This is a genomic window from Pseudoalteromonas sp. NFXS39, from assembly GCF_040148775.1.
GTDB lineage: Bacteria > Pseudomonadota > Gammaproteobacteria > Enterobacterales > Alteromonadaceae > Pseudoalteromonas > Pseudoalteromonas apostichopi.
In genome coordinates, this window is the sequence record NZ_JAGDEC010000003.1 from 56,735 (window position 1) to 113,769 (window position 57,035).

Genomic DNA, 57,035 nt, shown 5'->3' on the forward strand with positions numbered 1-57,035 from the left:
GGTTCGTAAAGGCGGTGTTATTTGGGGACATAAAGGCGGTGCTAAATTCTTAGCTGATCAGCAACTACTAAAGGCTAATTACTTATCTCGTCGTGATGTAGCCAGTGCATTTGATACAACAGGGCTTACCTATGCCGATAAAGATGACTTAGCTGGTCGTCAGCGTATTGCGGGTGCTATTTTTAATACTTCAGTGGATTTATCTCACCCACTTACGTATTCGCTGAATCGCAATACATTACCTGTGTTTAAGAATAGTACTTGGCTACTTGAGAAATCAGACGCACCTTTTGTGAACGTGCTTACTTACACAGATAAACCGCTTTTAGCTGGCTTTACTGATGACGTAAACGTAGAACAAGTAGCTGGTGCGGCAGGCTTAATTGCGCACTCTTATGGTAAAGGGAGTGTGATAGGCATGACCGATAACCCAGTGTTCCGTGGTTATTGGTATGGTACCAGCCGATTACTGAGCAATGCATTATTCTTTGGTAATGCCTTTCATGCCTCAGGTGATAAATAATCACAATTAATCTTAGCGCAGGTTGTCTAATCCAGTTAAGCAAGTGAGCATAGCCCACACTTGCTTAGCCCCTGCATTTTTTATGGCTTCTGTCGCAGCATTTATGGTTGCGCCAGAGGTCATCACATCATCAATAATTGCCACGGTTTTTCCTGTTAAATCTTGCTGACAAACAAACGCATTTTGTAGATTTTTAACTCTTTTCGTTTTACTTAACTGTGATTGCGCTTTGGTTGCTTTTTGCTTGTAAAGAGCTGAGCTAACAGTACATTGCTGCTTTTTTAAAACAGGCAGCCAAGTTTGGCTTACCTGATTAAAACCGCGTGCTAAAAAGCGCTGATTATGCAGTGGTAGCACAATAAAAAGATCGGGCCAATTTATATTAACCTGACGAGCTAATTGCAGCTGCCTCTCTATTACTTGTTGTAGTGCCACACGAAAATACTGCTGATCGTTAAATTTCAATTGCTTGAGCCAAAGTTTCAAAGGCGCTTGATACCAAGCACAGGCAATTAAATAATCAAAATTACTATCAGGAAATGCATCACATATATCAGGTCTGTGTAACAGGTTTGGGTGGCGTGTAAGATCGAACAAATTGAGGTCATTTAAACAATACTGACACAAGGCTTGATTAGCCTGTATGTGACTTTGGCAGCTAATACAAAAGTTAGGGAACAGTGCGTCTAGCCCTAGTTTTAAGGTATGAGAGAAGTGAGACATTGCATTCATTCCTTTAAACGCTATTATGAGCGCTAAGTGTGGTTGGGAAATACAAAATATGCAAAATGATATGGTGCTATTACATGGCTGGGGAATGAACCAGGGGGTTTGGCAAGTGATCAAGCCTGAGCTTGAGTTTTTCCATGATGGTGAAGTCCGTTGCTTTGACTTACCTGGATTTGGTAATGCGCAGTCAATTCCAACACCTTACTCTTTGCATGATGCAGCTCAGCAATTAAGCGCCCAGCTCAATAATAACTCTATTCTTGTTGGCTGGTCTTTAGGTGGTCTTTTTGCTTTGTATATTGCTGCACATTGGCCAGACAAGGTAGCAAAGGTTGTGTTGGTTTCTTCAACGCCATTTTTTGCGCAAACCGACGAATGGCCGGGTATCAAGCCTGAAGTATTAAACGCCTTTAAAGATCAGCTGGTTAGCCACAGAGAAAAAACGATAGAACGGTTTTTGGCGATACAAGCGATGGGCAGTGAATCAGCTCGGGACGATATTAAGCAGCTAAAAGCACTTTTAAACCAGTATCCAGCGCCACAAGAGCAGGCTTTAAGTGCTGGCTTAGACATTTTACAGCAGGATGATTTGCGTGAGCTATTCGCTAACCTTAGCGTACCTGTGCGTGGTATTTTCGGCCGTTTAGATTCATTAGTACCTTATCGTGCGATTGAAAAAATGCATGCTTTACAGCCTCAGTTTGAATATGAGGTTTTAGATAAAGCCTCACATGCGCCATTTATTTCTCATAAAGCAGCATTTATATCAGCACTGAAATCAATGTGTTAAGCAAAACTCGCTGAGAGGCCAGAAAAATAGCGGGATTTAGCTTTATTTTGCTCGTTTTATGAGCGATACTTAACAAGTAGATCTCACTGTTGGAGGGTGTTATGCCAATCAGTTCTGTTTTTAATAATGCGGTAGAAGGTTATAACCGTGCTAGTCAAGGTATCGAAAAGGCGAGCGCAGAGATTAGCCGTGCCTCAATTGATCAGCAAGATGATGCCCAATTAGCTCAACAACGGCAATTACAAGCGGCGAGTCCAAATGAAGCTGTTACTCCGCCAGCTTCACAACCTGCCCCAATCGATGAGTCGCTTGTCAATTTGAAAGTTGAAGAGTTTAATGCAAAAGCCAATATCAACACGATTCAAACTGCTGATGAAGTGCTCGGTACACTAATAGATATTAAAGTTTAGTACTTATGAATATCGTCACTCCGTTTCCTTCGATTAATATCAACACGGCGAATGTGCACACTGAAAGTGCTCGCCGTGATAATCAGTTACGTGAAGTGATCCCACCTCCTGCTGCTACCAAGCCGAGTAACGCGGAAAACAAAACCCTTAATGATGGCGACAAAACCAAGCAGCCTGGTTCTGAGGCCGGTACTTATGATGCTAAAGGGCGTCTTGCTGAAGACAAAGTAATTGAAGAGCGTCAGCAAGGTCGCGAACAAGGCGAGTCTGAGCAAACAGAGCAAGAACAACAGGAAGCTAAACAAGAACAACAAAAAGAGCAAAAGGTTGCAGAGCAAGAACAGCAAGATGCTGAACAAATTAAAGAGTTAAAAGCCCGCGATACCGAGGTGCGTATTCATGAGCAAGCGCATGCGACAGTTGGTGGTCAATATGCAGGCTCGCCAAGCTATGAGTATCAACGCGGCCCCGACGGTACAAACTATGCCGTAGGCGGCGAAGTGCAAATTGATGTTGCTGAAATAAAAGGCGACCCAAAAGCCACAATCGAAAAAATGCAGACAGTGCGTGCAGCAGCGCTTGCACCACAAGAACCATCGAGTGCTGATCGTTCTATCGCGGCCGATGCCACACAAAAACTTATGGCAGCACAAGCTGAGCTTGCCAGTCAATCAGCAGATAGCGATGCTGATTCAGGCAAATCGACCTTCAAAATAAACAGTGAGTATGCCGAAGATAGCGCTATTCAAAGCAGTGAAACTAAAACAGCCAAGCGTGATGTAGAAGTAGACGAGCGTGCCACACGTATTGCTAACTTTTATCAAGCAGCTACCTCGCCCACCAATCAAAATCAGTTTTCTGCTTTTATTTAACATCCTTAAATAAAAACCGCGTAAGTTTAAACTCACGCGGTTTTTTATTATCGATTGATACCAGTTTGATTAATCTATTTGGGGATTACTTTTTCACTTTTGCATTGGCAAATGCATCTGCAAACGCATTGCCCATCGCAACATTACCAAATTCGCGTTTTTGCTTTGGTGCGCTTTTCGCTTTAGCTGCAGGCTTAGGTTTGCTCGCTGGTGCGGCTTTATTGCTGGTATCAACATCATCGTCTAAACGCATAGTAAAGCTAATACGTTTACGTGCAGCATCTACTTCAACTACTTTTACTTTTACAATATCACCAGCTTTAACCACTTCACGTGGGTCGGAAATAAACTTATTGGTAATAGCAGAAATATGCACTAAACCGTCTTGGTGTACGCCCACATCAACGAAGGCACCGAAGTTAGCAACGTTAGACACCACACCCTCTAAAATCATACCAGGTTTAAGGTCGTTAATGGTTTCAACACCGGCTTTAAATTCCGCTGTTTTAAACTCAGGGCGCGGGTCACGACCCGGTTTATCAAGTTCTTTGATAATGTCGGTAACGGTAGGTAAACCAAACTTTTCGTCTGTGTAATCGTTAGCAACGAGCTTGTTTAGGATGTCAGAGTTACCAATTAGGCTGTTTACATCTAAGCTGTTTTTCTCGCAGATACGCTTAACAACAGGGTAGGCTTCAGGGTGAACTGACGAGTTATCGAGAGGATCTGAACCTGTACTGATACGTAAGAAACCGGCAGCTTGTTCAAAGGCTTTTGGACCTAAGCGTTCAACTTTTTTCAGTTCAGAACGTTTACTAAATGAGCCATTCGCATCGCGGTAGCTAACAATATTTTGTGCTAACGTTTTGTTTAAGCCTGATACGCGAGTAAGTAATGGCACTGATGCCATGTTTAAGTCTACACCTACAGAGTTTACACAGTCTTCGACTACTGAAGTTAGCGTTTGCCCTAGTTGGCTTTGCGATACATCGTGTTGATACTGACCTACACCGATTGATTTAGGCTCGATTTTTACCAGCTCGGCAAGTGGGTCTTGTAAGCGGCGCGCAATAGACACAGCACCACGTAGTGAAACATCAAGGTTAGGGAACTCATTGGCTGCAAATTCAGACGCTGAATAAACAGATGCGCCTGCTTCACTGACCATTACTTTATTTAGTTTTAGTTCACTGTTTGCTTTAATCAGTTCTGCTACTAACTTGTCAGATTCACGTGAAGCCGTACCATTACCAATAGCAATTAGCTCAACTTTATGCTGGCGACATAATTGTTCTAAAGTACGAAGCGATTTATCCCAATGATTTTGTGGAGCGTGCGGGAAAATCGTTTGTGTTGTTAACAGCTTGCCAGTGCTGTCTACAACGGCAATTTTACAACCTGTGCGTAAACCAGGATCGAGACCTAACGTGGTGCGTGGGCCTGCAGGAGCGGCCATTAATAAGTCTTTTAAGTTCTTAGCAAAAACGTCAATTGCGCCGGTTTCTGCTTTTTCGCGCATTGCACCTAAAAATTCATTCTCTAGATGTAGGCTTAACTTAATTTTCCATGCCCATTGCACTACGCCCATTAGCCAACTGCTTGCAGCAGAGTTGCTAACATCTAAGCGGTAATGATCAGCAATCATTTGCGCGCATACTTGCGCTGGATTTTCTGCGCTTGGCTCAGGGTTGATACTCAGTTGTAATACGCCTTCATTACGAGCACGAAGCATAGCAAGTGCACGGTGTGATGGTACTTTCTTAAGCGGTTCTTGATGCTCAAAGTAGTCGCGGTACTTCACGCCTTCATTTTCATGGCCTGCGATTACAGCACTTTCAATTTGACCGTGTTGTGCAATATGACTACGAAATTTAGCAAGTAATTTGGCGTCTTCAGCAAAGCGCTCCATTAGAATAAATTTAGCGCCATCAAGCACTGCTTTTGTATCAGCAAAGCCTGCTTCAGCATTAATGTAACTACTAGCTTGTTCTTCTGGGTCAAGGCTTGAGTTATTAAATAGCGCATCGGCAAGCGGTTCAATGCCTGCTTCAATAGCTATTTGTCCTTTCGTTCTGCGTTTAGGTTTGAAAGGCAGATATAAGTCTTCGAGCTCAGTTTTACTGTCAGCGTTATTAATGTCATCACTTAGCTCGGCAGTTAGCTTACCTTGCTCTTCGATAGTGGCAAGGATAAAGCTGCGGCGCTCTTCTAATTCACGTAAATACGATAAACGCTGCTCAAGTAAACGTAATTGCGTGTCATCTAAGCCACCAGTTACTTCTTTACGATAACGGGCGATAAAAGGGACTGTGGCACCTTCATCAAGTAGTTTGATTGCAGCAACAACTTGTGATTGCTGGGCATTTAGCTCGGTCGCTAAGCGTGCAGAGATATTGCTCATGCATAAACCTTTTTTAAAAATAGAAAATCAGTAAAACTGAAGATTAATTGCCTGAATAATATCACAATAAGAAGGCCTTAAAAGCACTGCTTTTAAGGCCTGCAAAAATAGTCTTACACAACGCAGATTTTAATGCTTAGTGTGGGTGATCCACATGTTGTAATACTTCGCTAAAGCTATTAGCAATTGGGTTGATATTAACTGGGATATGTAGTTTTTTAGCAATTTCACGAGCTGAAATCAAACCACAAATTTCTTGTTTAGCACTGGTTACTAATAGGAACATCATACCTTGGTGCTCCATTGTTTGTAGAGCATCACCAATACAAGCATAGCTGATGCTTTGCAGGCTTACCCCCGCTAAATTGCCAAGAGGAGTCATCACATCATGCAAGGTGATTTCGTCACGGTGTAAGTTCAAGCGCTGTGCAAGAATCATAATTTTTGAGCTTTGTAAGTCAGCGCTAGATGTAAGGCCAAGCAGTTTGTCCTCGCTATCTACAACTAAAATAAAATCTGAGCAACAGCTATTAGTTTGCTTTAACGCATCGACAATTGTGGTGCCGTAATGTGCACGTAAAGGGTCTTTTTTAGTAAAGCTATTAAGTACTTTTAAAGCTGGAGAAGTGAGATCTAGTGTTGGCTCAACTTCATTCACTGCATTAGATAATGCGCCATTAGAGATATCTTGAAGACGTAATTCTTTGAAATTATTCATTTTGGTCACCATACATTTTAATAAAACTGAAATTGAAAATTTAAGTTAATTAAAAGCAGGCGGCCCTCGCTGGTGCGCGCTATAAACAGACACCTTATTAGAAGAGTGAACATACGAAACCATACGTGCATCTGGCAGTGGTTGGGCTACATTAGCGACGAACGCAGGAGTATGTTTATCGAGGTCGGTATCTAAGTTGGCAGGCTCTGCACTATCGCACGCAATAAAGTGAGCGGTTGGCGTAACACTGTCTGAATGGCTTTCTATATCACTGGCGTAAGATATCAAACTCACACTTATTAATAGTGCGAATACAATGGCATTACTCATGATGCGTTGTATTGCGTTTGACATACTTACTACCTTCTAAAACTCAAGTAATGATTTATCTTGAGTACCTTTAGTTATAGATCACATTTTCAGACTAAACAATCAATAATTAACGCTTTCTGAATTTTCTGGGAAAAATTATTTCGCATCAGGATAAGTTATCTCGTTGATATACCATTCTTTTGCGCCTTCAGGCGTCATCACCGAAAAATCATCATCAACCTGTTTACCAAGTAGCGCTCGAGCCATAGGTGCATCAATAGAAATGTAATCTTTGCGCTCGTAAATTTCGTCGGGACCGACAATGCGGAAACGCTTTGTATCGCCTTGTTCATTCTCAATTTCGACCCAAGCGCCAAAAAACACTTTACCCGCTTGCTGCGGGTTATAGTCAACGATTTTAAGATCTGGCATACGTTTACGAAGATAGCGTACACGGCGATCTATCTGTCGTAAAACACGTTTATTAAACTGATAATCTGCGTTTTCAGAGCGGTCGCCTAAGCTTGCTGCCCAAGTAACAATTTTAGTAATTTCAGGGCGCTTTTCATGCCATAAGTAATCATGTTCTTGTTGTAATTGCTGATACCCCTCTCGGGTTATTAAATTTGTCTTTGCCATTTTTATTTAGCCTAAAAAGAAAACCAGCCGCAAAGTATGCCTTTGTCGAGTCAGATTTTGAAATGTTCAGTAACAATCTAAGCGCGTAATTCGATTTTTATTCTTAACTTTTTCATTTATATTAATAAGTAACATATTACAAAAAGAATGAAAGTTATGGGACACGAAACGACAAAAGTATTGGTTGTTGATGACGATATGCGCTTACGCAGTTTGCTAGAGCGTTACCTTGTAGAACAAGGCTTTATTGTTCGCACAGCAGCAAATTCAGAGCAGATGGATCGCTTGCTGGAGCGTGAAAATTTCCACTTGATTGTATTAGATTTAATGTTACCAGGTGAAGATGGGTTATCAATTTGCCGTCGTTTACGTCAAAAAGAAAATGACATTCCAATTGTAATGCTTACAGCCAAAGGCGATGAAGTTGACCGCATAATCGGTTTAGAGCTAGGTGCTGATGATTACATTCCTAAACCATTCAACCCGCGTGAACTGTTAGCGCGCATTAAAGCAATTTTACGTCGTCGTGCTAAAGAAGTGCCGGGGGCTCCTGCTGCTGAAGAAAACGAAATTAGCTTTGGCGACTTCACGCTAAACCTTGCGACCCGCGAAATGAGCCATGGTGACAAAACAATGTCGTTAACCAGTGGTGAGTTTGCAGTATTAAAAGCGTTGGTAACTCATCCTCGTGAACCGCTTAGTCGCGATAAACTGATGAACTTAGCGCGTGGTCGTGATTATAGTGCGCTTGAGCGCAGTATCGATGTTCAGGTTTCACGCTTACGCCGTATGATTGAAGTCGATGCGGCTAATCCGCGTTATATACAAACAGTATGGGGCTTAGGCTACGTATTTGTGCCAGACGGTGAAAAATAATAGTAATGGGCATGTTTCCACGTAGTGCGTTTGGACAAACAGTATTTTTGGTTGCGGCCTTGCTGTTAATCAATCAAATTGTCTCTTATATCACGGTCAGTTTTTATGTTGTTAAACCAACTATAGAACAAGTAAACCTGATCCTATCTAAACAGGTGAAAACCGTGTTTATTGAATGGGAAGAGGGGGTTGAGGTAAGTAAGGAAGCCTCTGACAAGTTTTTTGAGATCACTGGCATTGAAGTCATGACCCAGCGCCAAGCAATGAGTGAAGGCTTGGCTGAAACTCGTGAATACTCGATGCTATCGCGAAGCATGTCGAAAGAGCTTAACGGCTCTGCACGGGTGCGTATTAGCCAAACAGATCCTCTTGTTTATTGGGTTGAAGCACCGCAAGCACCAGGCTACTGGGTGCGTGTGCCGCTCACTGGATTGCAAGAAAACAACCTAAAGTTCTTAACCTTTTATCTATCAAGTATTGGTTTTTTAAGTGTTCTCGGTGGCTGGTTGTTTGCCCGCCATCTAAATAGACCTTTAAAAGCGTTGCAACAAGCGGCTGTTAAAGTGGGAGTGGGCGACTTTTCTACCAAATTAGAAGAGCAAGGCTCTACTGAAGTCATTGAAGTAACCCGTGCATTTAACCAAATGTCACGGGGTATTGCTGCGCTTGAGAATGACCGTCGATTATTAATGGCAGGCGTTTCTCATGATTTGCGTACGCCGCTTACACGGATTCGTTTAGCGACTGAAATGATGTCGGATGATGAAGATTACCTTCGAGAAGGGATCATTCATGATATTGAAGATATGAACGCCATTATCGACCAATTCATTGAATATTTACGTCACCACAAGCGCGAAGAACTTGAGCTAGAAGACTTAAATGCGATCGTTTCTGAAGTCGTTGAGGCTGAGCAAAAACATCACCGTACTATTACCTTTAAAGAGAATCCAAGCTTAAGCGAAGTGCCAGTAAGTATGGTGGCGATAAAGCGTGTTGTTACTAATATGATTGAAAATGCAATTCGCTATTCAGATGGTGATATAGAGGTCGAAACCCGCGTGAGCAGTAATAAAAAGTTTGCCATGGTAGTAGTTAATGATCACGGCCCGGGGATCCCCGAAAGTGAACTTGAAACTGTATTTGAACCGTTTAAACAAGGTGATGCCGCTCGCGGTAGTGAAGGCAGTGGCTTAGGTCTTGCGATAATTAAACGTATTGTCGATATGCACGGCGGCCGAGTACAACTACTTAATCGCCCAGAAGGTGGTCTCAGCGCGCAGATTTATTTGCCGTTTTAAAAGTATTAAGCTGTAAGCCTTGAAAGGTGCTGAAGCAATGATGAAATTTAAAGGAAGTAACAAGATAACTATTAAGATAGTTAGCCAGTTTAAAGCCATTTGAATGAGAACAGCTGGTTCATAAAGTGCAAAATGCATGAAATCGGCAATTAAAATTTTATTTTCATAAATTTAGTAGTTACAGAAATTTCCAAGTGAACATAGCCATTACTTGTGCTCTCATTTATCAAAGCAAACAAAAAGCGCGGCATCAAATGCCGCGCTCTTTTAATTTAAAGCTTAAAACTTACAGCTTTTAGCTTAGATTATTATTGCTTACCGTCAGGATTGTGGTTGTCCATAAATTTGTTCTGCGCGGTTGAATAAAACCCACGACGTTAAAATATACTTATCATTTGAAATAGGCTTATTACCACGGTGAGTGTGGGTAAAGTAGCCCGGTGCTACGACCATAGAGCCCTGTTTGGGTGATATTTTTCGTTGTTGATAGTAAAATTCAGTTTCCCCACCTTCCTCTACATCATTTAAATAAAACATAAATAACAGCACGCGATGTAGGGCCTCGTTATGGCCAGCTTGCGGGTATACCTCGCTATGCCAATAAGGGTAGCCACCTTTATTGATATCGTATTTTTGTGCTTGAATTGGACCCATGCGGAAAATTTGCTGCACTAATAGTGGCAACTGTGGTTTACCGACTTCTTCAAAATTGTCTTGTGTTAGGTCAACAGGTTTGCCCGTTTGCGGATGGTAAACCTTTAAACCAAAGGCACCAATCATCATAAAAATATGCTCTTCAAGGTATTTGAAGACGTAACCCGCGGTCGTTTGTTGAATATGCTTTAGTTGCTCAGCGTATTCAGGGTGGTTATTAAGGTATAAATCGCGACTGTCTTTTTTCGCTAGATCGACACCACCTGAGGTAATGCCTTGTTTTAAATGCGGGCTTTGTTCAAATACCGTGATAAAGTTGTCGCAAAATTCTTTGCTGAGGGCGTTTTCGTATACGCGAATAAAGTCCGTCATGAGCTACCTTTAGTTTATATTTTTTATAGGGTTACTATGTTTACTGAAACTATCACACCACGCTTTAGCGAAACAGATGTGCTAGGGCACATCAACAATACCGTACTCCCTGTATGGTTTGAAGCCGCCCGAGCGCCTATTTTCAGGTTTTTTACGCCCGATTTAAACCCTTATGAGTGGAAACTGATCATTGCCAAGGTTGAAGTAAGCTTTGTGGGTGAGTTGTTTTATGGTCACGATGTTACAGTGAAAACCAGTGTTGAGCATGTCGGTTCTAGTTCATTTGTACTTCGCCAAGAAGCTTGGCAGCAAGATAATTGCTGTGCAGTTGGTAAAACGGTATTAGTTCGTTATGACTTTGCAAATAAATGCTCGAAAAAACTTGATGAGCAAGAAAGAGCTGCCCTTACAGCGCATTTAATCGCTGAGAAATAAACCATTTTTTGCCGACATTTATGAGTGCTTGGGGTAAAATGCGCCTTCATTATTTTGACTGAGTAATTTTGGGTTACACGCAATGCTGTTAATGATCGACAATTATGATTCGTTTACATACAACCTAGTGCAATATTTTCAGCGCTTAGACCAAGATGTATTAGTTAAACGAAACGATGAGATTAGCATTGCTGAAATTAAACAGCTTAACCCAGAGCATATCGTACTTTCACCCGGGCCATGTTCACCAAATGAAGCAGGTATTTCTCTGCAATTGGTTGAACAATTAAAAGGGCAGTTGCCAATTCTTGGTATTTGCTTAGGGCACCAAACTATTGCTCAGGCTCTAGGTGCTGATGTTATTCGTGCCAAGCAAGTGATGCATGGGAAAACCTCGTTAGTTAAGCATAACAATCAAGGTGTGTTTAGCGGTTTGGCCAACCCGCTGACGGTATGCCGATACCACTCTTTAGTGGTGGATAAACAAAGCCTGCCTAGTGACTTCACTATTACCGCATGGACAGAACAAAATTCTGATTTTGATGAAATTATGGGGATCATGCATAATGATTTAGCACTTGAAGGAGTACAATTTCATCCCGAAGCAATTTTGACCCAACAAGGGCTTGAATTACTTGCTAACTTTTTAACTCGCTTCTAACCTTAGGCTAGTGAATTAACAAATATGAACGACAATACGCCTGTGCAAATGACCGAAGAAACCCGACAACAAAGGACTGCGATGGTGCTTAATGAGCGCGCACACGATCTTTTGCTTGGTCACAGTTTTGCACAGCGTCAAATTGGCTTTATTCATACCTTAGAAATTGATTATGGCGAGTCAATGGAGCAGCGTACTCTATTAGAAGTAGAGGTCGCTGCCGAGAAAAAGCGTCAAAAGAGCAGTACAGCTCACCATAAATACCGTGCTCAGGCGAGTAAACAGTTACACCAAGTAATTGAAGCTGCCATGCAAAAGCAGCTTGAAGATATTGATTCAGTTATCCACGAAACTATCGGTATCCAAGACAGTGTACCTGCTATTCTAGATATTCTAGCTGTGCGTTCAGCCTCAGTGGGTCGACTAGAGCCATTAGTTAAAGACTTAAGTTGGTTAGGTCGTGAGCTCGTTGCGTTTGTGAATTTACCTTTTTATCGAAAACAACGTAATAAACACACTTCAGTTCAAGTTGATAATCCATTATTAGCGCTGCGTTACATAGGCTTAGACAATTTAAAGTTTGTGGTGCCGACATTTGCGGTACGCCATTGGATGCCACACAGCACAGAGCCATTTCCACTACTAAAACGTCGACTTCGTGATAACTCAATGGCGTGTGCCATTGCAGCTCAAGAACTTGCTAAATTAAATGGTGTAAATGAGGTGCACGCGTTTACCTTAGGTATGCTACTCGACGTGGGTAAGATAGCGCTAGTTCGCATATACCTTCGTATTTTCGAGTTAGTTTGGCAGCGTCAAGTAACGAAAGCCCGTGATGAGCAAAAGAAAGACTTACACACTGCTTTATTAGAACTAAAACCTGATCCATTATTTTTAAGCACCTTGCTAAATAAGCAGTCGATGAAGGTAACAGCGACCGTGATTGAGCAAATGGACTTTAGATATTTGCCATTTAATGCGGTAATGCAGCAATTAACTACACCCTTAGCTAAAAACGATGAATATTTGCCACTTACTAAGGTGATTTTAAAAGCTCGTTGTTACGCGCAGTATTTAAGTTTAAATGAGCATCAATTGGTCGAAAATGACGAAACTGAACGTTGGTTTACGCACTTCGATTTCACCAAGGAAGAGCTTAATCAGCTAGCAAAATGCAATTTTGATCGCTTTCATATTCAAATTAATTAAAAAAATTGTTAATTTTTTTGCGACTATTCATTCATTGTTTATCAATCTGCAGCGACAAATTTTTTGTCATCAGCCTGTGCTTGGCTCACTAGCCGTACGCCTTTTTATAGTAATTAGACCAAAAAACAGCCTTCAAATAGTTATTCACTATCCATGAAAAAATATCTCAAGCCCTTTATTTTCAAGGGCTACATGAAAGTTTTCTAAGAGACAGGACGAAAATTTTCTGGAATAATGGATGAATGAAAATTGAACCAAAGAGTTATTTTGGTGATTTTGCGCTAAGCTCAATCGGCTAAGTAAAATGGCTTGGTTTGGCTTTAGAGCGCCACCTTGCTCTGTGTGTGCTTACAATTAAGAGGATATAAAATGACAGTCAATCGCGAATTATTTGATCAAGTAATGGTTCCTAACTATGCACCATCAAGTGTTATTCCAGTTCGAGGCGAAGGGTCTCGCGTATGGGACCAAGAAGGTCGCGAATTTATCGATTTTGCTGGTGGTATTGCTGTTAACTGTCTTGGTCATTGTCACCCAGCTCTTGTAAGTGCATTAAAAGAACAAGGCGAAAAAATTTGGCACTTATCAAATGTAATGACTAATGAGCCAGCTCTTCGCTTGGCTAAAAAGCTAACTGACGCAACATTCGCAGAAAAAGTGTATTTTGCTAACTCTGGTGCAGAAGCAAACGAAGCAGCACTTAAACTAGCACGCCGTTTTGCACTTGATAACTTTGGTGAGCAAAAGTCACAAATTATCTCATTTAACAAAGGTTTCCACGGCCGTACATTCTTTACTGTAACGGTAGGCGGTCAAGCTGCATACTCTGATGGTTTCGGTCCTAAACCGGGTGATATCGTTCACTGTGACTACAACGATTTAGCGGCATTTGAAGCGCTTATCTCAGACAGCACGTGTGCGGTAATGATGGAGCCTCTGCAAGGTGAAGGTGGTATCATTTCTCCAACTGCTGAGTTTGTTGAAGGTGTTCGTGAGTTATGTACTAAGCATAATGCACTACTAATCTTTGATGAAGTACAAACAGGTGTTGGCCGTACGGGTGAGCTTTATGCTTATCAAGGTTTAAATGTAACGCCAGATATCTTAACGACTGCAAAAGCGTTAGGTGGTGGTTTCCCTATCGGTGCGATGATCACCACAACTGATATTGCTAAGCACTTAAAAGTAGGTACTCATGGTTCTACTTACGGTGGTAACCCACTAGCATGTGCAGTAGCAGAAGCAGCATTCGACACAGTAAATACTCCTGACGTACTTAATGGCGTTAAAGAAAAATCAGCGTTATTCCGTGAGTTACTAACTGCGATTAACGAAAAGTACAATGTATTCACTGAAATCCGTGGTGAAGGTCTTTTAATTGGTGCTGTAGTAACAGAGCAATTCAAAGGTCGTGCAAAAGAGTTTTTAGTGGCTGGTACTGCAGAAGGCGTTATGTCTTTAGTGGCTGGCGCTGATGTTGTTCGTTTCACTCCGTCACTTGTAATTCCAGAAGCTGATATCCGCGAAGGTATGGCTCGTTTCGAAAAAGCAGTTGCAAAAGTCGTTAACAGCTAAACGAAACTGTCATTTCAGGGCAAGCTAAGCTTGCCCACATTTCTTAATTTACCGTTATTTATAAGGGAGCAAGCGGACTTATGATGATCCTTCGCCCAATCCAGCAAAGCGATTACCAAGCGTTAGTAAAGATTGCTGATGAGTCAGGCCATGGCTTTACGTCTTTGCCTAATAATGAAGAGTTATTACAAAAGAAAATTGATCATTCTGTCAGCTCATTTGCAAAAGCAGCGCAGCAGCCAGGTGATGAAGGTTACTTGTTTGTTCTTGAAGATAGCGAAACGGGTGAAGTTGTAGGGACTTCGGGTATTGAAGCCGCTGTTGGTTTAGATGATGCTTTTTATCATTATCATTTAAGCAAAGTTATTCATTCATCTCGTACGCTAGACGTGTATAAAGCCGTTGATATTTTAACCCTGTGTAATGATTACACCGGTGCAACTGAGCTATGCACATTATTCTTAAAAGATGGCTACCGTAAAAACAATAACGGTAAATTGCTTTCAAAAGCGCGCTTTATGTTTATTAACCAACATAGAGAGCGTTTTGCTGATACCGTAATTGCAGAAATGCGTGGTGTGTCAGACGAAAGTGGCGAAAGCCCATTCTGGCAATGGCTAGAAGAGCACTTTTTCTCAATGGACTTTCCAACGGCAGATTACTTAACGGGTATTGGCCAGAAAGTATTTATTGCTGAGTTAATGCCTAAATACCCAATTTACGTCAACTTACTAAGCAAAGATGCACAAGCTGTGATTGGTCAAGTACATGACAACACACGCCCTGCGATTGAACTATTAAAGAGCGAAGGTTTTACCTTTAATGGTTATGTAGACATTTTTGATGCAGGCCCAACTGTTGAAGCAAAAGTAGATAACATTGCTACGGTCAGAAATGCCCACACAGTTAAAGTTGAAATTGGTGAAAGCCAAGGCGACACCACGGTATTGTTAGCAAATGATAAAATTGCTGATTTTAGAGCAACCGTGACTCAAGTTAGCCTATCATGCGATGCCGATAGCGTCACAATCTCAAGTGAATTAGCAAAAGCACTTCACTTAGAAGCGGGTGATTCAGTATCACTAGCAGAACTATAGAATTCAGGAGACATATTAATGACTCATGCAGCGCAATTTATTAATGGTCAATGGCAAGCAGGCCTTGGTCATACTTTTCAATCTGTAAACCCAGCAAATAATGATGTTATCTGGCAAGCAAATACTGCCACTGCTGAACAAGTAGACGGCGCAGTCGCTGCTGCACGTGAAGCGTTTTACAGCTGGGCTGATAAAACATTTGCAGAGCGTTTAGCGATTGTAAAAACATTCGCAGAAACGCTTAAAGAGCACAGCGAAGAATTAGCGATTGCTATCGCACAAGAAACAGGTAAACCACTTTGGGAAACACGCACTGAAGCAGGTGCGATGGTGGGTAAAATTGCTATCTCTGAAAAAGCATTTTTAGAGCGTACAGGCGATGTTGAAAACCCAATGCCACAAGGTCGTGCGATGATCCGCCACAAGCCTCATGGTGTTGTAGCTGTATTTGGCCCTTATAACTTCCCAGGTCACTTACCAAATGGTCACATTGTACCTGCATTATTAGCAGGTAATACCGTGGTATTTAAACCGTCTGAGCTAACGCCAGCAGTTGCTGAGTTAACGTTAAAGTTATGGCAAAAGGCGGGTCTCCCTGCAGGTGTAATCAACCTTGTGCAAGGTGAAGTAGAAACGGGAAAAGCGCTTGCATCTCATAAAGGGATCGACGGTTTATTCTTTACTGGCTCTTCGCGCACTGGCCATATTTTACATGAACAGTTTGCTGGTCAACCGGGTAAAATCTTAGCCTTAGAAATGGGTGGTAATAACCCGCTTATCGTTACTGATGTTGCTGACACTAAAGCGGCTATCCACGATATTATTCAATCAGCGTTTATCTCTACAGGTCAACGTTGTACCTGCGCGCGTAAGTTATTCTTACCTGCGGGCGAGCAAGGTGATGCCATCTTAGCGGGTCTTATTAAAGCAACTAAAGCTATTAAAGTCGGTGACTACGACGCAGAAGAGCAACCTTTCATCGGGTCAATGATTTCTGCTGCGGCAGCAGCTGGTATGGTCACAGCACAACAGCAACTTGTTGAGCTTGGCGCTGAGGTGTTAGTTGAGCTAACTCACAAAGAGAATACCGGCTTTGTAACACCGGGTATTTTAGAGTGTACAAATGTCGCTAACTTCCCAGACGAAGAGCACTTTGGACCTCTTCTTAAAGTATTCCGCTTTACCGATTTTGATGCCGCTATTGATAAAGCTAATGATACTAGCTTTGGCTTATCAGCTGGTTTGTTGAGTGACAGCGCAGCAGATTACGACCATTTCTTACGTCGTATTCGTGCGGGTATCGTAAACTGGAACAGGCCTATCACAGGTGCATCAAGTGCAGCTCCATTTGGTGGTATTGGAGCATCGGGTAACCACAGAGCAAGCGCATATTATGCCGCTGACTATTGTGCATACCCCGTAGCTTCGGTTGAGCTTGAAAAAGTAGCGATGCCAGCGACATTAAGTCCAGGCTTAAAAATCGATTAGTAATCGTAAATAACTATAAAAAGCAGCTTTGGCTGCTTTTTTTGTATGAGATGCGTGGCAAAGGTAGCAATTAAAAGCGCTTTCTGCTTAAATCTAAAGAGGTAGTTTTTTATTAGGTGTGAAGTCGTATGGTTTTAGATAGGCAAGGGTATGATGATCTTGTCATGTATCTCACTCAAAATTTAGCGCTTTTTGAGAAGCCGGGTCAAATTAAACCAGGAGCTCCAACAGTGTTAGAGCTGATTGAAGACGTGATAGCAGAAAACGTCATGTTACTTTGCGAACAACACACAGAGCTTAATACCGAACAACGCAGCCAAATTGTCCGTGAAGTCGACGGTATTGTATACGACTTACAAGAAGTGCTAAGTAGCGTTACAAATCACACAGTAACCGTTGAACAACATGCCTTTATTGACGAATTTGCCGGATTAGTGAAAAACTTATTCGATAGCGCAGTTGTAGAAAGCGCATAATTTATAAATAACTACAAAATTCTAGTCTTTCAGCGAGTAGCTTGAAATAAGCTACTCGCTTTCATATAGCTTACCTTTTATCCCTTGCATCTGTGAGTGACTTGCTTACAATCAAACAAAATAACTTTAAGAGATAAAACACATGCAAGCGAATGTAAAATGGGTAGATGGCGATACGTTTATTGGCCTTTCAAATTCAGGTCATAATGTAGTTTTTGATGCAGGTAGTGATAGCGCAGCGCCAAGCCCAATGGAAATGGTCTTAATGTCAGCTGGGTGCTGCTCATCTGTTGATGTTGTTAGTATTTTAAAAAAAGCAAAACAATCATTTTCTGATGTGCAAGTTAAGCTAACAGCAGAGCGTGCTGAGTCAGCTCCTCGCGTGTTTACCAAGATTAATCTACACTTTGTGGTCACTGGTGATAATGTTTCAGAAAAGCACCTTGCTCGTGCCGTTCAATTATCTGCTGAAAAGTATTGCTCTGTAGCCTTAATGCTTGATAAGACAGTAGAAATTACGCATAGTCATGAAGTTGTGCAAGAACAGGTAAAATAACGCTTTTTCCGAGCAGAAAATTCGTATAAAATCCGCGAACTTTTATTTCTGCTGGTGCAGGTTCACTCGTTTTAAGGTTGGTTTAGCATGAATAAACCCTTCGATAAAATTAAGCTTCATGGCTTTAATAACTTAACTAAGAGCTTAAGCTTTAGTATTTACGATATTTGTTACGCAAAGACTGAACAACAGCGTAAGGAATATATCGAATATATCGACGAACAGTACAGTGCTGATCGCCTGACCGATATTTTAGGTGAAGTTGTGGATATTATTGGCGCAAACATTCTAAATGTTTCTCGCCAAGATTATGATCCGCAAGGCGCTAGCGTGACAATCTTGATCTCAGAAGAGCCAATTGAACAGCAAACGACGTATGAAGTTGATGAAGCGCCGGGCCCTCTTCCTGAAACAGTTGTAGCGCACTTAGATAAGAGCCACATCTGTGTTCATACATATCCAGAAGCACACCCTGATGATGGTATTTGTACGTTCCGTGCTGATATAGAAGTATCAACATGTGGTATAATTTCGCCATTAAAAGCGTTAAACTTCTTAATTCACAGCCTTGAGTCTGATGTTGTAACCATTGACTACCGTGTACGTGGTTTTACGCGTGACGTAGATGGTGTTAAACACTATATCGATCACGCGATTAACTCAATTCAGAACTACATGACTGAAGATACTAAAGAAGCGTACCAAATGATGGACGTGAATGTGTATCAAGAGAACTTGTTCCATACTAAGATGATGTTAAAAGAAACTGACCTGAATACTTATTTATTCGGTGTTTCTACAGCGGATTTATCTGAAGAAGAAGAAGAAGTTATCTACTCAAAGCTGACTCGCGAGATGCAAGAAATCTTCTACGGCCGTAACTTGCCAGATACAGAGTAAGTAACCACAAGCTTTAAAGAAACGGCGCGTAATGTAAGTTACGCGCCGTTTTTTATTCCTTAAAGCTGCTCATTGACTACATTAGCCTGTACTTATATGCTGGTTAAAAGGCCAATTTAAGGATAGAGATGTCAGTTGTGCTCTCGCAGTCGGTATTTTTAGCAGAACAAGTTCGTGAAAATGAAGGCCCAGCAGCTAAGCGCTCTGGTGTAACTTTATATGAGCTTATGGAGCGAGCAGGGCTGGCTACTTATCAGCAAGCTATCAGCTATTTTCCTAAAGCAAGTACATTCGTTGTATTAGCTGGCGTTGGTAACAATGCGGGTGATGGCTATGTTGTTGCCCGCTTAGCTAAACAAGCGGGTAAGCAGGTTACAGTTATTGCTGGCTTACAAGATAAACCTCTCAAAGGCGATGCGCTGAGTGCTCAGCAAGCTTGGCTCAATGCTGGGGGAGCAATAACAACGGATGTTAGCGCTATTGAACAAGCAGATATCATCATTGACGGTTTGCTCGGTACAGGTATTCAAAGCGAGGTACGCGAACCTTTCTCAGAGTTGATCAAAGCCGCTAATGAAAGTCAAAAGCCGATTGTTGCCATTGATTTACCATCAGGCATTCATGCAGACACAGGTGTAATACAGGGGATCGCAATAAAAGCGGCACTCACTGTTACCTTTGTGGGTATTAAACAAGGTTTAGTGACAGGGCAAGGACGAGCACATGCAGGTAATCTTGAGTTTACTGACTTAGGTATTGGAGATACCTTTTTAAAACTGACAGCACCCACTGCTGAGCTTATCAATTATCAAAGTCAATCACCGCTCTCTCGACGTGATAATAACAGTCACAAAACTAACCATGGTAAGTTGCTATGTATTGGTGGTAACGCAGGGACAGCGGGTGCAATTCGTTTGACCGCAGAAGCCGCTCTTCGGACTGGCGCAGGTATGGTGAAGGTTTATACTCACAGCAGTTCTATTTTGCCAGTCAGTATTGGCCGACCAGAATTAATGGTGACTGATACAAACTTAATTAGTGCATTAGAATGGGCAAGTTGTATCACCATCGGCCCTGGGCTTGGACAAGACACTTGGTCAGAAACAACATTTGAAACTGTCATGCAGTATTGTTTCACTAATAATAAACCTCTGGTGATTGATGCTGATGCACTTAACTTAATGGCTCAGCATGCTTCGTCATTCCCATTAGTTAATACAGTTATAACACCACACCCCGGTGAGGCTGCAAGGTTACTCAATTGTCACGCAAGCGATATTGAAGAAAATCGCTTTCATGCGGTAAAGCAGCTCGCACATAGCTATACCACTACTTGTGTACTAAAAGGTGCTGGTAGTTTAATTGCTGACACTAACCAAACATGGGTGTGTACAGATGGAAATCCTGCACTTGCGGTTGGCGGCAGTGGCGATGTTTTAACAGGCATCATAGCGGCCCTGATCGCACAGGGGCTTACTCCTCAGCAAGCAGCTTGCTTAGGCGTAACCTTACATGCAAAAGCTGGTGATATTGCCGCAGAGCGTGAAGGCGAAAGAGGCATGTTACCGAGTGATTTGTTTGTCGTTGTAAGGAAGCTGATAAAAGAATTGGCAAGCAGTGCTGACTTGAGCAGGTAAGGCTAAATATTTCGCCTTAGTCTAAGACTATCCTAGCTTGAACAAGCCAATATTGAGTTAGCATTTTCATTGAATCAACTAAATCATAATAGCTAGAAGGCTTGGTCATAAAGGCGTTAGTACCTAAGCTATAACATTGCTTAATATCAACCTCTGAATCAGAAGTCGTAAAAATTATGATGGGAATATGGCGGTAACGCTCCGATTTTTTTAGTTCGACTAACGCTTCTTTTCCACCCTTTCGTGGCATGTTTAGGTCTAATAAAATAAGGCTTGGTAGAATTTTATTTTTATCGAGTGACTCAAGTAATTGCATGCCGTCATCAACAAATTGAATTTTATTTTCATCGACATTATTTTCAACCAGGGCATCACGGATGAGTTCTTGATCATCGAGGTCATCATCCGCAACTAAAATATAGCTCACAGAGCGTAACTTTTTGATAAATAATTTGTCGTTAAACATTAGCAACTCCTGATTAGCTTATCTTTTTCACGTAGATACTTATAAATAAAACAACAAATTAAATAATTAGTTAATCGAATAGTATATACTTTAGTTAAGTAGGTGTTATATTAACTTGCTTATACCCATAATACAAACATAAGTTTATTAATAACCCAATGACAGTAAATCTTACTAGTACTAATAGAGTGGTAGCTCTTCGCGAAAGTTTGAACCTTTCTCAACAAGAGTTTGCCGATAAAATAGGTATAACTCAGGGGGCTCTATCACAACTGGAGGCTGGCAAGTCGACCCTATCTCTCAGTACTATTATTAAAATCAGCAAAGTGTTTAATGTAGATTGTAACTGGCTTATTTTTGGTATAGAAGGATTTGATGACTCGAGTTTCCAGAGTTATCAAAAAGCCTTAGAGACTTCATTTATTCCACTTGTCAATGAAGAAGCTCAAGCTGGTTATATAGAACAGTGTAGTGATGAAGACTATATTAAAACTCTGGATGTTTATAAAATTCCGGGGTTTGAAAATGGCAATTATCGACTATTCGAAGTTGAAGGCGATAGCATGATGCCAACTATCCGCCCCAGAGAAACGCTGATCACTGAGCAAGTCAAGGATATTAATCAGTTAGAGAATGGTTCAGTTTGTGTTGCTGTCACTAAAGATGGCATTGTCGCAAAACGCCTCTTTAGCCACAAGACAGACCCCGTCAGTTACTTATTTAAGAGTGATAACCCTGAGTACAAAACATATTCAATTCAGGGAAGTGATATCTTAGAAATCTGGCATGTAAAAGCAAAAATAAGTTCTATAACCGATCAAGACTCACATATGCAAAGTCAGCGTTTTGAGTCTATTGAAAATGAAATTAGACAACTTAAAGAGCATATTAATAGAGTTTTACCGCCACAATCGTAGCGGTAAATTACTAAAACTGACTTAGTTTTATTTCTCTTAGTGGTAAGGTGACGTAAAACTGAGAGCCTTCATTGATATTTGCTTCTGCTGTAATTGTCCCATGGTGTCGTTCGACTATTTTCTTACAAATAGCTAAGCCTAACCCTGTTCCTTCGTATGCTTGTTTAGAGTGAACCCGTTCAAAAAGGTTAAATATTCTGTCTTTAAACTCGCTATTAAAACCTATTCCGTTATCAATGACAGCGATAACAAGATGCTCGTCTGTTCGCTCAACTGACTTAATCCCTATAATGGGTGCTTGATGTGGGTGACTAAATTTAAGCGCATTGAGAATTAAGTTTTGAAACAAACGCTGGATTTGTCGTTTGTCGCCATAGATTTCACCAATGTCTTCTATGTGAAACACCGCGTCCTTGTCAGCGATAATTAACTCAAGATCATCAAGAATATCATGAAAAACATCTGATGCTGAAAAGTGACGAAACTCTTCGCCTTTTCGATTGATTCTAGAAAAACTCAATACTCCTTTGATAAGTTTTTGCATTCTTTCGGCAGAATCCATCATACGAGAGATATAAGAAGCGTTTCTTTCTCCAATCTGTTCTTTAGAGTTTTGCAGGCGATCGCCGAACATTTGTATTTTTCGTAAGGGTTCTTGTAAATCATGAGACGCAACAAAAGCAAACCGTTCTAACTCTTGGTTAGACTCTTCAGATTTTCTAAGTGCGATTTCAAGGTCAAGCTCGGCTTGTTGTCGAGTGAGTATTTCCGCTTTTAAAGCGACAGTTCGCTCATTAACTTTAGTTTCTAATAAGTTGTTTAACTTTTTAAGGCGCTCAGATTTTTCAATAACATGATTAACCAAATGATTGCGAAACTTTATAGCGCAAGATATTTCGTTTGCCTTCCAAGGTGAGCATTTATTACGTACATTCTCTTGCCATAAACGAAATGAGCTACGAGGCATAAGGCGGTGACTACCGTCGTCAAGAAATTCGATTATCTTTTCAGGTTTCCCCCCCCAATTTTTTGTTTCAATCACCTCTTTACGAAACCACATAATAAATAAGTTTTCATTAGTAGAAACAGGCATAGCAAGTACGCCGCTTGCAATATTAGCAAACTTATTAAATTCAGCATTTTCATTAGACAAGTGATGGTTATGATACAGCAGTTCATCTTCTAAGTGGTTGCTTTTCAACCACTCAAATAAATGATAAATATCATCATTTGCGGGTACATCCCCGAAACTTTCAATATCTTTTTCTAGCCGCCATGCAACACCATCAGCACTTAGCATGCTAAGTAAAGCAGGAACTTGTTTGCGTAAGCCATCAATGAAAAAGACTTCTTCAGACATATGCTCTGCTATCTCTGCACTGATGGCGGTGGCTTTAGCTTCTTGAATCGCTTCGATTGATTGTGTTTTGAGGGAAATTATATATGAGAGCATCAACCCCATATACTGTGCAACTTGTCGTGCCTCAAAAGGGACGACATGGCTTGAATAGTGGTGACAAGCAATTAACCCCCATAATTTACCAGCAATAATAATACTGATAGACATTGATGCTTTAACACCCATATTGCGTAAATATTGGCAATGAATGGGGGAGACACTTCTGGTTATACACGTGCTTAAATCTACAGGCTTGTCTTGTGGGTAGATAGGTGATACTTCAGCATCCACATCTGCAAGTAACCTTATAGGATTACGCAAATATAAAGCGCGTGCTTGCTTTGGAATATCTGACTCAGGAAAATGCTGGTGTAGAAATGAGTTTAACTCATCTTTTTTGGCTTCTGCTACGACTTGACCATTATATTCATGGTCAAACTGATAGAGCATAACGCGATCAAAACCTGTTAAGTTCCGAACTTCTTCTACTGCTGTGTCGAATGATGAGTTTAGCTCTTTTTTGTCAGCTATTAGGTGAAGAGATTGCTTCATCAAGTAATTCATGGGGTCAATACTTGAGTGCTCTTTCTTTATATCAAACTCAAGTTCAATGAGTAAGTATTCATCGTTACGAGAAATAACACCTTTAATAGAGGTCTCAGGCGATTTACCTTTTAACTCAATCTTGAGTGGGTTAATGGCATGAAAGTCCTTTTGGGCTTTATTTTCCTCTATGATATTAGATGTATTCGCTTCAAAGAAATTAGTTATATGTGAGCCTACTAAGCGATCCTTTTGTGTATTTAAAAGCAATAAAATATTTTCGCTGAAATAGCATATTTTGAGTGTTTCAGGGTCAACAACTAGTAAGTACCCATGCGGTTGTATAGAGCCTGGAATATGAATAGGTTCTTTATGGCAATTGTCTAATGAGACTTTAAATGTATTGCTCAATTTATATCTCCAAGCGCTTGAGAGATTAAGCTAAATGCCTTATTTGCTCCCAATAAAATGTCATCTGCTGAGTTTGGGTTGTCGTTATGATACTGCTTTAGTGCGTGGATAAATTGAGCCCACTTTTGATTCCTAAGTTCACCATAACTATAAAAAAAACGGATCCCTTCAAGCTCATTTATCCAATTATGCTTTTTAAGCGCTTTAAATATGTGACCTCCACCCATGGTGGCTCCCTCCATTACATACATCATTCCAAATGCATGTGATACGTTGCAGATATTTTTTAAATCATCGTGTTTATATAATTTAACAGGTGGAGCGTGTTGAGATGTTTGCAAATAAGCAATATCTTGATTTAACCAGCTTAGCTTGCTGCGGCCAACAAGTAGATGTTTTGTGGCACCATAGGTTGATATAGCATCCTCCATAATAGAATAGCTACTATGCATTGCGATTAAAATTTCTAAATACGATTGTTGGGTCATATTTTTATCGAATAATACTGCACCTAGTTGTTTTTCCACACGAGAGTGAAGGAAGTCGGTACTATTTTTTATAAAAGTATGAATATTATTTTGATCGCTATTGCAAGTTATTACAGTGGCGTTTGATAAAGCTGAACCCATTGTTATCCTGAACGTATTTGGAGCATTCTAGTAGTATTCGCACCAGTATATACTTAGGTACAAGTATGTAAAATACAAAATTAAGGGTGATTAGGAAAAGGCAACTATTTATTGCGGGTTCAAATGACTTGTAAAGTTAGAAGGTCTTTGTTTATTTACAGAGCAAGTAAATGAATGCAAAAAACCCAGCCGGAGCTGGGTTTTTTAAGCAAAGTGCTTGGGAGGGATGATTACATCATGCCGCCCATACCACCCATGCCGCCCATGCCGCCCATATCTGGAGCAGCTGGCTCATCTTTCGGGATTTCAGCAACCATTGCTTCAGTAGTGATCATTAGACCTGCGATTGAAGCTGCGTACTGAAGTGCAGAACGCGTTACTTTCGTTGGGTCTAAGATACCCATTTCGATCATGTCGTTGTACTCGCCTGATGCTGCGTTGTAACCGTAGTTACCTTCACCGCCTTTTACTGAGTTAACAACAACTGATGCTTCGTCACCTGCGTTCGTTACGATTTGACGAAGTGGTGCTTCCATTGCACGTAGTGCAACTTTAATACCGTGACTTTGGTCTTCGTTGTCGCCAGCAAGTTCAACAAGTTTGCTTGCTACGCGAACTAGTGCAACACCACCACCTGGTACAACACCTTCTTCAACCGCTGCGCGAGTTGCGTGTAGTGCATCTTCAACGCGGTCTTTTTTCTCTTTCATTTCGATTTCAGTTGCTGCGCCAACTTTGATTACTGCAACACCGCCAGCTAGTTTAGCCATACGCTCTTGTAGTTTCTCTTTATCGTAGTCAGACGTCGCTTCTTCGATTTGTGCTTTGATTTGTGCAACACGACCATTGATGCCGTCTTCTTCGCCTGCACCGTCGATGATTGTTGTATCATCTTTAGTGATTACAACGCGCTTCGCTGTACCCAGGTCTTCGATAGTTGCTTTTTCTAGCTCTAAACCGATTTCTTCAGAAATTACTGTACCACCTGTTAATACAGCGATGTCTTGAAGCATTGCTTTACGACGGTCGCCAAAACCAGGGGCTTTAACTGCAGACACTTTAACGATGCCGCGCATGTTGTTCACTACTAGTGTTGCAAGTGCTTCACCTTCAAGGTCTTCAGCAATGATAAGTAGTGGCTTGCTTGCTTTAGCAACTGCTTCTAGTGTAGGTAGTAGCTCACGGATGTTAGATACTTTTTTGTCTACAAGTAGAATGAATGGGTTGTCTAGCTCTACAGCGCCTTTTTCAGCGTTGTTGATGAAGTATGGAGAAAGGTAACCGCGGTCAAACTGCATACCTTCAACTACGTCTAGCTCGTTTTCTAATGACTGACCTTCTTCAACAGTGATAACGCCTGAGTCACGGCCTACTTTTTCCATTGCTTCAGCAATGATGTCACCGATTTCTTTATCAGAGTTAGCAGAAATAGTACCTACTTGTGCAATTGCTTTAGTGTCTGCACATGGAACAGAAAGTGCTTTAAGCTCTTCAACTGCTGCAGTAACTGCTTTGTCGATACCGCGCTTAAGGTCCATTGGGTTCATACCCGCTGCAACTGCTTTTAAGCCTTCGTTTACGATAGATTGCGCTAATACTGTTGCAGTTGTTGTACCGTCACCTGCAGCGTCATTCGCTTTAGACGCTACTTCTTTAACCATTTGTGCGCCCATGTTTTCGAACTTGTCTTCAAGCTCGATCTCTTTAGCTACAGATACACCGTCTTTAGTGATCACTGGAGCGCCGAATGATTTGTCTAATACAACGTTACGGCCTTTAGGACCTAAAGTTACTTTTACTGCGTTTGCTAAAATGTTTACGCCAGTTAGCATTTTGCCACGTGCGTCACCTGCAAAAAGTACTTCTTTTGCTGCCATGATTTAATTCCTCTTAAATTCTGTAAACGGGTTGCTAAACGAAAAGTAGGATTAGCCTACAATGCCTAGAATGTTATCTTCACGCATGATCAGGTACTCTTGACCTTCGATCTTTTCAACTTTTTCAACATAAGAGCCGAACAGCACAGTGTCACCGGCTTTAACTTCTAACGCTCTTACTTCACCGTTGTCTAAAACACGGCCATTACCAACAGCGATAACTTCTCCGCGAGTTGATTTTTCAGCTGCAGAGCCAGTTAATACAATACCGCCAGCAGACTTAGTTTCTTCTTCTAGACGCTTAACGATGACGCGATCATGTAAAGGACGAATGTTCATTTATTTAGTTCTCCTAACAGTTTCTGAACAGTACAGAAAAAATCTTGTGTTATTGCAGGGGAGTGCTTAGCCACCCGCTGCGTTTCATTGCATTCATTAATGGGGGTGGCTTAAAAAAATCCAAGTACAAAAATTAAAAAATTTTAATCTTTTCGCTCAAATTCACCATCAATAGTTGTCGGTTGGTGGTTTGGCTCTTCGTGAGTTGTTGTTTTACTGTGATATTGGAAGTGTGCAGAGCCTTGATTTGTCTGCGAACTCATGCGCACAGTGGCTTGACTGGCAAGGCCTGCAGCTAGCTTGTTTCGTATTGCTGGGGTGAGTAATAAAAAGCCAAAAAAGTCAGTCATAATCCCCGGAGTCATCAATAAAACACCGGCGATAATCACACATAAACCCGTAAACAATTCTTTGGCAGGCATTTGCCCTTGTGCCATTTGTAACTGCACGTTTTGAATCGCACCTATACCTTGTTGCTTAACTAATTTTGCACCGACAATCGCGGTTACAATCACAAGCGCTATGGTGGCAAAGCCACCGATCACTTCACTCACTTGAATGAGTAATGCAATCTCCACAATCGGCACTAAAATAAATAACAAAAACAAAAATCTAAACATAAGGCTCTCTAAAAAATGTCATTCTCTTTCGAGTCAGTGAAATATAAATAGGGGTGAGCAGGTCATTTTTCAAGGTGGAACCTAGGATCGCCTTGCTCGCTACACATTATAGTTACTATCGGCTACTATGGTGCGACTCACGTAATCAAACAAAGGTTCCTTATGACTACGCATTTTCGACTTATTTTTACTACTTGTGCAAATGAGGATGAAGCCCGTCAGTTGGCACAACATCTAGTTAAAGAAAAGCTAGCGGCTTGTGTGAACATTATGCCTACAATTGAATCTATCTACATGTGGGAAGGCGAGATAACTCAAGCTATAGAAAGTAAGTTACTGATCAAAACTAAGTCAGAAAAAATGAATGAAGTGATCCAAACTATCAAGAAATTGCATAGTTATGAGATACCAGAAATTCAGGTCGTTGATGTTGCTACAGGCAATTTAGCCTATTTTAATTGGATGGATGAGGTACTTAATTAATGCGATCGTTCCTTTTATTACTTTGTGCACTGTGGCTTGTGCCGGCAAGTGCAAGTAATAACAATTTACTTGGAAATCTACTGCAGCCCGCAGAGCAAACATTTCTGCCGGTTGAACAGGCCTTTGTTTTCGATTTTGACCAGCAAGGCAAAACCTTATTTATTGGCTGGGATATTGCTCCTGATTATTACCTTTATAAAAAGAAAGTCGAAATAATCGCTAAAGGCGCTGATATTGAAGTACCTGATCTTGGTAAAGGGCAAATTATAGAAGATGAGTTTTTTGGTAAGACTGAGGTCTTCTTTGACTCGTTAAGTGTGGTTACTAAGGTCAGTAATGTCACTGAAGGGGCGGTTGTTAAAATTCGTTTTCAAGGCTGTGCCGAGGCGGGGTTATGTTATCCGCCAGAAGTTAGAACCATTCCTTTATCTGTGATTGCAGGTGAGCGAGTCTCAGAGACTGCAGATGCGGGGAACGCATTAGCAGCATTAACACAAGCAGCTGATACAAATGAAGCGTCATCAGCGCCCTCTCAAGAAGCATCAAAACCAGCTGGTGAGCAGTCATATACCGATAAACTGGCATCGCAAGGCTTATTGACGAATCTTGTTATTTTCTTTTTAGTCGGTGTTGGTCTTGCTTTTACACCTTGTGTATTTCCAATGTTTCCAATTTTATCGAGTCTTATCGCGGGACAGCAGAATTTATCGACCAAAAAAGCGTTTTCGCTGTCGTTCGTTTACGTACAAGGTATGGCCGTTACGTATGCAGCACTGGGCTTAGTGGTTGCATCATTAGGTGGTCAAGTCCAAGGATATTTGCAGCATCCAACGGTGCTAATCAGCTTTAGTATTTTGTTTGTATTGCTGGCAATGTCGATGTTTGGCTGGTACGAAATCAAATTACCTAGTGGCATAATGAATAAGCTCACTCAGGTTAGTAACCAGCAAAAAGGCGGCAACTATGTTGGCGTATTTATGATGGGTGTACTGTCTGGTTTGATAGCTTCACCTTGTACAACCGCGCCGTTGTCTGCTGCTTTACTCTACGTGGCGCAAAGTGGTGACTACCTAGTGGGTGGTTTAACACTCTATGTACTAAGTTTAGGCATGGGCTTACCACTGTTATTATTGGGTACTTCTGGTGGTAAATTACTGCCAAAAGCCGGTGGTTGGATGGAGCAAGTAAAAACCTTATTCGGTTTTATCATGCTGGTTGTGCCACTTATTCTGCTTGAACGTATTATTGATATCGAACTCATCTGGTTGATGGCTGGTTTATTAGCACTTGCAACAGCGCTGTATTTACACCACTGGCAAAGTGCGCAATCGCAGGGCAAGCTAAAAACAGCATTGTGGTTTGCTGCAACATTACTTGTTGTGACAGGGGCTAGTTTAACGAAAAATTATTTCTGGCCTAGTAAAGCGGTGGTTGCTGAAGCTGCCGTACAAACACATCGTTTTAAACACGTTGCTAATTTAAGTGAATTGAAAGAAGAAATTGCTGCCGCAAGTAGCGAAGGGCGTTTAGTGATGGTCGATTTATACGCTGATTGGTGTGTTGCGTGTAAAGAGTTTGAACACTACACCTTTCCTGACGCTAAGGTGCAAGAGCAGTTTGCTCACTTTGAGTTAATCCAAATTGATTTAACCGAAAGTGATGCAAAAACTATTGAATTAATGGAAGAGTACACGGTATTCGGTTTACCGAGTATTTTGTTCTTTGATACCCAAGGTAATGAGCTTTTAGAGCAACGTGTAACTGGGTTTTTAAACGCGAAAGACTTTACTGAACATTTAGCAAAAGTAAGAAATACTGCCAAATAAACGCAAACGTGCAGGAAAATAGCAAAACGCCACTCATTAGAGTGGCGTTTTTGTTTCTAGCTAAGAAAAATGCTTTTATTAGCTAAAAATCAGCGCTTTTTCTTGTAAATGTTCAATTACACAACAAGCAAAGACAGTGATTAACTTACTTGAGTGCCTTGTCATGCCTGCATTTGCCGTAAGTAGGTAGTGATTAGACCAGTATTTTGCTGCTATTTACGTCGAAATATCTATAATAGGTGGTTAACGTGAGAAATAGTTGCTATTTTACATCAGCACGCTTAGGTTAAGCGTGGGTTTATGATGAATATGGTTAAACTGCTTACTTATAGGATATATCGCGTATTATGGCTGCAAAATTCAAACTTTTAGTTCTAAATGGGCCAAATTTAAACATGCTTGGCAAGCGTGAACCAGAAAAGTACGGCACTCAATCTCTTGATGAGATTATAGCTGAACTTAGTCAGGTTGCTGCAGGTCTCAATGTTGATTTAACGCATTTCCAAAGTAACAGTGAAGCTGCATTAATAGAGCGCATTCACGATGCATGGCAAGAGGTTGATGCAATTATTATTAACCCTGCTGCATTTACGCATACAAGCGTAGCCTTACGGGATGCATTACTCAGTGTAAACATTCCCTTTTACGAGGTGCATTTAACTAATGTGCATGCTCGCGAAGCATTCCGTCATCATTCGTATTTTTCGGATGTGGCACAAGGCGTCATTATTGGATTAGGAGCAATGGGTTATAAGGTGGCACTAGAAGCTGCAGTTAACCAATTGCAAAACACACATTAATTTTTAAATAACTAACAGGCGGGTCGTTCAATGGATATTCGCAAGATCAAAAAACTTATCGAACTAGTAGAAGAATCTGGTATTGCTGAATTAGAAATCACTGAAGGTGAAGAGTCAGTACGCATCAATCGTAACAACATGGCTGCAGCACCTGCAATGCAATATGCTCCACAACAGTTTGCAGCACCTGCGCCTGCAGCGGCGCCAGCTCCAGTAGCAGATGCTCCAGCAGCAGAAGCGGCTGCTCCAGCTGCACCGACTGGCCACCAAGTTAAATCACCTATGGTTGGTTCATTCTACTCAGCGGCTTCTCCAGAAGCAGCACCTTATGTAGAAGTAGGTTCTAAAGTAAATGTTGGCGACACGTTATGTATCGTTGAAGCAATGAAAATGATGAACCAAATCGAATCTGATAAAGCAGGCACAGTAAAAGCTATCTTAGTTGAAAATGGCGAGCCAGTAGAATTCGATCAACCTTTATTCATCATTGAATAATAGCGCAACAAAAGGCCAACTCTATGTTAGATAAAGTAGTCATTGCAAACCGAGGTGAAATTGCACTTCGCGTACTGCGCGCCTGCAAAGAGCTTGGGATCAAAACTGTTGCTGTGCATTCAACGGCAGACCGTGATCTTAAGCACGTGTTACTGGCAGATGAAACAATTTGTATTGGTAAACCATCAGCGACTGAAAGTTACTTAGATATTCCGCGCATTATTGCAGCGGCAGAAGTAACAGACGCAGTTGCTATCCATCCAGGTTATGGTTTCCTTTCTGAAAATGCAGACTTTGCTGATCAAGTTGAGCAAAGTGGCTTTGTGTTTATCGGTCCTAAAGGCGACACGATTCGCTTAATGGGGGATAAAGTTTCTGCAATCGAAGCGATGCGTAAAGCAGGTGTACCTTGTGTACCTGGTTCAGATGGTCCATTAACGGCAGACAGCGAACGCAACATTCAAATCGCAAAACGTATTGGTTACCCTGTAATTATTAAAGCAGCAGGCGGCGGCGGTGGTCGTGGTATGCGTGTTGTTCGCAGCGAAAAAGAACTAATCGATTCAATCGCTCTTACTCAGCAAGAAGCAAAGCAGTTCTTCGGTAATGGTATGGTTTACATGGAAAAATTCCTTGAAAACCCACGTCATATCGAAGTTCAAGTACTTGCTGACGGTCAAGGCAATGCAGTTCACTTAGGTGAGCGTGATTGTTCAATGCAACGTCGTCACCAAAAAGTTGTTGAAGAAGCGCCAGCGCCAGGTATCACAGCTGAAATGCGTAAGTTCATCGGTGACCGTTGTACTCGTGCATGTATCGAAATTGGTTATCGTGGTGCAGGTACGTTCGAGTTCTTATACGAAAACGGCGAGTTCTATTTCATCGAAATGAATACTCGTATTCAGGTTGAGCACCCAGTAACAGAAATGGTAACTGGCGTTGACTTAATCAAAGAACAGCTAAAAATTGCAGCTGGCCAGCCATTATCATTCACACAAGAAGATGTGGTTATTCGTGGTCATGCAATTGAGTGCCGTATTAATGCTGAAGACCCAGAAACCTTTATTCCATCACCAGGTAAAATCACGCGATTCCACCCTGCTGGCGGTTTAGGTATTCGTTGGGACAGTCATATCTATGCAGATTACACCGTACCACCTCATTACGATTCAATGATTGGTAAGCTGATCTGTTACGGTGAAAACCGTGATGTAGCCATTGCTCGTTCACGCAATGCGTTAAACGAATTAGTGATTGACGGTATCAAGACCAACACACCACTACACAAGAAAATCTTGGCAGATGAGAACTTCCAAAACGGTGGTACAAACATCCACTACCTTGAGAAGAAGCTAGGTCTGTAAACAAAATTCTGTTTAAGCTAAAAAGCCGGCAACTTTGCCGGCTTTTTTTTGTCAAATTAGGCATAAGAGCGGCTCTCGCCTTACAAAAATATTCTGGTATGATTAATAAAGTAATGTGTTTTTAGTTTTTCATGAGGTAATAATGACCGACAGTGTTGGTTTTCCACTCGCTGATGAAGCGGCAACGGTTAATATGGGTAAGCAACTTGCAGCCTTAATGGAGCAAGGAGCAGTCATCTATTTACATGGTGACTTAGGTGCCGGTAAAACGACATTAACCCGTGGTATCGTGCAAGGTTTCGGTCATCAAGGTAAGGTTAAGAGTCCAACTTATACACTGGTCGAGCCTTACCAATTAACTAAAGCTGATGTCTATCACTTTGATTTATATCGCTTAGGTGATCCTGAAGAACTTGAATATATGGGTATTCGTGACTATTTTTCACCACAGGCTATTTGTGTTGTGGAATGGCCCGAAAAAGGCGGCGAATTTATTCCAACACCGGATCTTGATATCACCCTGCGCTATGAAGGCGAGGCGCGTGCTATTTTAATTAACAGCTTAACCGACCGTGGTCAGGCAATTGTTCAGCAACTTAAGAGCGCGTAAGAATAAACATATAAAAATAAAGGTGTATTAGTAAAAATGGCTCGTTGTACATTTAAACTATTAACTATATTGATGTTTTTGTTTGTGAGCCAAGTTGCGCTTGCACAAAATACGATTAATAGCGTACGTGTGTGGCCCTCACCTGACAGCACTCGTGTGGTCTTTGACTTAAACGATAAGCCAGATTTTAGCTACTTCATGTTGAAGAACCCAGCTCGTTTAGTGATTGACTTAAAAAATACCGACAAACTAGATAGCTTGCCTGCTATTCCTAAAAAGCATCAGATTGTTTCAAAACTGCGTTATTCAAAACCAAAAGATAGCAAGAGTGTGCGTTTTGTTTTTGAACTAGCTCGTGCCAGTAAACCAGTTGTGTTTGCTTTATTACCGACCGATCCATATAAACACCGTTTAGTGGTTGACCTTGTGGATAAAACGCCGAAGGCAGAACCAGTTGCTTCAACCAATACCAGTGTTAAAAAGCGTGAGCTTCATCAAGAACGCGATATCGTCATTGCGATTGACGCAGGCCATGGTGGTGAAGACCCGGGCTCAATTGGTCCGTCGGGAACGTATGAAAAAGATATCACGCTGCAAATAGCGAAGCGCCTGGAGCGAATGATAGATGCTGAAAAAGGCATGATTTCGCGCATGGTTCGCCGTAGTGACTACTTTGTCAATTTAAACACCCGTACTAGCATTGCTCGAAAGAAAAAAGCAGACTTCTTTGTGTCGATTCATGCTGACGCATTTACCAGCCCGCAGCCAAACGGCGCTTCTGTCTGGGTGCTATCACTGCGCCGCGCTAATTCTGAAATTGGTAAATGGATTGAGGATAAAGAAAAACACTCAGAGCTTTTAGGTGGTGCAGCTGGGGTGTTAAAAGATACTGCTAGCGAAAAATATTTAGCACAAGCACTGCTAGATATGTCAATGGATCACTCAATGAAAACAGGTTTTAGTGTTGCGGAAGAAGTGGTTAGCGAATTAAGAAAAGTTGCTAAAATGCATAAGAAGCGTCCACAAGCGGCGAGTCTTGCAGTATTAAAATCACCGGATATTCCGTCTATTTTGGTAGAAACAGGGTTTATTTCGAACCCGCGCGAAGAGCGAATGCTAAAAACGGCGCAGCATCAGGAGCGTTTAGCAAAAGCAATTTTCACTTCGATTAAAAATTACTATATGCAAAACCCGCCAGATGACTCGTTATTTGCTAAGTTAAAAGCGCAGTTTCCGACTAAACATAAAGTACGTCCCGGTGAGTCGTTAAGTATTTTGGCAAGCAGATACAACACCTCTGTTAGTAAGCTAAAAACGGCCAACAAGTTAAAATCGAATACCTTGTTTATTGGTCAAGAGCTTGATATTCCTCAAAGCTAGTCAATTTTCGTGTTAGGAACACTATGAGCATAGAAATACTACCCGCGCGATTGGCTAACCAAATTGCTGCGGGTGAGGTGGTTGAACGCCCCGCATCTGTTGTTAAAGAGCTAGTCGAAAACAGTTTAGATGCCGGCGCAACGCGCATTCAAATCGATATTGAGCGCGGTGGTCATAAGCTGATTCGCATTCGCGATAATGGTTCGGGCATTAATAAAGATGAGCTGACATTAGCTTTGTCGCGCCATGCTACAAGTAAACTTAAGTCACTTGATGATTTAGAGAACATCTGTTCACTGGGTTTTCGTGGTGAAGCACTCGCTTCTATTAGCTCAGTATCACGGCTAACTTTGAGTTCAAAACCAAAACAACAAGAAGCCGCATGGCAAGCGTTTGCTGAAGGACGCGATATGGCGGTGCAAATCAAGCCAACTGCACATCCCGATGGCACCACCATTGAGGTAAAAGACTTATTTTTTAATACTCCTGCGCGGCGAAAGTTTCTTCGCACCGAGAAAACTGAGTTTTCACATATCGATGAGCTAATAAAGCGTATCGCGTTGAGTCGCTTTGATGTATCTATTACTCTTACACACAACGGCAAAGTTGTGCGTCAATACCGTGCAAAGCCAAACCCTGAGCACGCAATAACACGTGTAGCACAAGTTGCTGGTAAGGCGTTCAGTGAGCAGGGTTTGCATATTCAATCAGGTGAAGCAGGCTTGATGCTACGAGGCTGGGTATTACCAGTGGGTTCAGCAAATAGCACTCAATATACCTATGTCAATAATCGCATGATGCGCGATAAACTCATTTTGCATGCGATTCGCCAAGCTTTTGAAGAAGTTGCTGGATCAGAAGAGCTTCCAGGATTTGTAATTTATATTGATATTGATCCACGCCAGGTCGATGTTAATGTGCACCCGGCTAAACATGAAGTACGGTTTCATCAAGGTCGCTTAGTACATGATTTTATTCTGCAGGCAATAAAACAAGTTGTAGTGCCGCTTCAGCATGAAGCCGGTTTTACCGAACATAATGAAACTGATTTTCAACATGCTTCGTTTGATGAGACAAACCTAAGCAGCACGCAGCCAAGTTTGAATCAATCAGTGCCAGCAGAGCAGTATGATTACCCCAAATCTGAATTACAACCGACACGTTTAACAAGTTATTCTGGGACAACAGGTCGTTCTGGAGGTGGTTTTGGTAGCGACAGCCAAGGGCGCAGTAAAACATCGCATCAAGATGTGAATGCTTTTTATCAAGGGATCAGTGAGCAACATGCCGCGCATTTTGACCAAGTACGCCCTGAACCAAGCATTGCAGCACCGGTTGCAGAGCAAGCTAAGCTTGCCAAACTCATTCACGTACGAGAAGGTGAATGCGTATTTAGTGAAGATAACCAGCTATTTGCTGCGCACTTTAAGTATGCTTTAGCACTCGACTGGCAAGTGCAAGTAGAACAAGCTGGCAGCCTTGATGGCAAAGCTTTGTTGTTGCCTGTGCGAGTGAATGCAAGTGCTGATGACATTAGCGCCTTAAATGCTCAGCAGTCGTGGTTTACCTTACTCGGTTTTGATTTGGTTATTGAAAAGCAATTTGTGATGGTTAAAAGGCTCCCGCCTTGTGTTTATTTACTTGATGTGAGTCATGCTATTGAGTGCCTGATTAGTGGCTGCAAATCATCGCTAAGTTCACTGGATAAATGGCTAGAATGGTTAACACAGCAAATTCCAAAACGCTATTACGCAAGTCAACCCTTTATGGAGCAAGTGACTCGGTTAGAAAATAATCCACAAACTATGCAACGTTTACGTCAAAAAGCAGTTAAAATAGATCTATCTCAGTTTTTAAACTAAGCAAGGTATTTAGGCTTGAATAACTTACCCGTCATTTTTTTAATGGGACCAACCGCTGCAGGGAAAACAGACTTAGCAATTTCGCTGTGTGAGCATTTAAACACAGAAGTAATCAGTGTTGATTCAGCATTAGTCTATAAAGATATGGATATCGGCACTGCAAAACCAAATGCAGAAGAGCTAGCTCGTGCGCCGCATCATTTGATCGATATTATTGACCCAGCAGATAGTTATTCAGTAGCAGATTTTCGCCGTGATGCCATTGAAAAGATTGATCTATTTCATAAGCAAGGTAAAGTACCTGTATTGGTTGGCGGTACAATGATGTATTTTAAGTCGCTTATTGATGGCTTATCACCGCTACCAGAGGCATCACCTGAAGTACGTGCCGAGCTTGAAAAAGAAGCAAAGCAGTTAGGCTGGCCACATTTGCATAAAGAGCTTGTGAAAATTGATCCTGATGCAGCACAAAAAATAAGCGAAAATGATTCGCAACGAATTAATCGCGCATTGGAAGTGTATCGTATAACAGGGAAAACAATGACTGAGCTGCAAAAACAAAAACAGCCTGAGCTTCCTTATACTTTCCATCAATTTGCCATTGCGCCTGATGATCGCAGTGAATTACATCAGCGAATTGAGAAAAGGTTCAAAATAATGCTCGATCAGGGGTTTGAAAATGAAGTTTCATCCCTATATAAACGTAAGGATTTACACCCAGACCTACCTTCGATTCGTTGTGTGGGTTATAGACAAATGTGGGATTACATTGCTGGCGAAATTGACTATGATGAAATGGTCTTTCGCGGTATTGCAGCCACACGGCAGTTAGCCAAGAGACAACTGACTTGGTTAAGAGGTTGGCCTGATGTAACTTGGTTGACTTCGGGTGATGAAGAAAACTTGCAACGTGTAGTAAGTTCGCTAAGCTAGTAGTAGCTGAAAGTTTTTTAGCTTTGTTAAATTAGTTCAGCTACTTAATTATAATAACACCTAGAACGAAGGAAAATAACATGGCAAAAGGCCAGTCGTTACAAGACCCATTTTTAAATGCGTTACGTCGTGAGCGCATTCCAGTATCAATCTTTTTGGTTAATGGCATTAAATTGCAGGGTAAAATCCAGTCATTTGACCAATTTGTTATTTTACTTGAAAACACCGTTAATCAAATGGTGTATAAACACGCTATTTCAACTGTTGTTCCAGCGCGTTCTGTTAACTTCCAAGGTGTTCAAGGAAGTGATGATTCAGAAGAGCAAGAACCTGGAAATTTTTAAACTTAGGAGCGTAATGCTTGTTTGACCGTTATGAAGCCGGCGAACAGGCAGTTTTAGTTCATATCGACTTACCTAAAGAGGGGGATCGTGAAGATCTCCACGAATTAGAGTTGTTGGTATCTTCTGCTGGTGTTAGTAGTTTGGCGATTGTGCAAGGCAGTCGTCAAGCACCACATCCGAAACTTTTCGTCGGGACCGGAAAAGCAGAAGAAATCGCTGAAACTGTCAAAATCCACAATGCAGATGTCATCATTTTCAACCATCAACTTAGCCCGTCACAGGAGCGCAACTTAGAACGCGTTTGCCAGTGTCGTGTTCTTGATCGTACGAGTTTGATCCTAGATATTTTTGCGCAGCGAGCGCGTACTCACGAAGGTAAACTTCAGGTTGAGTTAGCTCAGTTACGCCATATTTCTACTCGATTGATCCGTGGTTGGACCCACCTTGAAAGACAAAAAGGGGGGATAGGTTTACGTGGTCCGGGTGAAACCCAGCTCGAAACCGATAGACGATTATTGCGCGCAAGAATTAAAAATATTCGTGCCCGTTTAGATAAAGTCGCTGTTCAACGTGAGCAGGGTAGGCGTGCACGAACGCGAAATGAAATTCCAACGGTTTCACTAGTTGGTTATACCAACGCTGGTAAATCAACGTTATTTAACCGCATTACAGATTCTGATGTGTATGCAGCCGACCAGTTATTCGCAACCCTAGATCCAACCTTACGTAAGTTGGATATTGGTGATATAGGTCCGGTTATTTTAGCTGATACGGTAGGTTTTATACGTCACTTACCGCATGACCTTGTTGCAGCGTTTAAAGCAACCTTAACCGAAACCCGTGAAGCTGATTTGCAGCTACATGTTATTGATGTGGCAGACCCTCGTCGAAAAGAAAATATTGAGCAAGTACAGTCTGTTTTAAAAGAAATTGAAGCAGATGAAGTGCCTCAGTTATTGGTTTATAACAAAATAGATGCACTAGATGACGTTGCGCCACGTATAGATAGAAACGATGAAGGTCAACCAGTACGAGTTTGGTTATCTGCGCGAACAGGCGTAGGCTGTGAGCTACTGTCTGAGGCAATTAATGAGTTACTTGCCAAGAAGATGTTTGCTGATGAACTAAAATTAGCACCACAATATGGTCGTATTCGTGCAGCATTATTTAACTTAAACGCAGTTCATCAAGAGAGTTTCGATGAACAAGGAAACTGGTTACTATCAGTACGCTTACCAATGGCAGACTGGAATCGCTTGAAAAAAGAGATGGGACAAGAGCTCGACTCTTTCGTAGTGACTAATTAAAAATCACCGGCATTTGTCTTTTTTAGTATGAGAAACGCTGTAGATTTGATAGATTTAACCTAATTCATTTAGATAACAATGGAGTATAGCTATGGCCTGGAATGAACCGGGTAATAATGGCAATGATAAAGATCCGTGGAATAATAAAGGCGGAAAAGATCAAGGCCCACCTGATTTAGACGAGGTAATGCGTAAGTTCGGCAACAAGTTTGGCGGTTTATTTGGTGGTAATAAACCAGGTAAAAGCGGCGGCGGACTTGGCGGCGCAGGCATTTCTTTCATCCTCATTATTGCCATCATCGTATGGGCATTAAGTGGTATTTACACGGTAAAAGAAGCTGAGCGCGGTATTGTTTTACAGTTTGGACAATATGACCGTATTGCAGAGCCTGGCTTACGTTGGAAAATGACTTTCATTGAACGTGTGATTCCGGTTGATATAGAAGCGGTTCGCTCTCTATCTGCAAAAGGCTTCATGCTAACCGAAGACGAAAACGTGGTTAATGTTGAGTTTGAAGTACAGTACCGTGTTATCGATCCACACCTTTACAAGTTCAGTGTTACTGATGCTGACCACAGCTTACAACAAGCGCTTGATAGTGCACTACGTTATGTTATTGGCCATGTAAAAATGGACCAAGTGTTAACGACTGGTCGTGAGTTAGTGCGTCAACAAACGTGGGATGAGCTTAACAAAATCATCGAGCCTTACAATCTAGGTATTATTGTGAGCGATGTGAACTTTAAAGATTCACGTCCGCCGGGTGAAGTAAAAGATGCCTTTGATGACGCTATCGCTGCACAAGAAGATGAAGAGCGTTTCATCCGTGAAGCCGAAGCGTACGCTCGTGAAATTGAACCTCGTGCTCGTGGTCAAGTAACACGTATGACACAAGAAGCCGAAGCATACCGTGAACGTATTACACTTGAAGCACAAGGTGAAGTGGCTCGATTTGAAAAGCTATTACCAGAGTATCAAGCGGCAAAAGAAGTTACACGTAATCGCTTATATATTGATGCAATGGAAGAAGTGCTAAGTAACAGCTCTAAAGTGTTAGTTGATGTGAAAGGTGGTAACAATATGCTGTATTTACCACTTGATAAAATCATGGAAAAACAAGGTACAGCGACACGTGTTGCATTACCAAGCTCAAGTGATATTAAAGATCTTCGCAACAAAATAAACACTTCACGTAACAGTACGGTAAATTCAAGTAATGACCGTTTCGCAACTGACCGTTTCAATGAGGGGAGATAAGCAAGATGAAAAATTTTAGTTTAGTAATACTTGCCCTTGCAGTTGTGCTGTCTTTCTCTTCGATTTTTGTTGTACAAGAAGGCGAGAAGGCAATCGTTCTGTTATTCAGCAAAGTTGAAAAAGATAGTAATGACAACGCGGTGGTATATGGTCCAGGATTACACTTAAAAGTGCCTTTCTTTAGCCAAGTACGTCGTTTAGATGCACGTATTCAAACGCTAGATGGTGCACCAGATCGCTTTGTAACAAGTGAGAAAAAAGATTTAATCGTTGATTCATATGTAAAATGGCGAATTAATGACTTTAGTGCTTTTTATCTTCGTGCTCGTGGTGATAAGCAATATGCAGAAACACTACTAAAGCAAAAAGTGAATAATGGCCTGCGTACTAACTTTGGTTCTCGTACTATCAGAGAAATTGTCTCAGGTGAGCGTAGTGAACTGATGGAAGAAGCATTAGTACAAGCTTCTGAAAGTGCACAAGAGCTAGGCATTGAAGTACTTGATGTGCGTGTAAAGCAAATTAACTTACCGCAAGAAGTGAGTAGCTCAATCTTCCAACGTATGCGAGCTGAGCGTACTGCGGTAGCTAAAGAGCACCGTTCTGAAGGTCAAGAAAAAGCTGAAACGATTCGTGCCGAAGTGGACCGTCGAGTCACAGTTATGCTTGCAGATGCTGAGCGTAATGCGCGTACTGTTCGTGGTCAAGGTGATGCAGATGCCGCTGCTATTTACGCGAATGCCTATAGCAAAGATGCAGAATTCTTTGGTTTTGTGCGTAGCTTAGAAGCGTATAAGAAGACTTTCAAAGATAAACAAGACGTGATGGTGCTTTCACCAGATAGCGACTTCTTTAATTATATGAAAGGTACAAAAGCACAGTAACTAAAATTTGTGTGATGAAAAGCCCTGCATTTTGTAGGGCTTTTTTGTTTCTGTGAATGATTAATTTTCATCCTCAACTTTTTTATAAACCTCTGTTCTGCCTGTAGTTGTTGAATTATTAAAGAAGGTAAAAATTCAGGCGCAGAAAAAATAAGCTAAACGGGGTGATCTTTCACCTCGTTTTCTGATAAAATCTCGTCCTAATTTTTTCTAAGTGAATTTGCAATGGGTAAAAACGTTGTTGTACTAGGCACCCAATGGGGTGACGAAGGTAAGGGTAAGGTAGTTGACCTCCTTACAGACAAAGCATCTTTAGTAGTTCGTTATCAAGGTGGTCATAACGCAGGCCATACTCTGGTAATCAACGGTGAAAAGACGGTTTTACACCTTATTCCATCGGGTGTATTACGTGACAATGTTAAGTGTGTGATTGGTAATGGTGTTGTTTTATCACCAGAAGCATTAATGAAAGAAATCGGCATGCTAGAAGAGCGTGGCGTACCAGTACGTGAGCGCTTATTAATCAGCGAAGCATGTCCATTAATTTTACCTTTCCACATTGCATTAGATTTAGCCCGTGAAAAAGCACGTGGCGATAAGCCAATTGGTACTACAGGTCGTGGTATCGGTCCAGCTTATGAAGATAAAGTAGCACGTCGTGGTTTACGTGTAGGTGACTTATTCAACCCTGAACAGTTTGCTAGCAAGCTTAAAGAAGTATTGGAATACCATAACTTCACATTAGAGCATTACTACAAAGCTGAACCAGTTGACTTCCAAAAGACATTTGACGATGCAATGGCTATCGCAGATATCTTAAAAGCAATGGTTGTTGATGTTACTGAGCTTCTTGATCAAACTCGTTTAGCTGGTGATAACATCTTATTTGAAGGTGCACAAGGTACATTACTTGATATCGACCATGGTACATACCCGTACGTAACATCATCAAATACGACTGCTGGTGGTGTAGCAACTGGTGCTGGTTTTGGTCCACTACACCTTGATTACGTATTAGGTATTATCAAAGCATACACGACACGTGTAGGTTCAGGTCCTTTCCCTACAGAGCTTTATGACGGTCTTGATAAACAAGATCCAGTTGGTAAGCACTTAGGTGATAAAGGCCATGAGTTCGGTGCAACGACAGGTCGTTTACGCCGTACAGGTTGGTTAGATGCAGTAGCAATGCGCCGTGCAGTTCAAATCAACAGCATCTCAGGCTTCTGTTTAACTAAACTAGATGTATTAGACGGTTTAGAAACATTAAAAATATGTACTGGTTACCAGTTAGAAGATGGCACTGTAACGAACGTTACACCATTAGCTGCTGAAGGTTACGAGAAAGTAACGCCAGTATACGAAGAAATGCCTGGCTGGTCTGAAAACACAGTAGGTGTAACGTCAGTTGATCAATTACCACAAGCGGCACTTGATTACATCAAACGTATTGAAGAAATCACTGGTGTTCCAGTTGATATTATCTCTACAGGTCCTGACCGTGTAGAGACGATGGTATTACGCAACCCGTTTGCATAATTGCCATAGTGACTAAAAAAGCTGCTTCGGCAGCTTTTTTTGTGCCTAAAATTCACTCTGGAATGATAATTGTATATTATTTGCTAAGACCGACTTTTTTTAAGTGATTTTGATGCGTGTTTTATTGCCTTTAACATTACTCTTTTCCAGCCTGAGCATGGCTGAAGAGCCCATTGCAGCAGTACCTCTGTACTCAGAGAGCGAGTTAATTGGCTTGATCAATAAAAATGCACACCTAGCACGTGTAAAGGCAGATGATTGCCAGTTAGTACAAGATATCGAAGCACGAGCCAATAAAATGGCACTACCATCGTATCAGTTCTTGTATGGTGATATGTTAGCTTATGCGGTGTGTGTAGACCGCAATGTAGAATTAGGGGTTTATTATATGCGTCAGGCCGCTCAACAAGGGCTAAGCGCTGCATTAGAGCAACTTGGCCGCTACTATGATACAGGACGGCTCGTACAGCAAGATAAAGCCATGGCGGTAACCTATCTGCGTGAAGCGTCTGCGCAAGGCAACTTAAAAGCGCAAATGCGTTTAGTAAATCTGTTTAACCAAGGTTATGGCAGTCCACGTGATTATGAAGATGCCTACCGTTGGTTATTTCATTCAATGGTTGCTGATAAAGCTACTCACAAAAAAATCGAAAACTTACTAGCGAAGCTTGCCGAAAAGATGCCAGACAGCGTCGTTGAGCGCGCGCGTTTACCTATGTAGAAACATACAAATAAAAAGGCCAGCTGATGCTGGCCTATTGTTATACCAATCCGCAATAATACTTAATCATTTTGAGGGATTAAACCTGTCGCTACCTGCGTTAAAAATTTCTCATTTAGAACAACTAAATAACGAAATTTTTGCCTTGTTATCAACAAGGTTTTCTTGCCTCAAAATAGACTATTTAATTAAGCGAATTGGTATTATTTCTCTTCTTTACTTTCTTTTGGTTTGCCGTTGTTTGGGTCTTTTAACACCGACAACTTAGGTGGTTGTAGCGCAACGATACGCTCACCTACTTGTGGTGTCTTTTCCATACTTGTCGTAAATGGGCGAATTTTAATTGGTGAATCGTCATCATCATTTTTTTCACCATTTAAAATGAACAGTGGGATTGCTTCGCTATTGATCTCTTTGTATTGCTCCCAACTAAATTCCTCAGAAATGCGAGTTGCACTGACTTTGCCGCCTTTGGCTATTAAGCTACTTAAGCGAGCGTACGCACCATTGTCTCCAAACAAAATCTGACGTGATAAGAACGTCGCACTGTCTTTGTTTGCTTTAGCATGGTTAGTTGAAGAGCGCAGTGAAAACACGTCTTTTTCGTCGAGTAAATGCGAGAAATATTGCACGCCCAATGCGTTGTGATGACGGTTAGGCGATAGCGCTAATACGCTACGAATCGTCGTTAATGGTAAATAACGCTCTGCATGTTCTGATTGCGGGTTACCATAGTAACAAGGTAAGCCGTCCATGCGCGCCATTTTACAGTTTTCCCATGCAGGATCAGACAAGTGCACCGGAATGTTTTGATCTTTTAAGCCACAAGCAATAGCACGTGCTACATGGTTTGCACCAATAATTAATATGGTATTTGGAGCAGGCTGGCGTACTTTTAATAGTTTAGCTAATGGCGTTGCTGTCAGGCTTTGTAGTACCACTGTTACTATGATCACAGTGAATATGAGTGGCACTATTTTTTCGGCGTCGGCAATGCCTGCTTCTACCATACTCAAAGCGAATACAGAGCCTACCGCCGCTGCAACAATGCCTCGTGGCGCAATCCACGATAGCACTAAGCGAGACTTTAGCGGTAAATCGGTTTTAAAGGTTGATATTGCAATACATGCTGGACGTGCCACGAAGAGCACGATAGCTAAGAAAATAAATACATCGCTATGTAGCATCATTAAATCAGATAACTGTAGGCGGGCTGCAAGTAAGATGAATAGCGATGAAATTAAGATCATCGAAAGGTCTTCTTTAAACTCAAGTACTGAGTCAATTTCGAGCTCATCTTGATTAGCAAGCCAAATACCAAATACGGTTACAGCCAATAGACCAGATTCATGACTTAAGTGGTTAGACACAGTAAAACTAATTAAGACTAAAGCTAAAATACCAAATTTATGTAATTCGAAAGGGAGCCATTCGCGGCGTATCAGTAATGTAGTAAGCCAACCTGCAACCACACCAATTGTTAAACCCACCCCTAAAGTTTTAAATAGGGCGATAATGGTATGGCTTAGTACTTCGCCTTGACCTACAAGCATTACAGCTTCGAATACGAGTACAGCGAATAATGCGCCAATTGGGTCTATTACTATGCCTTCCCAGCGTAAAATACGATCGATATCTTGAGTAGGTCTCATAGAGTTTAACAGCGGTGCGATAACCGTAGGACCAGTAACGACAAGAACTGCACCAAGTACAGCGGCAACCCGCCAATTCAGCTCTAAAATCCAATAAGCACTTAGGCTTACCACCAAGCAAGTTGTGATCATCCCGATGGAGCAGAGGTTGCGAACAACCTTGCCGATACCTTTGAGCTCTCTAAAGTGCAGGGTAAGTGAACCCTCGAATAAGATCACCGCTACGCTTAAAGAAACCACAGGAAATAATAAATCCCCTAACAGTGCGTCAGGTTCAAGCACACCACTAAATGGTCCAAGTATTAAACCTGTTAGTAGTAAAAATAAAATAGCCGGTACACGAAACGCCCATGCTACCCACTGTGCTAATACAGAGCACAAGGCGATCCCTGCTATATAAATTGCTGACATAGAATGAATTATCCTTTAGTTACTACTATTTAAAAAATACCAACACCTTAGATAATCGTGTTTGAAGACGATAAACAGCCGCTGAACTTTTAAAAAATACTTATCTATTAAAGCCTACTCACCGTCATGGATACAAGCAAACTTGTTGCTTCAAATACGATTTTAGTCGTTATTACTACTTTTTGGGCTATTTTGAAAACAAAAATCTGATTTGTTAATGAAAAATCATCAGGTCGAAGATGTTGCGTCCTAAGTTACTGTTAAAAAAAGTCTATTTTTACCATTTATGGTAAGTATAAAAGCCATGATTACTTTTTACACTTGATCTTTGACCCTGATTTCCCGTATTATATTTCGTGTTCAAACAATTTGATATCTAAATATTTATAAGCGTTGTCTTATACTTTCAGAGTTCTACCTCTAAATAATCAATTGTTTGTAACAGTTTTAGTGTTTTATACACTTTGTTTTCTAATTAAATAGAAATGAGCTTGTTAGTGTTCAGTATGTATTTATTACGTGTTGAATAGAATTAAAGTTCATTATCTGGTCAATGTTTAGCTCCCATCGTGGCAGCTAAATCTCGGTCATACAATCTACACCCTATCTGTTGGTGTACCAGATTGTATAGGCTCTATGTATGTTGTTATTAATAAAAGCCGCACACAGCTTTTTACAGCGATACATAAACAACACTTATCTTTTTTTATCAACTTATGGTTTATAACCGTTTGGTCTACTGACTGAATAAAAGTTGTGCTATATCTAATCGCAGTATTTGCGTGGCGTAGTCGTGTGCATAGATAAGTCGTTTGGCAAAGTGATAATAGTCAGTGCGTTTAGTTGTGCTAAACGCGAGTCTTTTAATCAGTGGCAAATTGGCACTGAACAGATAGTAAAATGGAAAGTTGAACAGTTATGCAAAAGTTAAATTGGCGACGTATAGTACTAAAAGTAGGTAGCGCATTAATCGCACCCGAACAAGACGGGTGTCGCTCACGTTATTTACTGACCATTGCACAGTTCATCGTTCGCTGTCGAGCGCAAGGTATCGAAGTGATTTTAGTATCATCAGGTTCGGTAGCTGCTGGTTCGCATTTATTCCCAGAACAAGAAAAACGTTCAGTGACGATGAAAAAAGCAATGGCTGCTGCCGGTCAAACAGAAATGATGGCAATGTGGGATCGATTTTTTGATTTTCCTTCGGCACAGATTTTATTAACCCACGGTGACTTACGTGACCGTGAGCGTTATACCAGTATTCGTGAAACAGTTTTCACCTTACTTGAACATGGTGTATTACCTATCATTAATGAGAATGACACGGTAACGACCGATGATTTAAAAGTTGGCGACAATGATAACCTGTCGGCAATGGTCGCCGCAGCTGCGGATGCAGATGCATTGATGATTTTTTCGGATGTTGATGGTCTTTATGACAAAAATCCGAATTTACATGAAGATGCTGTGTTGCTTCCTGAAATTGAAAATATTGATGAATCAATTTATGCCATGGCCGGTTGTGCAACCAGTGCCGTTGGTACAGGTGGTATGAAAACGAAAATTGAAGCGGCTGAAAAAGCCACTTCACATGGTATTACAACTTTTATCTTAAATGGTTTTAAAGAAGAGACGTTTAATCGACTACTAGCGGGTGACAACCCAGGTACTATCTTCACACCATATGAAAAACCAATGCAAGAGGCTGTGCATTGGATGACTCACACAGCGAATGAGCAAGGTGAGGTTGTAGTTGAAGGTTCATTTGATGAATCATTAAAAGATGAAGACGGCTGTATTCGTAGCGACGAGATCGTTGCGGTGCACGGAGAATTTGGCGTAGGCGATACTATACTAGTTCGTAGTGATGATGGTACGCGTCTAGCAAAAGCAACAGCGAATTACAGTAGCTGTTTATTGAATTTTATTGCTGACAACGAGCAAAGTGAATTTAGCGAAAAAATGCAAGATTCAATCGGCCCAGTTGTTTCAGAGAAAGATATCGCATTATTGGAGAAGTCATGAGTTTAATTACGGATATTTCGAGTCAAGCTGCCAAAGCTGCAACCCAGTTAGCTTTACTTGATACTGCTACTAAGAATCAAGTTTTAGCTGAGATGGCACAGGCATTACGTGAAAGCAAAGCCTTTATCATCAAAGAAAACGAAAGCGATTTAGCGGCAGCACGTGATAATAACCTTGCTGCATCTATGATTGACCGATTAACGCTTAACGATGAGCGTATTGAAGCTATGGCTGAAGGTATTGAAGTCATTGTTAGTCTTGATGATCCTGTGGGTCAATTACGCGAAATTTCAGAGCGCCCGAATGGTATCAAGATCAGCAAGATGCGCGTACCACTTGGTGTTGTGTGCATGATTTATGAAGCACGTCCAAATGTGACGGCTGATGCTGGTGCATTATGCTTTAAATCAGGTAATGGTGTTATTTTACGTGGTGGTAAAGAAGCACTACGTAGTTCACAAGCGATCGCTAGTGTGATGCACAAAGTACTTGAGAAGCATGGTTTACCAGCAGCGTTGATTTCAGTGATCCCAGATCCAGACCGTGGTCTACTAATGGAACTGATGCAACAACGTGACACTATTGATTTAATCATCCCGCGTGGTGGTGAGGGTTTAATTAATTTTGTAACAGAAAACAGTACCATTCCAGTAATTCAGCACTTTAAAGGTGTTTGTCACCTTTATGTCGATAAAGACGCTGATCTGAATGTCGCTATCAACTTATTATTAAATGGTAAAACTCAGCGTACCGGTGTGTGCAATGCCCTAGAAGGTTTAGTGGTACACCAAGATATTGCAGATGAGTTTTTAAATCTATGTGCAGTGGTACTTCGTCAAGAAGGCGTAAAAGTAAACGCAGATGCTAAAGCTGCTGAATACTTTGATAATGCTACTGTGCTTGCTGATGATGAATTTGGTGAAGAGTATTTAGATTTAGAAATCGCAATCAAAGTTGTGCCTGATTTTGCTGGTGCAATTGATCATATTGCTAAGTTTGGTTCAAACCACACTGAAGTGATTTGTACTAAAGACCAAGCTGCGGCTGAGCTATTCCAACGCAGCGTTGATGCCTCTGTTGTGATGGTTAATGCGTCATCGCGTTTTTCTGATGGTTCACAGCTAGGTCTAGGTGCAGAGATTGGTATTGCGACAACTAAGCTACATGCTTACGGTCCAATGGGTCTTGAGTCACTTACGACTGAAAAATACTTAGTGAATGGCGAAGGTCAAATTCGTGAGTAACCGATAACAAGTGATCATTTTAAAAGCCGGGCTCTGCTCGGTTTTTTTATGTCTAAAATCTAAAACAAGTTTACTTTAATAAAGTAAAACGTATAAACGACTAGAAATATAAAAATTGGTTAGATAACTTAGTTTTGATTATTAAATTCGGCAGGTTGCCTAAAGAAAGGTAGGAAAGTGGTGGAGCTAAGCAGGATCGAACTGCTGACCTCCTGCGTGCAAGGCAGGCGCTCTCCCAGCTGAGCTATAGCCCCACATTCCTAAAATACAGGATGCTTAAGTCTTGCGTCTCAAGCGGGGTGAACTTTAAATATTTTTACATATTTGGTCAAGTATTTTTTTTAAAATGTTCGAATTTTTACTCTATTGTTTTATTTTTGGTAGACTAAAGCGCATTCACTGTACAAGGCTTATCCAATAATGAAAAAAATAGCATGGCTTTTGGTTGTTTTACTTACCGGTTGCGCAAGCCAAGGAGAAGCACCTCCATTTGAAATTAATAATAAGCAGTTTTATGAAAAAAATGACGACCAAGGCAATAAAATTTTTGCCTATGTGGTGTCAGTTAAAGCACAAGGAAGACAGCCAATTAACCTTGATAAGCCAATGACACGCAGGCAGTTTAAAGACTTTGCCGAGCAAGAAGTATTTGAAGAATCGAGCAACTTAAAACTTATGCTCGAAGATCAAGCGGTCGAATTATTAAATAAAGAACTTAAAGAACGGAAGTACTGCGACGATAAACACGTTATTGACGAAGTATTATGGCGTGATTTAAGTGTGCAATTACGAGGACGTTGTTTGTAAATGTATGCAGATAAAAATAAGTTAGCTGCTACGCTAGCTCAATTAGATATTAACTATGATGTGATTGAGCATCCACCGTTACATGGTAGTTTAGATGCCGATAAATTTATGCTCGATAGACCGGGCACACGATTAAAAAACCTGTTTTTACGAGATAACGAAGGCAAGCGGCATTTTTTAGTGATCACTGCCCATGACAAGCAGCTTGACTTAAAAGCCATTGCTCAGCAGCAAGGGTTATCTCGTTTAGGATTTGCATCTGATGAGCGGTTAGCGCGTTATCTGAAAGTGCCACCGGGCTGTGTTTCTATGCTGGCACTTTTAAACGACAAACAAAATAATGTTACCCTTTGGCTAGACCAAGAAATTTGGTTCAACGAGCTTTTTCATTGTCACCCTTTTGAAAATACCGCGACATGGTTGATGAAAAAAGATGACTTAGAGCTATTTTTTGCAAGTACCGGGCATCAGCCTCGTATCGTATTTCTTCCAGCCAAATAAACTAAGCTTAAACCCACTAAGCAAACTAAAAGTAGCACGGTCATAAAGGCAACTTGGCCGTGTTGCTGATATACCAGTCCAGGCAATAACGAACCGAGTGCGCCACCGCTGTAATAAAACGATACATAACCCCCATTGGTGACACTTGCAGGTGCACTGCTGATTTTATTTACTAATGGCGCCGCACTTGAGTGGATCACGAACATTGCGCCACAAAAGCCGGTAAAAGCAATAACAAAAAGTATTAACTGCTGACTCATCAGTAGCACCATGGTCAGACTGTAGAATACAAATACCCAAGTTAATAAACGCCAAGGTGTTGATGACTTTCGTAACAGCCAAGGTGTAGCTATGGATGCGAGTGCACCAAGCAAGTAACCGCTGTAAACCAGCCCGATGTCTCGGGTATTAGTGATAGCAAAACTGTCTTGTAGGATGAAAGGTAAATAATTCAATAGCGCTGCAAAGCAAAAGAACATACAAAAAATCGCTCCATATAGCTTTAATACCTGCGGATCTTTTAATTGTTTTAGATACAACAGAGGCGATTTGGCTGCATGAATGCTCGCACCTTTGCTTGATTTTGGAATGGTGATTGCAAACAGTACTAACCCTAACGCAATCACATAATAAAAGCTTTGCCAGCTCAAAAAGTCAGTAAATAAGGCCGCGAGTATACGTCCAAAGTAACCGCCGACGATGGTGCTGCCAATGTATAGGGTCATATTACGCTGTAATTGGTCGGCCTGATAAGTTACACCAATATAACTGGTCATGGCTGTGAGAGCCGCTGGGAGAGTGAGCCCTTGAATAAAGCGAACCAGTAATAGCAATTCAAAACTAGGTGCTAAGGTAAAAGCGACACAGCTTATTGCTAGCACAAACATAGCAATCTTTAAAATTGTTAACGGATTTCGTTTTGCTAAAAACAAGCCATACACTAAAGGGGCGATAGCCAATGGCAGCATGGTCGCTGTCATTAAGCTACCTGCAGTGGCTGGCAATACAGAAAAATAGTTGGCAAATAATCCAAGCAAGGGTTGTGGGGCGTATAAAACAAAGAAAATAAATACAGAGCAAAGTAACAAATGTCGCAGCTGCATTTTAAGCTCCCGAGAGGAAAAGCCCTAGCTTATCGGGTACAGGGTTTTTTACAAGTTCAAAGGCGACTAAAATTATAAATCTTGCGTTAAATCAATATGTCATGATTTCATCGCGTGTTAATCTCACTGCAATATACTCGATTGCTGTGAATCAAGTGGGCTCAGTACTGTTATTTGTTGGCAGAGCTGATTAAAATAACCCTAATACGCATTAATAAATTGGAATTTCGTCATGGGTTCATTACAAGATCAATTACTTAAGGCTGGCCTTACTACTTCACACAAAGCTAAAGTAGCCAAAACAGAGAAGCGCAAGCAGCAAAAGAAGAAAAAGAAAGGCGCAACGAGTAATCCTAGCGATCTACAAAAACATATAGAGCAAACTAAGCTAGAGCAACAGAAAAAAGCTGATGAGCTTAATCAAGCGCGTTTAGAAGAGCAGAAACAACGTGAGCAAGTGGCTCGCGTTAAGCAGATTTTAGAGCATCACAATCAAGAAGAGATCCGTGGAGATCGTACATTTAACTTCACTTATCAAAATAAAGTGAAAGAGCTCGAAGTAAACGAAAAAACACAGAAGGCCCTAGCTGGTGGCCGTTTAGCAATTTGTGTTTTAGAAGGCCAATTTTTTGTACTGGAAGACGAACCAGCACGAAAAGTCGCTGAAGTCAGCGAAGATTATATAGTGTTCCATGTTGAGCCTGAAGATAAGCAAAAGGATGAAGATGATCCGTATGCTGATTTTGAAGTGCCTGATGATTTAATTTGGTAGTTATTGTTTCGATTGCCATTACAATTTTCGGGTGCAATATTGTTAAATCATGGTCTACACTAAAGAAAATGTTTAATAACCCGTCAAAAAAGAGAAGATACAAATGAGCAAGATCACGAAAATTTTATGTGGGGCTGGCATTGCAATGGCTGCAAGCCTATCTTTTAATACTATGGCTGCCGATGGTGCAACACTTTACACAGCTAAGCTTTGTCAAACTTGTCATGGTGCAGAAGGTAAAGCACCTATCATGCCTCAGTACCCTAAGTTAAACGGTCAAAATAAAGAGTACTTACTAGCCCAAATGAAAGATATCAAATCAGGTGCGCGTAGTAACGGTATGACTGCTGCAATGAAAGCGATGGTTGCAAATGTTTCTGAAGAAGAAATGTCTGCAATTGCTGATTACTTATCGCAAGTAAAATAAGCGCTAATTGAGTGAAAAAGGCCACATCAATTGATGTGGCCTTTTTGTATCAACTATTGAACATCCATTAATAGTAATTTAGACTTCTATACATCTATTTGTGTAGTGTCACATATACAAGGTTTTCCATGTTTGACTTACCAAAACTCGATTTAAAAAATAAAGTATCTGAACAAGAATGGCAGCTACGTGTTGATCTAGCTGCATGCTATCGTTTAGTTGATCATTTTCGATGGGGTGATTTAATTTACACCCACCTATCGGCGCGTTTACCAGGCACAGATCACTATTTAGTTAATGCATTTGGTTTAAGTTTTGACGAAGTGACTGCATCAAATCTTGTGAAGGTAGATTTAGCTGGCAATATTCTTGATGACACGCCGTTTAAAATTAATCCGGCAGGTTTTACCATTCACAGTGCTATTCATGAAGTACGTGATGACGCTCACTGTGTAATTCATTTACATACAAAAGAGACCATTGCCGTTGCAACGCAAGAAAAAGGCCTGTTACCACTAAGCCAATACTCAATGTTCTCATTACCATCATTGTCTTATCATGGCTACGAAGGGTTAGCGGTAAACAGTGACGAGAAAAAGCGTTTACAGGATGACTTAGGCACCACTAATCACATGCTATTGGTTAACCATGGTGGCTTAACCGTGGGACCAACAGTAGGTGATGCCTTTATGCGCTTTTATGATTTGCAGCGCGCCTGTGAAATTCAATTGGCTATTCAAGCCAGTGGCCAAACGGCAATCCCAGTACCACAACCTATTATCGATAATATTTATAATCAAGCGAATGTCGTGCATAGCGGCAGCACCGGTGGCCAGTTAGCTTGGCCAGCAATGCTACGTAAAGCTTATCGTCTTGATCCTAGTTTTGCTCAGTAAGGAGTAGCCATGAAAGTTAATCGCGTCGAAGTGTTCGATATTCATTGTCCAGAAAGACCAGCTTGGACACCTGTTTTTGTGCGTATTCACACTGATGAAGGTATTAGCGGTGTGGGGGAAGCGGGTCTTGCTTATGATTTAGGTCATAGCGCAGCAGCGGCAATGATCAAAGAAATGGCTGATGCCTTTTTAATTGGTCATGACCCATTTCAAACAGAAAAACTGTGGTCACGAATGCTACGCGAAAGCTTTTGGGGTTTAGGTGGTGGTCCTGTTGTGTATGCAGCAATGAGCGCCATTGATACTGCGCTTTGGGATATAAAAGGTAAAGCATTAGGTTTACCTGTTTATCAGCTATTAGGCGGTAAAGTTAACGATAAGCTACGTACTTACGCATCACAATTACAGTTTGACTGGGACAGCGAATTTAAAGCGCTTGTTCACCCAGAAGAATACGCAGAAGCAGCGCTTAAGGCGATGGCTGAAGGTTATGATGCGGTAAAAGTTGATCCAATTCAGTACGATAAAAACGGCAATACTTATTATGATCGTACTAACATTATTTCTCGTGCAGAAATGAAGTTATATCGTGCGCGTATGCAAGCTATTCGTGAAGCGGTCGGTGACGAAGTTGATATTATTTTTGAATGTCACAGCTTACCAGGTGCGACATCAGCAATTCAAATAGGTGAGATTGCTGAAGAGTTCGATTGTATGTATTACGAAGAGCCAGTGAACTACTTAAATCATTCATTACATGCAAAAGTTGCCGACAAAGTTGCCGTGCCAATTGCGGGCGGTGAACGTTTGTATAATCGCTGGGGTGTGCGTCCATACCTAGAAGATCAAAGTATTGACGTACTACAGCCAGACTTAGGTCTATGTGGTGGTTTCACAGAAACTAAAAAAGTGTGTGATTATGCAGATATTTTCGATGTGCGCATTCAAGCTCACGTGTGTGGTGGACCAGTAGCAACCGCAGCTTCGTTACACCTAGAAACCGCAATTCCTAACTTCTTAATTCACGAACATCACACCTATGCGATTAAAAAGTGGAACCGTGAGTTATGTATTCAAGATCCACAGCCTAAAAATGGTTTCTTCCAAGTATCAGAAGAGCCAGGGATCGGTATTGAGCTGAATGACGAAGTTGTTATGCGCTCACAGCGTGTTGAGATTAAGTAACAATCGATAATACTATTAAGTTAAATATTATATATAAAAAGCCCGTAAGGGCTTTTTTTATATTTACTTTTTAGGTTGAAATTAATCAACCGCTTTGCATTTAACCAAAGGCAGTGGCTCGGTTGCTTTGCTGTCTAAGTGACGAACAAAACACATTTGGTTTTTTATTAACAGCTCAAAACGTTCAGGCATATCTGGGTAAGACCCATGGTTGGACTTCTCTGGTATAGCAGCGTTATTCAAGCTTTCAATAACAAGTATGCTGCTATTGATAAACGCATCTTCGGCTACGTTAACAGGCTTACTGTGCATTAGCCTTGCTATGCCAAGTGCTATTAGCTCACTTTGCGGCTCTGTTAGCCGTGCATGTTGTAGTTTTGGAGTGGGTTCTTGCTTAGAACTACAGCCAAATAAGACACTAACTAGTATAAGGCTGGTAATAGAGGCTTTCATTAATACTCCTGAACAAGCAAACAGATTTTAGACTTGATGCTTGTTCGCTTTATAAGTTTTAACTTTATTGAATATAGCTATTTTTTAAACAATTTGATAGATTTCACGGGCGTTTTTATAGCTTAGTTTTTGCCATAAACTCTGCTCGGAGCACAATGAGTGATAGTGATGCCAACAGTTTTCGTAACTGGTATATATTTGGCAAACAGGGAAATTACTTGCAAACATCACACGATGTTCACCAAAGTACTTAACTAAATTATTAACCAGCCAAAGGTGTTTGTTTACGGCTATTTGCGTGAATTCTAAGCCTGAGAACTTTATCGCGATATTATCGCAGTGGCTGAGTTTAATGATTGCTTCAAGCCATGTTTTCTCATCACTAATAAAGCCTAAATGATTAATAACCACACGTAATGATGGCAGGGCGGTGCAATACTTAATAAGCTGCTCAGTTGTCTGCATGTTTTCAATTTCAAACTGTGCTTCAAAGTGTAAATTTTCGCCTGCGAGCATGGCTAGGTTGTCTTGGCAGTGAGGAGTTAATAAGCGCTTGGCTTCATCACCTTCGGTTATATCGCGAATACCAACCAAAGATGGATGATCTAACTCATTGAGTGACGCTTCAAAGTGTTTGGTAGATGCGTCAATCACACTGTAGCTGATTGCTCGATAGGGAATGTCATTTAAATGCGTTGCAAGCCAATTAAGCTCATTCACTGGCGCTTGATTATCAAAGCCAGCTTCAATATGCACCAAGGCTTCTAGTTGAAATGGACAAGCGGCTTTAAGTTCTGAGCTAGTAATTTGCTTTTTAATTTTATCTAGATTTGGCCAAGAGGGGGGATTGCTACCTTGTAGCCAAGTGTATTGACCCTCAGTGAGGTTAAAAAAGTGCACATGGGGGTCAATTATTTTGTCGCTCATTGCGTGGTGTATCCACCATCAATACTTTGTAAGCTACCAGTAATAAAGCTCGCTTCTGGGCTTATTAAAAAGTTCACCAAAGCAGCAATTTCTTCTGGTTGACCTAAACGCCCTAGCGGTTGCAGCGCGGCTTCTTCAGCAACAACCTCTGCTTTATCGGCACCACTGCGTTTACAGTAGGCATCAATCGCATTATGAAACAGTGGTGTTTCTATTGTACCCGGACACACTGCGTTAGCACGAATATTAAACGCGGCATAATCGAGTGCTGTCGTTTTTGCCATGGAAGCTAGCGCGTGCTTGGTTAGGTTATAAGCAAACGAGTTTGGTTTGCCAATAATTGCCTGATCAGAGGCAACCAACACGATACTGCCGCTTTGCTGGATTTTCATACTAGGTAATACGGCTTGAATTGCTGCATAGGCACCTTTCACATTGAGCGCAAACAGGGCATCAAACGTTGCTTCATCGGTGTTTTCAATGTTGGCACTTAGATGACGACCCGCATTAGAGATTAAGGCATCGACACGGCCCGTCTGTGCAATGATATCGGTGATAACCGATTTCACCTGCTGAGTATCACTGACGTCACAGTGGTGATAATTGCCCTCAGACGGGGTGATATCTAAGTTGTAAACGGTGTATGCTTCACGTTCTAAACGCTCTACTATAGCTTTGCCTATGCCTTTACTGCCACCTGTGACAATTGCAACGTTTGTCATCATTTACCCTTAGTGGCTGTGGCCACAACCGCCTTCACCGTGCACGTGGCCGTGTGATAATTCGTCGGCTGTTGCTTGGCGAACATTGACTACTTCAACATCAAATGTCAGGGTTTTACCTGCAAATGGGTGGTTTAAGTCACAATCTGCATTGAAGCGACCCACTTTAACGATAGTCACTTGGTGACGGCCTTGGTTAGAATGAACAATAGCAGTCATACCTGGCTTCCACACTTTTGTGTTGCCTTGTAAGTGCTTAAGTGGAATACGTT

Annotated in this window: 58 protein-coding genes and 1 tRNA gene (2 of these 59 running past the window's edge); 40 read left to right on the forward strand and 19 right to left on the reverse strand. The window is 41.3% G+C overall.

Going from position 1 to position 57,035, the window contains the following annotated elements; genetic code table 11:
* Nucleotides 1-523: the end of a M14 metallopeptidase family protein gene (locus tag J3455_RS06440; protein WP_130050334.1), read on the forward strand. It extends 2,030 nt beyond the left edge of the window; only the last 523 of its 2,553 coding nucleotides appear in the window; its start codon lies beyond the left edge, outside the window; its stop codon occupies nt 521-523.
* 12 nt (nt 524-535) lie between these two features.
* Here the strand turns inward: J3455_RS06440 and J3455_RS06445 are convergent, their stop codons facing one another.
* Nucleotides 536-1,246 (reverse strand): ComF family protein, encoded by a 711-nt coding sequence (locus tag J3455_RS06445; RefSeq protein WP_130050335.1) that lies wholly within the window; start codon nt 1,244-1,246, stop codon nt 536-538.
* Nucleotides 1,247-1,304: 58 nt separating this feature from the next.
* Here J3455_RS06445 and bioH point away from each other — a divergent pair, with 58 nt between their 5' ends.
* The 3 genes from bioH to J3455_RS06460 all read left to right on the forward strand — a co-directional run bounded on the left by bioH (nt 1,305) and on the right by J3455_RS06460 (nt 3,324).
* On the forward strand, nt 1,305-2,042 hold the full coding sequence (gene bioH, locus J3455_RS06450) for a pimeloyl-ACP methyl ester esterase BioH (protein ID WP_130050336.1): 738 nt from the start codon (nt 1,305-1,307) through the stop codon (nt 2,040-2,042).
* Between the two features lie 101 nt (nt 2,043-2,143).
* A complete protein-coding gene (locus tag J3455_RS06455) occupies nt 2,144-2,452 on the forward strand; it encodes a hypothetical protein (RefSeq protein WP_130050337.1) in 309 nt (102 codons plus the stop codon).
* Between the two features lie 5 nt (nt 2,453-2,457).
* Nucleotides 2,458-3,324 (forward strand): putative metalloprotease CJM1_0395 family protein, encoded by an 867-nt coding sequence (locus J3455_RS06460; RefSeq protein ID WP_130050338.1) that lies wholly within the window; start codon nt 2,458-2,460, stop codon nt 3,322-3,324.
* Between the two features lie 85 nt (nt 3,325-3,409).
* Here J3455_RS06460 and J3455_RS06465 read toward each other — a convergent pair whose 3' ends face one another.
* The 4 genes from J3455_RS06465 to greB all read right to left on the reverse strand — a co-directional run bounded on the left by J3455_RS06465 (nt 3,410) and on the right by greB (nt 7,394).
* Nucleotides 3,410-5,725, reverse strand: a complete 2,316-nt coding sequence (locus J3455_RS06465; RefSeq protein WP_178926340.1) for a Tex family protein — start codon at nt 5,723-5,725, stop codon at nt 3,410-3,412.
* Nucleotides 5,726-5,861: 136 nt separating this feature from the next.
* The gene (locus J3455_RS06470) at nt 5,862-6,443 is read right to left on the reverse strand and encodes a CBS domain-containing protein (RefSeq protein WP_130050340.1); all 582 of its coding nucleotides are present in this window, start codon (nt 6,441-6,443) and stop codon (nt 5,862-5,864) included.
* A gap of 45 nt (nt 6,444-6,488) precedes the next feature.
* A complete protein-coding gene (locus J3455_RS06475; RefSeq protein ID WP_130050341.1) occupies nt 6,489-6,797 on the reverse strand; it encodes a hypothetical protein in 309 nt (102 codons plus the stop codon).
* 114 nt (nt 6,798-6,911) lie between these two features.
* On the reverse strand, nt 6,912-7,394 hold the full coding sequence (gene greB / locus J3455_RS06480; RefSeq protein ID WP_130050342.1) for a transcription elongation factor GreB: 483 nt from the start codon (nt 7,392-7,394) through the stop codon (nt 6,912-6,914).
* Between the two features lie 156 nt (nt 7,395-7,550).
* On the opposite strand from greB, the gene ompR reads away from it, so the two are divergent.
* Both ompR and envZ read left to right on the forward strand, forming a co-directional pair.
* Nucleotides 7,551-8,270: an osmolarity response regulator transcription factor OmpR gene (gene ompR, locus J3455_RS06485; protein ID WP_130050343.1), complete on the forward strand. Its 720-nt coding sequence runs from the start codon at nt 7,551-7,553 to the stop codon at nt 8,268-8,270.
* 5 nt (nt 8,271-8,275) lie between these two features.
* Nucleotides 8,276-9,571 (forward strand): two-component system sensor histidine kinase EnvZ, encoded by a 1,296-nt coding sequence (gene envZ / locus J3455_RS06490; protein ID WP_054562852.1) that lies wholly within the window; start codon nt 8,276-8,278, stop codon nt 9,569-9,571.
* Nucleotides 9,572-9,892: 321 nt separating this feature from the next.
* On the opposite strand, the gene J3455_RS06495 is transcribed toward envZ, so the two are convergent.
* Nucleotides 9,893-10,597 (reverse strand): 2OG-Fe(II) oxygenase, encoded by a 705-nt coding sequence (locus tag J3455_RS06495; protein ID WP_054563475.1) that lies wholly within the window; start codon nt 10,595-10,597, stop codon nt 9,893-9,895.
* 36 nt (nt 10,598-10,633) lie between these two features.
* On the opposite strand from J3455_RS06495, the gene J3455_RS06500 reads away from it, so the two are divergent.
* From J3455_RS06500 to J3455_RS06545, 10 genes are all read left to right on the forward strand, one after another.
* Nucleotides 10,634-11,032 carry an acyl-CoA thioesterase gene (locus J3455_RS06500; RefSeq protein WP_130050344.1) on the forward strand — a complete coding sequence of 133 codons (399 nt, stop codon included), beginning with the start codon at nt 10,634-10,636 and terminating at the stop codon, nt 11,030-11,032.
* 82 nt (nt 11,033-11,114) lie between these two features.
* On the forward strand, nt 11,115-11,693 hold the full coding sequence (locus tag J3455_RS06505) for an anthranilate synthase component II (protein ID WP_349561378.1): 579 nt from the start codon (nt 11,115-11,117) through the stop codon (nt 11,691-11,693).
* 48 nt (nt 11,694-11,741) lie between these two features.
* Nucleotides 11,742-12,902: an HDOD domain-containing protein gene (locus J3455_RS06510; protein WP_130052232.1), complete on the forward strand. Its 1,161-nt coding sequence runs from the start codon at nt 11,742-11,744 to the stop codon at nt 12,900-12,902.
* Nucleotides 12,903-13,271: 369 nt separating this feature from the next.
* Nucleotides 13,272-14,477, forward strand: coding sequence for an aspartate aminotransferase family protein (locus J3455_RS06515; protein ID WP_349561380.1), 1,206 nt, complete (start codon nt 13,272-13,274; stop codon nt 14,475-14,477).
* A gap of 80 nt (nt 14,478-14,557) precedes the next feature.
* Entirely contained in the window at nt 14,558-15,574 is a 1,017-nt protein-coding gene (astA, locus tag J3455_RS06520; RefSeq protein WP_349561381.1) for an arginine N-succinyltransferase, read from the forward strand.
* Between the two features lie 18 nt (nt 15,575-15,592).
* On the forward strand, nt 15,593-17,062 hold the full coding sequence (astD, locus tag J3455_RS06525; protein ID WP_175083053.1) for a succinylglutamate-semialdehyde dehydrogenase: 1,470 nt from the start codon (nt 15,593-15,595) through the stop codon (nt 17,060-17,062).
* 128 nt (nt 17,063-17,190) lie between these two features.
* Nucleotides 17,191-17,538, forward strand: coding sequence for a DUF3802 family protein (locus J3455_RS06530; RefSeq protein ID WP_054563480.1), 348 nt, complete (start codon nt 17,191-17,193; stop codon nt 17,536-17,538).
* 142 nt (nt 17,539-17,680) lie between these two features.
* Nucleotides 17,681-18,094, forward strand: a complete 414-nt coding sequence (locus J3455_RS06535) for an OsmC family protein (RefSeq protein WP_130050348.1) — start codon at nt 17,681-17,683, stop codon at nt 18,092-18,094.
* Nucleotides 18,095-18,181: 87 nt separating this feature from the next.
* Complete coding sequence (gene speD / locus J3455_RS06540) at nt 18,182-18,994, forward strand: adenosylmethionine decarboxylase (protein ID WP_130050349.1); 813 nt, start codon at nt 18,182-18,184, stop codon at nt 18,992-18,994.
* Nucleotides 18,995-19,122: 128 nt separating this feature from the next.
* Nucleotides 19,123-20,631, forward strand: coding sequence for an NAD(P)H-hydrate dehydratase (locus J3455_RS06545; RefSeq protein ID WP_349561382.1), 1,509 nt, complete (start codon nt 19,123-19,125; stop codon nt 20,629-20,631).
* Nucleotides 20,632-20,647: 16 nt separating this feature from the next.
* Here J3455_RS06545 and J3455_RS06550 read toward each other — a convergent pair whose 3' ends face one another.
* Nucleotides 20,648-21,097 carry a response regulator gene (locus J3455_RS06550; protein WP_130050351.1) on the reverse strand — a complete coding sequence of 150 codons (450 nt, stop codon included), beginning with the start codon at nt 21,095-21,097 and terminating at the stop codon, nt 20,648-20,650.
* A gap of 158 nt (nt 21,098-21,255) precedes the next feature.
* Between J3455_RS06550 and J3455_RS06555 the strand changes: the two genes are divergently transcribed.
* A complete protein-coding gene (locus J3455_RS06555) occupies nt 21,256-22,014 on the forward strand; it encodes an XRE family transcriptional regulator (protein WP_130050352.1) in 759 nt (252 codons plus the stop codon).
* 10 nt (nt 22,015-22,024) lie between these two features.
* Here the strand turns inward: J3455_RS06555 and J3455_RS06560 are convergent, their stop codons facing one another.
* The 5 genes from J3455_RS06560 to J3455_RS06580 all read right to left on the reverse strand — a co-directional run bounded on the left by J3455_RS06560 (nt 22,025) and on the right by J3455_RS06580 (nt 27,832).
* Complete coding sequence (locus J3455_RS06560; RefSeq protein WP_178926334.1) at nt 22,025-24,367, reverse strand: ATP-binding protein; 2,343 nt, start codon at nt 24,365-24,367, stop codon at nt 22,025-22,027.
* On the reverse strand, nt 24,364-24,996 hold the full coding sequence (locus tag J3455_RS06565; protein WP_167658414.1) for a biliverdin-producing heme oxygenase: 633 nt from the start codon (nt 24,994-24,996) through the stop codon (nt 24,364-24,366). Before J3455_RS06565 ends, J3455_RS06560 begins: the two co-directional genes overlap by 4 nt.
* A 230-nt stretch (nt 24,997-25,226) precedes the next feature.
* Entirely contained in the window at nt 25,227-26,873 is a 1,647-nt protein-coding gene (gene groL / locus J3455_RS06570; RefSeq protein ID WP_349561383.1) for a chaperonin GroEL, read from the reverse strand.
* A gap of 51 nt (nt 26,874-26,924) precedes the next feature.
* Nucleotides 26,925-27,212 (reverse strand): co-chaperone GroES, encoded by a 288-nt coding sequence (locus tag J3455_RS06575; RefSeq protein ID WP_063701599.1) that lies wholly within the window; start codon nt 27,210-27,212, stop codon nt 26,925-26,927.
* Nucleotides 27,213-27,355: 143 nt separating this feature from the next.
* On the reverse strand, nt 27,356-27,832 hold the full coding sequence (locus tag J3455_RS06580) for an FxsA family protein (protein WP_130050371.1): 477 nt from the start codon (nt 27,830-27,832) through the stop codon (nt 27,356-27,358).
* A gap of 162 nt (nt 27,833-27,994) precedes the next feature.
* On the opposite strand from J3455_RS06580, the gene cutA reads away from it, so the two are divergent.
* From cutA to J3455_RS06655, 15 genes are all read left to right on the forward strand, one after another.
* Nucleotides 27,995-28,315 (forward strand): divalent-cation tolerance protein CutA, encoded by a 321-nt coding sequence (cutA, locus tag J3455_RS06585; RefSeq protein ID WP_130050372.1) that lies wholly within the window; start codon nt 27,995-27,997, stop codon nt 28,313-28,315.
* Nucleotides 28,315-30,141: a protein-disulfide reductase DsbD gene (locus tag J3455_RS06590; RefSeq protein ID WP_256855109.1), complete on the forward strand. Its 1,827-nt coding sequence runs from the start codon at nt 28,315-28,317 to the stop codon at nt 30,139-30,141. Before cutA ends, J3455_RS06590 begins: the two co-directional genes overlap by 1 nt.
* 347 nt (nt 30,142-30,488) lie before the next feature.
* Nucleotides 30,489-30,941, forward strand: a complete 453-nt coding sequence (gene aroQ, locus J3455_RS06595) for a type II 3-dehydroquinate dehydratase (RefSeq protein ID WP_178926330.1) — start codon at nt 30,489-30,491, stop codon at nt 30,939-30,941.
* 30 nt (nt 30,942-30,971) lie between these two features.
* The gene (gene accB / locus J3455_RS06600) at nt 30,972-31,436 is read left to right on the forward strand and encodes an acetyl-CoA carboxylase biotin carboxyl carrier protein (protein WP_130050375.1); all 465 of its coding nucleotides are present in this window, start codon (nt 30,972-30,974) and stop codon (nt 31,434-31,436) included.
* A 23-nt stretch (nt 31,437-31,459) separates the two neighbouring features.
* Nucleotides 31,460-32,800 carry an acetyl-CoA carboxylase biotin carboxylase subunit gene (gene accC, locus J3455_RS06605; RefSeq protein WP_130050376.1) on the forward strand — a complete coding sequence of 447 codons (1,341 nt, stop codon included), beginning with the start codon at nt 31,460-31,462 and terminating at the stop codon, nt 32,798-32,800.
* 142 nt (nt 32,801-32,942) lie between these two features.
* Entirely contained in the window at nt 32,943-33,410 is a 468-nt protein-coding gene (gene tsaE, locus J3455_RS06610) for a tRNA (adenosine(37)-N6)-threonylcarbamoyltransferase complex ATPase subunit type 1 TsaE (protein ID WP_130050377.1), read from the forward strand.
* Between the two features lie 72 nt (nt 33,411-33,482).
* The gene (locus tag J3455_RS06615) at nt 33,483-34,790 is read left to right on the forward strand and encodes an N-acetylmuramoyl-L-alanine amidase (RefSeq protein WP_233786811.1); all 1,308 of its coding nucleotides are present in this window, start codon (nt 33,483-33,485) and stop codon (nt 34,788-34,790) included.
* 23 nt (nt 34,791-34,813) lie between these two features.
* Entirely contained in the window at nt 34,814-36,652 is a 1,839-nt protein-coding gene (mutL, locus tag J3455_RS06620) for a DNA mismatch repair endonuclease MutL (RefSeq protein WP_349561385.1), read from the forward strand.
* A 15-nt stretch (nt 36,653-36,667) separates the two neighbouring features.
* Complete coding sequence (gene miaA, locus J3455_RS06625; RefSeq protein WP_178926327.1) at nt 36,668-37,585, forward strand: tRNA (adenosine(37)-N6)-dimethylallyltransferase MiaA; 918 nt, start codon at nt 36,668-36,670, stop codon at nt 37,583-37,585.
* Nucleotides 37,586-37,665: 80 nt separating this feature from the next.
* The gene (gene hfq, locus J3455_RS06630; RefSeq protein WP_130050381.1) at nt 37,666-37,929 is read left to right on the forward strand and encodes an RNA chaperone Hfq; all 264 of its coding nucleotides are present in this window, start codon (nt 37,666-37,668) and stop codon (nt 37,927-37,929) included.
* A gap of 17 nt (nt 37,930-37,946) precedes the next feature.
* Nucleotides 37,947-39,236, forward strand: a complete 1,290-nt coding sequence (gene hflX, locus J3455_RS06635; protein WP_130050382.1) for a ribosome rescue GTPase HflX — start codon at nt 37,947-37,949, stop codon at nt 39,234-39,236.
* Between the two features lie 91 nt (nt 39,237-39,327).
* A complete protein-coding gene (hflK, locus tag J3455_RS06640; protein WP_130050383.1) occupies nt 39,328-40,494 on the forward strand; it encodes an FtsH protease activity modulator HflK in 1,167 nt (388 codons plus the stop codon).
* A 5-nt stretch (nt 40,495-40,499) separates the two neighbouring features.
* Entirely contained in the window at nt 40,500-41,378 is an 879-nt protein-coding gene (gene hflC / locus J3455_RS06645; protein WP_130050384.1) for a protease modulator HflC, read from the forward strand.
* 225 nt (nt 41,379-41,603) lie between these two features.
* Nucleotides 41,604-42,917: an adenylosuccinate synthase gene (locus J3455_RS06650; RefSeq protein ID WP_130050385.1), complete on the forward strand. Its 1,314-nt coding sequence runs from the start codon at nt 41,604-41,606 to the stop codon at nt 42,915-42,917.
* A 112-nt stretch (nt 42,918-43,029) separates the two neighbouring features.
* A complete protein-coding gene (locus J3455_RS06655; protein ID WP_130050386.1) occupies nt 43,030-43,638 on the forward strand; it encodes a tetratricopeptide repeat protein in 609 nt (202 codons plus the stop codon).
* Nucleotides 43,639-43,841: 203 nt separating this feature from the next.
* Here the strand turns inward: J3455_RS06655 and J3455_RS06660 are convergent, their stop codons facing one another.
* Nucleotides 43,842-45,701, reverse strand: coding sequence for a cation:proton antiporter (locus tag J3455_RS06660; RefSeq protein ID WP_250661334.1), 1,860 nt, complete (start codon nt 45,699-45,701; stop codon nt 43,842-43,844).
* 918 nt (nt 45,702-46,619) lie between these two features.
* Between J3455_RS06660 and proB the strand changes: the two genes are divergently transcribed.
* Nucleotides 46,620-47,726, forward strand: a complete 1,107-nt coding sequence (proB, locus tag J3455_RS06665; protein WP_130050388.1) for a glutamate 5-kinase — start codon at nt 46,620-46,622, stop codon at nt 47,724-47,726.
* On the forward strand, nt 47,723-48,970 hold the full coding sequence (locus J3455_RS06670; RefSeq protein WP_130050389.1) for a glutamate-5-semialdehyde dehydrogenase: 1,248 nt from the start codon (nt 47,723-47,725) through the stop codon (nt 48,968-48,970). The genes proB and J3455_RS06670 overlap by 4 nt, the downstream gene beginning before the upstream one ends.
* 178 nt (nt 48,971-49,148) lie before the next feature.
* Here J3455_RS06670 and J3455_RS06675 read toward each other — a convergent pair.
* A tRNA-Ala gene (locus J3455_RS06675) sits at nt 49,149-49,224 on the reverse strand.
* 166 nt (nt 49,225-49,390) lie between these two features.
* Here J3455_RS06675 and J3455_RS06680 point away from each other — a divergent pair.
* Both J3455_RS06680 and J3455_RS06685 read left to right on the forward strand, forming a co-directional pair.
* Entirely contained in the window at nt 49,391-49,777 is a 387-nt protein-coding gene (locus J3455_RS06680; RefSeq protein WP_130050390.1) for a putative periplasmic lipoprotein, read from the forward strand.
* Nucleotides 49,778-50,278: a prolyl-tRNA synthetase associated domain-containing protein gene (locus tag J3455_RS06685; protein WP_130050391.1), complete on the forward strand. Its 501-nt coding sequence runs from the start codon at nt 49,778-49,780 to the stop codon at nt 50,276-50,278.
* Here the strand turns inward: J3455_RS06685 and J3455_RS06690 are convergent.
* Nucleotides 50,245-51,381 carry an MFS transporter gene (locus J3455_RS06690; RefSeq protein WP_130050392.1) on the reverse strand — a complete coding sequence of 379 codons (1,137 nt, stop codon included), beginning with the start codon at nt 51,379-51,381 and terminating at the stop codon, nt 50,245-50,247. The two genes, J3455_RS06685 and J3455_RS06690, sit on opposite strands and share 34 nt — an antisense overlap.
* Nucleotides 51,382-51,613: 232 nt before the next feature.
* Here J3455_RS06690 and J3455_RS06695 point away from each other — a divergent pair, with 232 nt between their 5' ends.
* From J3455_RS06695 to J3455_RS06710, 4 genes are all read left to right on the forward strand, one after another.
* Entirely contained in the window at nt 51,614-52,153 is a 540-nt protein-coding gene (locus J3455_RS06695) for a DUF2058 domain-containing protein (RefSeq protein WP_130050393.1), read from the forward strand.
* A gap of 103 nt (nt 52,154-52,256) precedes the next feature.
* Nucleotides 52,257-52,580 carry a c-type cytochrome gene (locus tag J3455_RS06700; protein ID WP_130050394.1) on the forward strand — a complete coding sequence of 108 codons (324 nt, stop codon included), beginning with the start codon at nt 52,257-52,259 and terminating at the stop codon, nt 52,578-52,580.
* 128 nt (nt 52,581-52,708) lie between these two features.
* The gene (locus J3455_RS06705) at nt 52,709-53,476 is read left to right on the forward strand and encodes a class II aldolase/adducin family protein (protein ID WP_130050395.1); all 768 of its coding nucleotides are present in this window, start codon (nt 52,709-52,711) and stop codon (nt 53,474-53,476) included.
* Between the two features lie 9 nt (nt 53,477-53,485).
* The gene (locus tag J3455_RS06710) at nt 53,486-54,661 is read left to right on the forward strand and encodes a mandelate racemase/muconate lactonizing enzyme family protein (RefSeq protein WP_167658405.1); all 1,176 of its coding nucleotides are present in this window, start codon (nt 53,486-53,488) and stop codon (nt 54,659-54,661) included.
* Nucleotides 54,662-54,742: 81 nt separating this feature from the next.
* Here the strand turns inward: J3455_RS06710 and J3455_RS06715 are convergent, their stop codons facing one another.
* The 4 genes from J3455_RS06715 to J3455_RS06730 all read right to left on the reverse strand — a co-directional run.
* On the reverse strand, nt 54,743-55,114 hold the full coding sequence (locus tag J3455_RS06715) for a hypothetical protein (protein WP_175580436.1): 372 nt from the start codon (nt 55,112-55,114) through the stop codon (nt 54,743-54,745).
* Nucleotides 55,115-55,198: 84 nt separating this feature from the next.
* A complete protein-coding gene (locus J3455_RS06720; protein ID WP_349561386.1) occupies nt 55,199-56,041 on the reverse strand; it encodes an amidohydrolase family protein in 843 nt (280 codons plus the stop codon).
* A complete protein-coding gene (locus tag J3455_RS06725; RefSeq protein WP_130052235.1) occupies nt 56,038-56,763 on the reverse strand; it encodes an SDR family NAD(P)-dependent oxidoreductase in 726 nt (241 codons plus the stop codon). Before J3455_RS06725 ends, J3455_RS06720 begins: the two co-directional genes overlap by 4 nt.
* A gap of 9 nt (nt 56,764-56,772) precedes the next feature.
* A protein-coding gene (locus J3455_RS06730; RefSeq protein WP_130050399.1) for an FKBP-type peptidyl-prolyl cis-trans isomerase crosses the window boundary here: on the reverse strand, nt 56,773-57,035 show its 3' portion. Its footprint extends 226 nt past the window's final position; only the last 263 of its 489 coding nucleotides appear in the window; its start codon lies off the right edge, out of view — the gene reads right to left on this strand; it ends in the stop codon at nt 56,773-56,775.

What these genes read in the sequence shown, in the direction of transcription:
- J3455_RS06445 (WP_130050335.1), bottom strand. Translation starts at nt 1,246, where the DNA reads ATGTCTCACTTCTCTCATACCTTAAAACTAGGGCTAGACGCACTGTTC.
- bioH (WP_130050336.1), top strand. Translation starts at nt 1,305, where the DNA reads ATGCAAAATGATATGGTGCTATTACATGGCTGGGGAATGAACCAGGGG.
- J3455_RS06455 (WP_130050337.1), top strand. Translation starts at nt 2,144, where the DNA reads ATGCCAATCAGTTCTGTTTTTAATAATGCGGTAGAAGGTTATAACCGT.
- J3455_RS06460 (WP_130050338.1), top strand. Translation starts at nt 2,458, where the DNA reads ATGAATATCGTCACTCCGTTTCCTTCGATTAATATCAACACGGCGAAT.
- J3455_RS06465 (WP_178926340.1), bottom strand. Translation starts at nt 5,725, where the DNA reads ATGAGCAATATCTCTGCACGCTTAGCGACCGAGCTAAATGCCCAGCAA.
- J3455_RS06470 (WP_130050340.1), bottom strand. Translation starts at nt 6,443, where the DNA reads ATGAATAATTTCAAAGAATTACGTCTTCAAGATATCTCTAATGGCGCA.
- J3455_RS06475 (WP_130050341.1), bottom strand. Translation starts at nt 6,797, where the DNA reads ATGTCAAACGCAATACAACGCATCATGAGTAATGCCATTGTATTCGCA.
- greB (WP_130050342.1), bottom strand. Translation starts at nt 7,394, where the DNA reads ATGGCAAAGACAAATTTAATAACCCGAGAGGGGTATCAGCAATTACAA.
- ompR (WP_130050343.1), top strand. Translation starts at nt 7,551, where the DNA reads ATGGGACACGAAACGACAAAAGTATTGGTTGTTGATGACGATATGCGC.
- envZ (WP_054562852.1), top strand. Translation starts at nt 8,276, where the DNA reads ATGGGCATGTTTCCACGTAGTGCGTTTGGACAAACAGTATTTTTGGTT.
- J3455_RS06495 (WP_054563475.1), bottom strand. Translation starts at nt 10,597, where the DNA reads ATGACGGACTTTATTCGCGTATACGAAAACGCCCTCAGCAAAGAATTT.
- J3455_RS06500 (WP_130050344.1), top strand. Translation starts at nt 10,634, where the DNA reads ATGTTTACTGAAACTATCACACCACGCTTTAGCGAAACAGATGTGCTA.
- J3455_RS06505 (WP_349561378.1), top strand. Translation starts at nt 11,115, where the DNA reads ATGCTGTTAATGATCGACAATTATGATTCGTTTACATACAACCTAGTG.
- J3455_RS06510 (WP_130052232.1), top strand. Translation starts at nt 11,742, where the DNA reads ATGACCGAAGAAACCCGACAACAAAGGACTGCGATGGTGCTTAATGAG.
- J3455_RS06515 (WP_349561380.1), top strand. Translation starts at nt 13,272, where the DNA reads ATGACAGTCAATCGCGAATTATTTGATCAAGTAATGGTTCCTAACTAT.
- astA (WP_349561381.1), top strand. Translation starts at nt 14,558, where the DNA reads ATGATGATCCTTCGCCCAATCCAGCAAAGCGATTACCAAGCGTTAGTA.
- astD (WP_175083053.1), top strand. Translation starts at nt 15,593, where the DNA reads ATGACTCATGCAGCGCAATTTATTAATGGTCAATGGCAAGCAGGCCTT.
- J3455_RS06530 (WP_054563480.1), top strand. Translation starts at nt 17,191, where the DNA reads ATGGTTTTAGATAGGCAAGGGTATGATGATCTTGTCATGTATCTCACT.
- J3455_RS06535 (WP_130050348.1), top strand. Translation starts at nt 17,681, where the DNA reads ATGCAAGCGAATGTAAAATGGGTAGATGGCGATACGTTTATTGGCCTT.
- speD (WP_130050349.1), top strand. Translation starts at nt 18,182, where the DNA reads ATGAATAAACCCTTCGATAAAATTAAGCTTCATGGCTTTAATAACTTA.
- J3455_RS06545 (WP_349561382.1), top strand. Translation starts at nt 19,123, where the DNA reads ATGTCAGTTGTGCTCTCGCAGTCGGTATTTTTAGCAGAACAAGTTCGT.
- J3455_RS06550 (WP_130050351.1), bottom strand. Translation starts at nt 21,097, where the DNA reads ATGTTTAACGACAAATTATTTATCAAAAAGTTACGCTCTGTGAGCTAT.
- J3455_RS06555 (WP_130050352.1), top strand. Translation starts at nt 21,256, where the DNA reads ATGACAGTAAATCTTACTAGTACTAATAGAGTGGTAGCTCTTCGCGAA.
- J3455_RS06565 (WP_167658414.1), bottom strand. Translation starts at nt 24,996, where the DNA reads ATGGGTTCAGCTTTATCAAACGCCACTGTAATAACTTGCAATAGCGAT.
- groL (WP_349561383.1), bottom strand. Translation starts at nt 26,873, where the DNA reads ATGGCAGCAAAAGAAGTACTTTTTGCAGGTGACGCACGTGGCAAAATG.
- J3455_RS06575 (WP_063701599.1), bottom strand. Translation starts at nt 27,212, where the DNA reads ATGAACATTCGTCCTTTACATGATCGCGTCATCGTTAAGCGTCTAGAA.
- J3455_RS06580 (WP_130050371.1), bottom strand. Translation starts at nt 27,832, where the DNA reads ATGTTTAGATTTTTGTTTTTGTTATTTATTTTAGTGCCGATTGTGGAG.
- cutA (WP_130050372.1), top strand. Translation starts at nt 27,995, where the DNA reads ATGACTACGCATTTTCGACTTATTTTTACTACTTGTGCAAATGAGGAT.
- J3455_RS06590 (WP_256855109.1), top strand. Translation starts at nt 28,315, where the DNA reads ATGCGATCGTTCCTTTTATTACTTTGTGCACTGTGGCTTGTGCCGGCA.
- aroQ (WP_178926330.1), top strand. Translation starts at nt 30,489, where the DNA reads ATGGCTGCAAAATTCAAACTTTTAGTTCTAAATGGGCCAAATTTAAAC.
- accB (WP_130050375.1), top strand. Translation starts at nt 30,972, where the DNA reads ATGGATATTCGCAAGATCAAAAAACTTATCGAACTAGTAGAAGAATCT.
- accC (WP_130050376.1), top strand. Translation starts at nt 31,460, where the DNA reads ATGTTAGATAAAGTAGTCATTGCAAACCGAGGTGAAATTGCACTTCGC.
- tsaE (WP_130050377.1), top strand. Translation starts at nt 32,943, where the DNA reads ATGACCGACAGTGTTGGTTTTCCACTCGCTGATGAAGCGGCAACGGTT.
- J3455_RS06615 (WP_233786811.1), top strand. Translation starts at nt 33,483, where the DNA reads ATGTTTTTGTTTGTGAGCCAAGTTGCGCTTGCACAAAATACGATTAAT.
- mutL (WP_349561385.1), top strand. Translation starts at nt 34,814, where the DNA reads ATGAGCATAGAAATACTACCCGCGCGATTGGCTAACCAAATTGCTGCG.
- hfq (WP_130050381.1), top strand. Translation starts at nt 37,666, where the DNA reads ATGGCAAAAGGCCAGTCGTTACAAGACCCATTTTTAAATGCGTTACGT.
- hflK (WP_130050383.1), top strand. Translation starts at nt 39,328, where the DNA reads ATGGCCTGGAATGAACCGGGTAATAATGGCAATGATAAAGATCCGTGG.
- hflC (WP_130050384.1), top strand. Translation starts at nt 40,500, where the DNA reads ATGAAAAATTTTAGTTTAGTAATACTTGCCCTTGCAGTTGTGCTGTCT.
- J3455_RS06650 (WP_130050385.1), top strand. Translation starts at nt 41,604, where the DNA reads ATGGGTAAAAACGTTGTTGTACTAGGCACCCAATGGGGTGACGAAGGT.
- J3455_RS06655 (WP_130050386.1), top strand. Translation starts at nt 43,030, where the DNA reads ATGCGTGTTTTATTGCCTTTAACATTACTCTTTTCCAGCCTGAGCATG.
- J3455_RS06660 (WP_250661334.1), bottom strand. Translation starts at nt 45,701, where the DNA reads ATGTCAGCAATTTATATAGCAGGGATCGCCTTGTGCTCTGTATTAGCA.
- proB (WP_130050388.1), top strand. Translation starts at nt 46,620, where the DNA reads ATGCAAAAGTTAAATTGGCGACGTATAGTACTAAAAGTAGGTAGCGCA.
- J3455_RS06670 (WP_130050389.1), top strand. Translation starts at nt 47,723, where the DNA reads ATGAGTTTAATTACGGATATTTCGAGTCAAGCTGCCAAAGCTGCAACC.
- J3455_RS06680 (WP_130050390.1), top strand. Translation starts at nt 49,391, where the DNA reads ATGAAAAAAATAGCATGGCTTTTGGTTGTTTTACTTACCGGTTGCGCA.
- J3455_RS06685 (WP_130050391.1), top strand. Translation starts at nt 49,778, where the DNA reads ATGTATGCAGATAAAAATAAGTTAGCTGCTACGCTAGCTCAATTAGAT.
- J3455_RS06690 (WP_130050392.1), bottom strand. Translation starts at nt 51,381, where the DNA reads ATGCAGCTGCGACATTTGTTACTTTGCTCTGTATTTATTTTCTTTGTT.
- J3455_RS06695 (WP_130050393.1), top strand. Translation starts at nt 51,614, where the DNA reads ATGGGTTCATTACAAGATCAATTACTTAAGGCTGGCCTTACTACTTCA.
- J3455_RS06700 (WP_130050394.1), top strand. Translation starts at nt 52,257, where the DNA reads ATGAGCAAGATCACGAAAATTTTATGTGGGGCTGGCATTGCAATGGCT.
- J3455_RS06705 (WP_130050395.1), top strand. Translation starts at nt 52,709, where the DNA reads ATGTTTGACTTACCAAAACTCGATTTAAAAAATAAAGTATCTGAACAA.
- J3455_RS06710 (WP_167658405.1), top strand. Translation starts at nt 53,486, where the DNA reads ATGAAAGTTAATCGCGTCGAAGTGTTCGATATTCATTGTCCAGAAAGA.
- J3455_RS06715 (WP_175580436.1), bottom strand. Translation starts at nt 55,114, where the DNA reads ATGAAAGCCTCTATTACCAGCCTTATACTAGTTAGTGTCTTATTTGGC.
- J3455_RS06720 (WP_349561386.1), bottom strand. Translation starts at nt 56,041, where the DNA reads ATGAGCGACAAAATAATTGACCCCCATGTGCACTTTTTTAACCTCACT.
- J3455_RS06725 (WP_130052235.1), bottom strand. Translation starts at nt 56,763, where the DNA reads ATGACAAACGTTGCAATTGTCACAGGTGGCAGTAAAGGCATAGGCAAA.